The organism is Ruegeria sp. YTSA168, assembly GCF_059610045.1.
Genome location: NZ_JBXWMW010000007.1, coordinates 107,408 through 165,078, shown reverse-complemented (window position 1 = coordinate 165,078; position 57,671 = coordinate 107,408). Strand labels below are relative to the sequence as shown.

Genomic DNA, 57,671 nt, shown 5'->3' with positions numbered 1-57,671 from the left:
CAGCGCTACGGCGGCAGAACGTCTGGCCTGCCGCCCGGCTTCGGCTAATGTGAACGGTACGTCTTCGGTCGGGTAATCGTTCCTCTTGGCCAGCAACCACACGACGATCAGCTGAAGTAAGCCAACCATGATGCCGGGAATGATCCCGCCCAGAAACAGGCGACCGATGCTTTCTTCCGCGGCGACAGCGTAGATAATCATCGGAACAGACGGTGGGATGATCATGCCCATAGTGGACGAGGCAACCGTGATCCCCGCTGCGAAACTCTTGGGGTATCCTCGTTTTTCCATCTCGGGGATCAGAACGGACCCGATGGATGCGGTGTCGGAAGCGGAGGAACCCGAGATGCCGCCAAAGATCATCGAGCCGACCACGTTGACCAGACCCAAACCGCCCTTAAGGCGACCGACAAAGAACATGGACAGGTCCAGCAGGCGCCGTGTGATGCCTCCGGAATTCATCACCAGGCCCATCAGGATGAAGAAGGGCAGTGAAACCAGCGGGTAATTGTTGATGCCGGAAAAAAAACGCTGCACGACGAAACCTGTCGCCGCGGGGGCTTCGATCAGGAAGTACGCCAGTGACGCCAGCCCCAGAGAATAGGCAATAGGAACTCCACAGACCAACAATATTCCAAGCGTGGCAAAAAGGATCAGCATGTCAGTCCTCCGGCATCCAGAGAACGTCAATGGAATCGCGACCCCCCAAGGTCAGAACCACACGAACGAAACAGTAGAAAACGGCAATCGAGCAGGAGATCGGTACTATGATGAACACATAGGCCTGAGGCATCCCGAACGGTTGCCACATGTTTTTCCCCGGCCCCGCAATCCAATCGATGGACAGCCAGACCAAAGCCGCGTTCATCACTCCCACAAGGACAAGACCTGCCACGTAGAAGGCCATTTTGACGTAGTAGGGCATCATGTCGATGAAGAATGTGATTGCGATATGCTCGCGCTTCGTAATCGCGACGGCACCGCCCAAGGCCGAAGTGCAAAGAAACGCAATCTTAACCTGTTCGTCGACGCCGTAGATCGCCATGTCAAAGGGGCGCATCAGGACTTTGGTGACGACAATCACCAGAAACACCCCGAACAGCACGACCATCAGCGCTTCGATAACGCGCGTCAGTACACGGTCAATTGCAGAGAGCGTATCCATAAACCGGTTCCGTTAAGAAGGGAATCCGGGCGCAGGGTAAAAGCGCCCGGAATTGCCGTTTCAGATTAGCCGCAAGACGCCGCTGCAGCACGGGCAGCGTCGATATCATCCATCGTGAAATGACCTGCGTCGATCATCTGTTGATAGACCGGCGCAACGGCTTCCTGAAAACCAGCCAGGGCTTCTGGCGTCAGTTCGTTGATCTCCATGTGCTTACCGAGTTCGCCGACGATGTTCGTTTCAGCATCGCGATACAGCTTGTCCGACATGGCCATCGCTTCGACCGCAACCTCGTCAAAGGTGGCCTGAAGGTCTTCGGGCAAACCGTCATACCAGGCCTTGTTGACTATCAAAGGATCGGGGCCGGTCATGTGGTTCGACAGGGTCAGATACTTCTGGACTTCGTGAATATTGAAGTCCCAGATGTTTTGCGGCGGGTTGTGCTGTCCGTCGATCACACCTTGTTTGAACGCCTGATATGCTTCGGAAAACGGCATGGCGACCGGAACAGACCCGATGGCTGTGCCCGTGGCGATCATCAGATCAGATTGAGGTTCGCGGATGCGCAGACCTTGCAGGTCATCAACAGATGTTATTGGCTGAACGTTATTGGTATAGGCCCGGAACCCTTGGCTGATACCGGTGGCAGGTATGTGATATCCGTTCGCCTCAGCACGGGCCTGAACGCCCTTGGTGAAGTCCGAACCGACCAGACATTCCATCTCATCCCAATTCGCGACGAGGAACGGCAACTGGTACAGGTTGAATGCCCCGGACGCGTCGGCAAAGAAACCGCCACGCGTTCCCTGCAGCAAACCGGCCGTCACCTGATCCATCATTTCACGCTCATTACCAAGCGCGGCACCAAAGAAGTTCTCGACTTCGATGCGACCGTCCGTACGTTTTTCAAGTTCGGTCTTGAACCAATCCATGGACTGCGAACGGATTGAGGTTTCTGGTTGCTCGTTGCCATATTTAAAGGTGAAGTCCGCCGCCAGTGTTGTACTGGCCGTCATTATTAGGCCGGTAACCCCGGCTAGTAATTTAGCTGTGTAGGTCATGTTATCCTCCCTGAACGGGACTCGATCCCGTTGCATGACGCTGGGATAAGCCCCCCCACAATTCGGTGGCAAGAAAAATTACATCAGATGACAGTAATGATGGTTTTTGATGTCATATGAAGCTTATTTGAGGATGATTTTGATCAGAAATGATGTTAGCAGAGGTCTATGAGCGATGAAGCTGTAATAATCCCAAAGAAGGCACGCGTCTCCGAGATTGCGAGGATTGCGGGGGTCGGCACCGCTACGGTTGACCGGGTTTTGAACAACAGATCAAACGTAAAGCCTGAGACCCGCCAGCGTGTTTTGCAAGCCAAGCACGCGATTGAATCTGGCGCTCAATTGGACCAGCCTGCGCGACCCTGGCGGCTGAAGATGTTTCTGCCAGAGGAAGCCGGGCCATCGACAGAATTTCTGGGCGACTGTTTCCAGAATGTTTTTACCAATGGCCGCGCCACTGTCGAGTGCGTCTTTTCCACGAAACTGGAACCATCTGTGTTGGCTCGAAAACTGAGAGCCTGCGCCGGGCAGGGTATTGATGCAGTGGGTTTTCAGGCTTTGGATGATCCGCGGGTTCGCGACGCTGTCGAAGAGCTGCACGGTTTGAATATTCCCTGCATACCTGTCGTCTCCGATCTGATCAGCCCCGTTCTGGGCCAATTTGTCGGGACGGACAACATGGCCGCAGGACGAACAGCGGCCTATTTTATGGGTCGTATGCTGCGGCAATCCGGGACCGTCGGGGTAATTTCCGGTGAGCAACTGTATCGCAACCATTCGGATCGAGAGATGGGGTTTCGGTCAGCCTTGCGAAGGGATTTCAGCCACCTCCGCGTTGTGGGCACCTATATCGGCCACGATGATGTGCAGGAAAATCGCGTGGTGGTGGCCCAGATGCTGGACGAACATCCTGGGCTGCTCGGCATTTATAACGTTGGCGGCGGTAACGAAGGTATTGTGGCGGCTCTGGCTGATCGCGATTTGACCGGAGAAATCATGCTGATCGGCCACAACCTTACGCCGAAGACGCGAAACTATCTGCTAGACGGATCAATGGATCTTGTCATCCACCAGAATATGCGACGGATCGCCGAACAGGCCGTTCAAACGCTGATCGCGACACTGGAAAACCGCCCCTATCAGGCAGAAGTCGTTCCGGTTGAAGTCATCACCCGTGAAAACATCAACGGCGCCACCTTCGGCTGATGTTCATAGGTTTTCAGATGTGCAGAGATCAAACGGAATAACTCCAACCTGTTCCTGAATTGGTTTTCCGGTCAGACACCGAGACATCATCTGAGTCACGCGATCTGCAACCTGATCCAGCGGGTTGTTAATCACCAAATCGATGCTGCCATCGGCAAGCGCGGCTTCGGTAACCGGTGTCCGTTCATGGCAGATGTAGACAACTTCCCGCGATTGCCCTGCCTCGCGCAGCGCTTTCAATGCTCCGGTCACGCCGCCTCCGCAATGATAGATGCCGGAGAGGTCTTTGTTGGCCCGCAGCAATTCTGCTGCCGCTTCATATGCGACCGCGGCGTCATCCAGATACACCACAGAGTCTCGAAGAGGTTTCTGCGGTGCAAATTCGCGCATGTAGCTTCTGAACCCACTCTCAAGCGCTTCGTGCCCCAGATACCTGTGCGACCCGATAAGGATGCCAACCACGCCTTCGGTTCGATCAAGACGCGCCATCGCCCAACCTGCCGTCCGCCCCGCTTTTCGACTGTCGATCCCGACATAGGCGGTAACGTGAGGCGAAGACAGCGGCGAGAGCAATGCAAAGACAGGTACATCGGCGCTGACGATCGCACGATTGATCTCCGAATGATCAATCGCAACCAAGCCTATGGCGTCTACCTTGCCGCGCATTTCGTCAATCGCAGTTGCAAGCTCGGACGGCGACAGGCTTTCTACGTATTGGATTACAACTTTTGCCCGGATACTCCGCAACTGCTCTGCCTGTCGCTGCAATTCAAACGCTAACTCGCGATAAAACCACTTGCTTTCCTTTTGAAGAATAAAGCCCAGCCGTTTAGCTGGCGCCATCTCTTCAATTCGGCGTCGTAACAACCCTGCCGAACGATACCCCAACGCATCTGCCGCTGAAAGAACCCGCACAGATGTCGCCGCAGTAACCGGCGCGCGCGCATTCAGAACGCGGTCTACTGTTGCGACGCCTACCCCCGCCTTTTCTGCGACGTCTTTGAGTGTGACACGGGCCATAGCACGCTCCATGATAAAACATATCATCTATTTTACAGAATACTCTGAGAGAAATGATAGAAAATATCACGACAGGTTTGACGATTCAGGCGCTCCTCGGTTCTGCTCGGCAACAGCAATGTAGAAAAGGAACCTGATGTGCCGAAGGACAATACCCTTCCTTGGCGGGATTATTCGCTGACGGGCCGGGACAGCGGTCCAAGCTTTGCACCTAAACAGTGGTACTCCACTCCAGTCCCCCGGAAACGGATGAAAGAACTGATGAAGCGCCGCGATACTCCGGCCCTGATCGATTACGGGATCTGGCTGGGATTGGTGTTGGCATCCGGTGCTCTGGTCGTTCTGACCTGGGGTACATGGTGGGCAGTGCCTTCTGTCATTCTTTACGGGGTGTTTTATGGATCCTGCGCCGACAGCCGTTGGCACGAGTGCTGCCATGGGACTGTGTTCAAAACGCCTTGGCTGAACACCGCAGCCTATCAGCTGGCCTCATTCATGTCGCTGAAGAACCCCTATCTTTGGCGGTGGAGCCATACACGGCATCACACGGATACGGTGATCGTCGGAAAAGACCCCGAGATTGCGTTTCCCCGGCCTCCGCATCCACTCAACATCCTATGGAACATGCTGCATCTGCAATCTGGCTGGAACGAGTTAAAAAAGATGTTTCGGTTGTCGGCTGGTCGCTTGACCAAAGATCAGAAAACCTTCCTCATCGAAGCCGACCGATCTAAGGCGTTCTTAGCGTCGCGTGTTCACCTCGCAATCCTCGCGATGACATTTGTTTTGGCAATGGTGCTGCAATCATGGCTGCCCATTGTGCTGATCGGCGGACCGACGTTTTATGGTTCGTGGCTGCATCACTTGCTGGCATCACTGCAGCATGCCGGGCTGGCAGAAGACGTCCCGGATCACCGATTGAACTCGCGAACCGTCTACATGAACCGGTTCTTCCGCTTCGTGTATTCGAACATGAACTACCATGTGGAACATCACATGTATCCCATGGTGCCGTTCTACAATCTCCCGGCCTTGCACGAAGAAATCAAAGGCGATTGCCCACCAGCGTACACGGGGACACTGACCGCGTTTCGCGAAATGCTCCCGGCCATTCTAATCCAGCGGCGCGATCCGTTCTACTTTGTCGACCGCAAGCCGTTGCTGCCCAAGGACGCTAACCCCAGCCCAGAATACACTCGACCAACAGCCCTAGCGGCCGAGTAAATCAATCCCCGGAATACAGGAAAGCCCATGACGAACTGGACCCGCGCCTGCGCTTGCGATGACATCGAAACCGAAGATCTAATCCGTTACGACAATGGCGATCGTACCTTTGCCATCTACCGAAGCCCCGAGGACGAATTTTACTGCACCGACGGATTGTGCACCCATGAAGAAGTGCATCTGGAAGACGGTCTGGTGATCGATCATCTGATCGAATGCCCCATGCACAACGGCCAATTCGATTATCGCACCGGCGAGGCAAAGCGCTCACCCGTCTGTGTGGATCTGAAAACCTACCCCGTTAAGATCGAAGGCGGAGATGTCTTCATCGATATCGGGTGATGCCATGAAACGGATCTACGACTGGGACGCGAAGTTCCCACTTAGAAATTACACCGCGTCCGACCTGCGTGCGCTAAAGGGTATCCGCAAGCTGGTTCAGACAACGGCGAATACAACCGAAGAGGCAGCAGCCGCGAAAGATGCCGGAATCGATTTGATCATGGGCAATGCCCAGAACACGTCCGCCGTGCGTTAGCCAAAGAGATCACGCTGACAATGCCAATGCTGATAAGAAGCGCCGAGCACAGGAACAGGCCCGTCAGGCTTGTCACACTAAGCAAAGCCGCACCGATCGCTGCTCCCAATCCGATCGCGCAATTGAAAAGGGCGACATCGATGGCCGAGGCCTGCAATGCATCCGCGCCGGCTTCTTTCTGGACCCAGGTCTGCAAACCAACCAGTATGGCCGAGATGGCACCACCCCAGAAGATCAGCGCCAACCCCGCGCCATAGCGATCATTGACGATTTCATACACGATCAAATGGCGTGGGCAGCCGTGGTGAAAAAGAACGAAGATCGCCTCGACCTCATGGCCGAAGGTAATAGCTTGCTGAGGCACATCGTTAAGGAATTTGCCAAGGCCTGAAATGCCATTGTCGAAGGTACGTGAGATCACGTCGCGCACTCAACCAGAAATCGCATCACATAACACCTATACCGCGATGTTCGCGGTTTGCTGCGGCGGAGCGTTTCAACCCAAGACTGTCTGCGAGTGCCTCTGAACTAAGGCGCACGCGCAGATGTTCGAGAACACAATGAGAGGCTCTGGCTCGGCCTAGGAAGATTTTTCCGACATACTTTAGTATGGGAAGTGATCTTATTTGCGGACAAATATGCGTCCGTGTGTCCGTCAGAAGCTCTGATTTCTTGCTACCTCAGTCCTGTCAACAGTTTCTGAGGCGACATTGCGTATATTACACGAAACACCGGGGTCGGATCTGGATTGGAAGGTCAGAGCACCGCTGATCGTGGAGACACCATCTGGTGCGGTAGTCGCGATTGAACGCTGGTCGCTCGCGGGGCTGGAATGGCCGGACGACGCGCCTGAATGCCCTAAAACCGCAACGCTTAGCGTTCCCTTTCAAGGCGTAGATATCCGTTTCCCGGTACGTTTGTCGAAGCCAGGTTCCAACGCAACAGTACAACTGGAAGGTTTGAGCGGTCGGCAACGCGAGACGCTGGCTCTGTTTTATCGCTCTCTGTTGTCTGGACGAATGGCCAGCAGCGCAGATGTGATAACCTGCCTCGACACTCCGGTTGATTTGGTGCCGATGGAGGAAACGGAAGGCGAACAATCCCCAAAACCTGCGAGATTTCTTCCACGGTCTCTGCATGTAGCACTCAATGTGGCGACCTATCTGCTGATCGCAGCGGCGGTGATTGGCGTTATTGGAAACAACATTTTCACCAATTTGGACCGAATTGACATTCAACACGGGCGCGTGCTGGCCCCAATGATCCCTTCTTTCCCTTCAGCCAACGGCTACATCGAACACATTGAAGTCGCGGTCGGGCAAGAAGTAAGTGAAGGTGATCTACTTTTCTCGATGGGTGACGCAGACGCTGTGGCGGCCCTCAAACGCACCGAGACGGAGTTGGCACTTGCACGCACCGAGCACGTCAATATCACTGAGGCCTTGAATGATCTTAGGGCCCAATCTGGCTCGGAGGTATTGGCCGAACGGGTCGCAGCAGCCATGCGCTTCTATGCAGAGTTTGTACAAGACGGCGGGTTTGATGATATGCGGCGTCAATGGCTCAGCCTTCGTGCGCGCAACCCTGCGCTGGCGCAATCGGTTGATCCAGTATTGATCGTAACAAACTTACTTCAAGCTGAAGAACGCAATCGCGCGTCCGCAGTAGAGTCGTTGGAAGCAACAAGAGAGGCTCAGCAACAGAAAATAGAAAACAATCACGTTCGCGCGACAACAGACGGGATTGTTCAGGATTTAATCGTTCGGAAAGGCCAGCCGTTTGGTGGCACAGCAGACGAGTTGGTCTTTGAGACGGCTGAGCCTCGTATGACGATCGGATGGGTGTCGGAACGGTTTGCTGAAACAATCTATATCGGTATGCCCGCAACGATTGGCTTCAATGAGAATGGGAAAAAGATCACCATTCCCGGTGAGGTCTGGGACGTACGCGCCGGGGATAACCCTGAACGACCTGGAGAGTTCGGAATCATTGTCACGGTTCGCGCAATCGGTCTGTCCTCGAAACAAACAAAAACCCAATTGCGGTTGGGAGCCCCGGTCAATCTGGAAGCAAAGCGACAGTTGGGTACACGCTTCCGCGCCTGGTTAAAGTCCATGGACCCGCGTGTGGGTCGATCCCATGACTGAATACGAGTTCGACAAGGATCTGGCACGGCGACTAAGGGAACTGCAAACAGATGTTCCCAACTATTTTTGCAAGTGGTCACTACCGCAGTTCACTCTGTTCTTGCTCCTGTTAATGGGCCTGCTCTGGCTGTTGGCCAACGTACCGAACCGGTTCTTCAACCCGAGTGTTTTGCACGTCACAATGGTACTTGGAACACTTGGGTTCTGGCGATTTGGCTGGTGGTTTACCCATGCTTTAAGGGCTCAGATTTATGCGAAAGCCAAATGGCCGGGAATGCGGCGTCGGGCGGACTCAATTTGGGATGCTGGCTGGCGCCCCAAACACCTCCATATCCAGATGACGACTTACTTTGAGGAGCCCTCCATCACAAAACGTGTTGTGGGGTCCATGCTTGGGCAAATCCGCCGCGAACGGATTCCGACGACGATCTATATCGGCACAGGCAGCGCATATGACGAGCAGATCATTCGCGACTTTGTCGAAACCTACGCGCAGGATATCCCGGATGATCTGGCGACCCTAGTATTTATCCGTCAGAACCAGCCGGGCAAGCGAATGGCGATTGGTCTGATCCTGCGAGCGATCTGCAGATCCGGGGCGTCACCGGATGATCTGGTGATTTTCATGGACGGAGACGCCCTGTTTGGTGGGGATGTTCTACGCAAAACCCTGCCAATGTTTGCAAGCGACCCAGAGTTGCAGGCACTGACCACAGATGAAGAGGTCATATGCTACGGACCGGCTTGGATCGCCAAATGGCTGGACATGCGGTTCGCGCAACGCCGTCTTGCGATGCAAAGCCATGCCTTGTCGGGTCGTGTTTTGACACTGACGGGAAGAATGAGCGTATTTCGCGCCCGGCATATTCTGGACGAGAAGTTCATTCGCACCATCGAGGCAGATCATCTGCATCACTGGCTTTGGGGCAATTTCCGGTTTCTGTCCGGGGACGACAAATCAACCTGGTATCGTCTGCTGAGCGTGGGCGCAAAAATGACCTACGTGCCGGATGCTACAGTCTACACGATTGAGGTCATCAAAGAAAACGGCCTCATGCGGATGGTCCAGAATTTCCGCCGATGGTCAGGAAACATGTTGCGGAACGGAAGCCGCGCAATCGCACTTGGGCCGACAGCAATGCCCTTTTTTATCTGGTGGTGTGTCGTTGATCAAAGGATCGCCATGTGGACCATGATGGTCAGTCCGGTCATGGTCGTCGTTGGCAGTATGGTTGCGCCGGGTTACTTCTGGAACTGCATCATCTGGGTGCTGTTTTCGCGGATCGTGCTATGCCTGTTCCTGTTCGGGTACAGCAGGCGCGCTGATATGAGTTGGCCATTCATCCTGTATCTCAACCAAGTGATAAACGCGACGGTCAAGATCTACATGATCTTTCACTTGTCCAAGCAGAAATGGTCGAACAGAGGCAACCAAAGCTCGGGTGGTGGATCGGGCTTTGCCGAGACGCTTAAAAGCGGTTTTGCCAAGTTCCAGATGGCTACGGCAATCCTGACATTTCTAACCGCAATCCTTATCTATGTTGGTCTGATCGAGATGCCGTTCGGCTAATAGACATATCCTTTCGATAGTGAATTTAAGCCTATGATACACAGCAATAAAAGCGAGGATCGATAATCTGAAATCAGACTTGAAATGAAGAGGTTTCACATGATTCAACCAATTATCCTTGCTGGCGGTTCCGGCACCCGTCTATGGCCCGTCTCTCGAAAGAGCTATCCAAAGCAGTTCGTCGAACTGGATGGCGATCACAGCCTGTTTCAGAAAACCGTTGTGCGTGTGGCCGAGCCTGGATTTTCTGCACCACTGATCGTCACGGGAGAAGACTACAGGTTCATCGCCCAACAACAATTGACAGATATTGATGTCGAAAAATCTGAACTGATCGTGGAACCTGTTGGCCGCAATACCGCTGCTGCGGTTCTGGCAGCGGCTTTGCGATACAAAGAAGAGCCGGAAACGGTCCTGCTTGTCCTGCCCAGCGATCACGCGATTGAGGATGTATCCGCGTTCCGTCGAACGATGATGCGGGCGGAGAAAACAGCCAAACGCGGTAAGATCGTGACTTTCGGGATCAAACCCGATCATGCCGCGACGGGTTTCGGCTACCTGAGGGTTGCTGGCGGGTACCAAGGGTCGCTGCTGATTTCTACGTTTGCGGAAAAGCCCGATGCTGAAACCGCGAAGGGCATGTTGGAAAGCGGTGACTGGCTGTGGAATGCCGGAATGTTCATGTTCAGGGTCGATACCGTGCTAAAGATGTTTGAATCACACGCCCCTGAGATGTCTGCACCGGTCGAAGCGTCCTTGGCCCTGGGTCAGCAGGATCTGGGTTTCTACCGACTGGATCAAAACGCCTTTTCCCGCTGCCCGAACCTCTCGTTTGATCATGCGGTGATGGAGCATGTCGAAAACGGTGTCGTGGCTTTTGGATTGGACTGCGGGTGGTCCGATCTGGGCAGTTGGAAATCGGTGATGGAGCAAGGGCAAGTAGATGATGGTGCGAATGTCACTTCTGGAAACTCGACAGCAATTGATTGCCGCGACAGCCTCCTGAGGTCGGAAAACCCGGACATCAAGTTGGTCGGGCTGGGTTTGAAAGACATCGTTGCAGTTGCGACCGATGATGGAATTCTGGTCGCGGACATGTCGCACAGCGCAGAAGTTGGCAAGGTTGTGGACGAGTTGCGGAACGAAGGATCTGACCAGGCCGAGATGTTTCGTCGGTGTCATCGTCCATGGGGCTACTACGAAACCCTATCTCTGGGGCCTCGGTTTCAGGTCAAACGGATCATGGTTCTGCCCGGCGCCAAGCTGTCCCTGCAAAGCCATGTTCACCGAGCTGAACACTGGGTTGTCGTCAGTGGCTCAGCAAGCGTGACGGTTGGTGATAAAGTCAGCCTGCTTTCCGAGAATGAATCGACCTACATCCCGCTGGGTGCTGTCCACCGGTTGGAAAACCCGGGGAAGCTGCCTTTGCATCTGATCGAAGTTCAATCGGGCTGCTACTTAGGTGAAGACGACATCGTGAGATACGAGGACATCTATGACCGTGTCGCTGTAGCCTAGATTCAATTGCACCACCCTCCTAATGACTGGCCCGCGTGGATTTCCACGCGGTTTTTTTTTCTCTCGTATGGGGTTGATGACCATTCGTATATGTCCGGCGTCATTTGCGCGCCGCGGATAGTCTGCCGATACATTTCATCAAATTATCAGTGCGTTACCTTGGATTCAAATCGGAGGTAAGTCTATGGAACTCAGAAAAATTACTCAGAATGACGCCGAAATTGTCATACCGGTGTCTTCGCAAAAATCCCGGATCAGTGTTGTCGGGTTGGGCTATGTTGGTGCCGTATCAACTGCATGTTTGGCTTCTCTTGGGCATCAGGTTGTAGGTGTTGACATCGACCCTGACAAAGTGACTCAGATCGCGCGCGGTGAGAGCCCGATCCACGAAGAAAATCTTGGTTCAACTCTCAAACAAGGTGTTCAAAAGGGTCTGATCTCTGCAACGGACGATCTGAGCGCAGCTGTACGCGAAACCGAAGTTACCTTTGTGTCGGTAGGAACACCAACCGCTCCGGACGGGGGCTGCGACTATAGCTATATTGAACAGGCGGCCCGTTCGATGGCAGTTGGCCTTTGCCAAAAAGATGGATTCCACATCTTTGCCATGCGGTGTTCAATTCCGCCCGGAACCACGATGAACGTATTGGTCCCGATCCTTGAGCGGCTTTCAGAAAAGAAGATGGGCCAGGACTTTGGGGTGTGCTTCAATCCTGAGTTTCTGCGGGAAGGTGTCGCCATAGATGACTTCCATAACCCTCCGAAAACAGTGCTTGGCACCAACGATTTTCGCACGGCGGAAGTCATGAAGCGCATCTTCGCACCGGTTGATCCAAATCCCATTTTGACAACAGTCGAAGTGGCTGAGACTATCAAATATGTCGACAATGTATGGCACGCGACCAAGGTTTGCTTTGCCAACGAAGTCGGCCGCTTGTGCAAGCCGCTCGGTGTGGACAGCCACGCAGTTATGGATGTCTTTACCCAAGATACAAAGCTGAACCTGTCCCCTTACTATCTGAAGCCGGGCTTTGCTTATGGTGGCTCGTGCCTGCCGAAAGAAGTGCGGGCGGTTACACATATCGCTGAAGAACTGGGTGTCGAACTGCCCATGATCGGCAACCTTGACCGCTCAAACCGGGAGCAGATCGAACAGGCGACCGAGATGCTGCGAAAAACGGGGGCCAAGCGCGTTGGGGTTCTGGGGCTGGCTTTCAAACCCGGCACCGACGATCTGCGCGAAAGCCCTATTCTGGAAGTCATGGCCGAGCTCCATGCCGAGGGGGTGGAGTTGGTCCTGCATGATCCGGCGGTGACAAAAGAAACCCCTCTGAGTGGGTTGCAAGCCTACATGCATGACGCGGGCTCTGGCATTCGAAGCCTGGCGGGATCCATCAAATCGATGCTTTGCGACAGCATAGAAGACGTGATGGAACAGGCCGAGGCTGTCATCGTCTGCCACCGCAACCCCGCTTATCAGAACGCCGTTTTCAGTAAACCGGAGATGCCGGTTGTGGATGTGGTGCGCTTGTTTCCCGAGAACCCGGTGAACCGCCGGATCGACGGCATCGGTTGGTAATTCATTATTCCAAATAGCTGAAAGTAAGAGGTGAAATGATGCCTGTGGTATCTTCAAATGTAATCTCAGGAACGGGTTTGTCCGATCAACTAGTTGGCGGAAGTGAGCAAGAGACCTTGATAGGGCTTGCCGGCAACGATGAACTCCAAGGGCAAGCTGGCGATGATGTGTTGCACGGTGACTATGCAGAGGCAAACTTGCTGGACGGCACGGAAGGTGCTGTCAGTTTTTCCGACTACGCCGCGAACGGCGATTGGGGATTGATTGATCTTGCAAACGGCCACCAGCAGATGGAGCAGCAGATTACGACTGAAGCGGGCGGGGTCTATGAACTGAACCTGGATCTCGCGACAAATTTTGCTGCAGGTCGTTCCGGGGCTGCCGTCGAAGTGCTGGTCGATGGTGAGGTTGTCGCAGAGTTTTCTTCTCAAAGCGGTGCCTTCGGATCTCATTCCGTTCAATTCACAGCTGACGATGACAGCTCGACCATTACGATCAGATCGATTGATGTGTCAGGCAGCGGTCCAACAATTGATACGTCCGGTCCTGCGTTTCACTATGACAAGGATGTCGAGATTGGTGGGCAAACCGTGACGGTTTCCGCGTTCGCCGATGGGCAATCAAATCTCTATCAGGTTCTGAATGGAACACTGCATGTGTTTGATGTCGAAACTCAAGCCTATGAAATGGCCGGCGTCGAGGGCACCGTCAATGTGAACTCGATGGGTTACAATACAGAAGACGACCTTCTGTATGCCATCGCAGTAGGTGACGGAGTGGATTCACTGGGGCAGGTGGTGAGCCGCTCTGATTTGGTGATGCTGGACGCCGAAGGACACAGTTACCGTGTGGGCAGCACACCGTATAGGTCTTGGACTGGAGACTTTGATGATCAGGGCAACCTTTGGTCTTTCCAATCCAGCATGGACCGTATCGCAGTCATTGATGTTGATCAGTTCGATGCGGATGGAAACCCGGTAACCACGGTATACAAATTGCCATCCGATCTTGTGGATTTTAAAGTCTACGATGTTGCGTTCGACGCGGCCTCACAGTCGTTCTATGGTGTCTCTCGCCCAAGTTCCGAAGGTGCCGATACGATTATGTTAGTCGTCGACATCTCTTCAGGCGAACCCGAGTTTCGAACGGTTTCAGTTACATCGACCGTGATCAACGGTGAAGTCATAAACGGAGCCCCGTTAATGACGTTTGGAGCTGCAATCATTGACGCGGATGGAAACCTGTTTGTTGGTGGCAACTCGGGCGATCATGACATGGATGACTCGACACCTGCAACAGGCGCCATTTTCCAGGTCATCGTAGATGATGTGACCGGTGAGGCCAGTTTGCACCTTATCGAAGAAGCTCCGAAATCGTATTCGAATGATGGTGCCGCCGACCCGACGGCAACCAGCCCATTTGCGCCTGTCGATTTGGAGGCGAGCGTCCTGGTGAAGGATCTAACACTTGTCGCGACCACCGAAGGCGCGTTGAGCTACGATGATGACCTTTCAGGCAATGCTGGTAGCGATGCCCTATACGGTGGGATCGGCACAGACACCCTAACAGGTGGTAGTTCAGGGGATGTTCTCGAAGGAGATGACGGCAACGATCTGCTGCACGGTGGAGCCGGCGTCGGTGCCGCCAGCGGCATTGTCTCGCAATATGACGACGACGGTGTGCGATACGACCAGTTTGGCAATGTTCTTACGGAAGACGATGACTCGTTGTTCGGTGGGCTGGGTGACGATCACCTTATGGGCTCGGCTGGGCACGACATGCTGGATGGTGGCATCGGCAATGATATCTTGGACGGTGGTTCAGGCTTTGACATTCTTATCGGTGGCTTGGGCGATGACACACTGCGCGGTGGATCCGAAGCTGACACATTGCAAGGTGAAGACGGCCAAGACGTTATGGACGGTGGCTCTGGAAATGATGAAATGTTCGGTGGCACAGGCGACGACCAAATCGATGGTGGATCGGGCGCGGACGTGCTGAACGGTGGAGATGGCAGCGATAGTTTGTCAGGCGGGTCCGGTGATGATTTTCTGTCTGGAGATGACGGGAACGACACGCTGTCCGGAGGATCTGGCAACGATGACCTGGATGGCGGTGTGGGCGACGACAGCCTCTCAGGAGGCTCCGGTAGTGATACCGTGATAGGCGGTCTCGGCTCTGATACTTTGGATGGCGGTTCCGGAAACGACACCTTAGCTGGCGGCGAGGGTTCCGACACGCTGAAGGGCGGTTCCGACGATGATGAGTTGATCGGTGGCGCTGGTAACGATTATCTCAATGGTTCCAGCGGTGACGATGTTCTGGACGGAGGTTCAGGGAAAGATCGGCTTTACCTTGGTGCAGGGGACGATCACGCAAGCGGTGGCGCTGATGCGGACAGGTTCATTTTCCGCAATGAGGATCTGGATGGGTCGACCGATACGATCACTGACTTTTCGCTAAGCGATGGTGATTTGCTCGATCTGCGTGGTCTCAACCTGGATAGCGGTGGTGCTGACACGTTGGACTGGTTCAATGCCAACTCTGAAATCGTGGGTGGAACCGATGTGTCCGTCGCTTTGTCAGTCGATACTACGCTGATCCTTGAAGGCGCAGCTGCGGATTACGATCAACTCTACGACTATTTCCTATTCTGAGGTCCCAACCTCCGGGCCCGGGTCACTCGAATCCTGCATCCCGCGCGATGAGAGCAGCCTGGGTCCGGTTTTTTGCATTCAGTTTCTTGCAAAGCGTCCGCACGTGTAGCTTGATCGTAACTTCCTGAAGATCCAACTCGCGCGCGATTTCTTTGTTGGATTGCCCTCGGCACAATCCGCGCAGAACCTGTTTTTCCCGCTGGCTGAGCTGACGGGAAAAATCGCTTTCTTTGACGTCACCATCCATGCTTAGAACGCTGGCCGGTACGAAGGTTTCACCAGCGATCATAAAGCGCACTGCGTTGACCAGGGATTTGGCGCCCATAGTCTTGGGCAAAAAGCCAACGGCACCCATTTCAACCGCTTGCTGCGCTATTTTGTTTGGCGCTGTTCCGCTCAAGATCGCAAATGCTTGTTCAGGGAATCGGGTGATTGCATCGGACAGCCCGTCGATTCCGTTCATACCCGGCATTTCAAAGTCCAAGAGGACGAGATCGAATGGATCTTCGGATAACAGTGTTTTCATTGCGGCTGTGTAGTCGGGCACGGCTACGACTGCCGCGCGCCCCTCGGTTTCGAGGTAGGAGGAAATCGTGTCACGAACCAACCCGTGATCATCAGCCAATAGAATCCGCATCGATATGGGTAACCTTGAACAATTGCTTTTATCCGATTGTACCGCACCCGGTATAGTTGAACCATACAAAGGGTTACTATTCGCCAGACTTTGTGAAGCCATGTTGTTTCCCTAAACTCTTGCTCTGTCACACTGGCCGGCTGGATCTCTTGACCAAAGCGGCGCTCACCTTGATGGCATGAATGGGGAACGCGAATGCGTGCAAATTAGGTTGATTATCTGACCTTTGGCGCGATGACCTATCCTAAAGTATAGCGGTCTATCCTTTTGCACCTGAGATTGTTTCCCGGACGCATGTCAAAACCCAATAGCAAAGTCGCAACTAAAAACGGGCACAATCTCGCATGTTCAAAATACTCAAATCACTTTGTGTCATGCTTGTCGTATCACTTGGTACATCGACACTGGCGGATGAAGTCGTCCTCACAGTTTCTGGCGATGTGGGTTCCAACGACGGTCAGAACATTTGGGCATTTGACAGGAAGGCCCTTGAGGCACTGCCCGGTCAGTTAATCGAAACAACGACGATCTGGACCGAAGGTATGCAAAGCTTTGAAGGCGTTCCCCTCAGTGTTTTATTGAACCATGTTCAGGCGGAAGAGGGGACCATACGCGCGGTGGCGTTGAACGACTACGCTGTCACCATCCCAACCAGCGATGCAATAGAAGGCGGCCCGATCGTCGCTTACTCGCGTAATAGCCGCGCAATGTCGGTTCGCGATAAAGGACCTTTGTGGATCATTTACCCTTACGATGCTAACGAAGCGTATCAGTCCGAAGAAATCTATGCCCGCAGCATTTGGCAACTCAATCGATTGGAAGTCGTTGCGCAGTAGGGATCAAGGAGAAGGCCATCGATACACAAGCGCCTTTCATAAACATGAAGAGATGGCCGATATTCGCGTTCATAGGCTTGCTGATTGTAGGCCTTGTGATCGTATTTTCCCTTGGGCGCGAGGTTAAGACAGATCTCGATGCCCTCGCTACGTCCAAAACGGACAACGTAAGCTGGCTGATGTCCCAGCTCGAAGTCGAGCTTCTTAGGCTTGAGGTTGCGGTCATTGATGCTTCGGCAGACCCAGATGTTGATTTGTCGGCCGTCCGGAAACGTTTCGATATCTTCTACAGCCGCGCGGATACTTTGTCCGGCAGCGCACTATTTTCATTCTTGCGAGAGGACGCGGCGGCAGAATCCGTCCTGCGGGCAACCGAAGACTTCAAATCCCGGCTGATTCCGTTGATCGATGGGCCGGATCGTCAGTTACGGGTGGGGCTTCCTGAGTTGCGAATGCAAATTCAGGCACTGCGCCCTCAAATTCGCGAACTTGCCCTTGGCGGAATTCAAGGATTTGCGCAGGAAAACGCAAACCGACGTGCTGAGTTGGCTGGAACGCTGATCCGATTGGCTTCATTACTTGTCGTGCTTTTCGTTGCGTTGCTTTTTGCCTTTGCAATCCTCGTGAAGTTGTTTCGGCAAGGGCAGTTGTTGGCTCGCCAAAGCCAGTCGGCCAGCAATCGGTTTGAGGCGGCCATTACATCTTCTTTGGATGCGGTTTTGGTCGTCGACACGTCGGGTCGAATCCTGGAGTTCAATGGCGCCGCCGAAGATGTTTTTGGATATAGCCAAGCCGAGGCAATCGGTGCTGATATGGCTGAGCTCATCGTTCCTGAGCACCTGCGTGACCTTCACAGCAAGGGTATGGCGCGATTTCTGGAGACCGGAGAGCAAAAGGTCATCGGCGCTGGTCGTGTGCGGCTGGAGGGTTTGCGCAAATCGCAAGAGACGTTTCCGGTCGAGCTGTCGATTTCCCTTGCCGAAACCGCTGGAGAGCGGGTTTTTGTTTCATTCCTTCGGGATATCACCGAAGACCTTAAGGCCGAGGAAGATTTGCGCACCGCACGAGACAAAGCTCAGGAAAGTGAACAGGCCAAATCTGATCTTCTGACCGTGATGAGCCACGAGATGCGTACTCCGTTGAACGGAATACTCGGGTCTGCCGAACTGATTGATCGGAGCAATCTGACGGATAGGCAAAAGCGGCATCTTCACTCAATCGAAGTGTCCGGCAAGCTATTGCTTTCGCATGTAACCGATGTTCTGGATTTTTCTCGCGTGGGCTCTGGCACTGCTTTGCGCGACAAATCCAATTTTGACCTATGCAAGGTCGTGAGGGAGGTGGCGGATAGCCTCGCAGCAAATGCCGACGCGCGTGGCAACACTCTGAAAGTGGATGTCCTATCTGAAGAGCTTTGTGATGTTCTTGGATACAGAACGGCGCTGCAGCAATGCCTAGTGAACCTCCTGGGCAATGCAATCGAGTTTACGCGCGACGGTTCAGTCTCCATCGAAGTTGAAAGACTTCAGCATGACGATCTGGTCGAGTTTCGAATTGCAGATACCGGGGTGGGGATATCACCTGAATACCTCGATGTTATCTTCGATGAATTTGTCACGATCGATACAGCCTTTGCGCGAGATGCAAGCGGAACAGGACTAGGGTTGGCTATCACCAAAAGATTGGTTGAGGCGATGGGAGGTGACATTTCCGCCGACAGCGTACTCGGCGAGGGAAGCCTGTTCTCCATGCGGCTGCCTTTGCCAGCATCCAGACCTGACGTGAAAAACGAACTGGATACTTCCGAAATGCCACAGGCAAACGTTCAACACGGTTTGAAAGCGCTGGTGGTGGACGACAACGCAATCAACCGGATGATCTTGACGGACATGCTTGCGGATATTGGCTTTGAGGTCGTCGAAGCCGGAAATGGATATGCTGCCTTGGAAAGACTCGGCGTTGAGCCTTTCGACGTACTTCTTCTGGACATTAGCATGCCTGGAATTGATGGCATCGAAACACTCGGCAAAGTTCGTGAACTGAATGTCGGCTGGCGCAATTTGCCAGCTATTGCAGTCACGGCCCATGCGGCCCCTAAAGATCACGAGGTCATACTGGCGGCTGAATTTCAGGGGCTGCTGGTTAAACCCGTTCCAGTAGCTGCTCTGCAATCTGAACTGGCTAAGGTTGTGAAGTTGCAAAGGATTGGTGCCTCAGAGCCAGAGAATGAATTTCGGAACCGTTTTGGCGGTGACAAATTCCGCGAAGCGTGCAAGGAACTGAAGAACGAAGTCGTTGATCTTATTGATAGTCTAAATAATTCCAATGGCTTAGACAATGTACATCGGCAAACGGTGCATAAACTATGTGGCTCTGCTGCGATACTCGGCCAAAACGACCTTTGGTCTAAGTTGAATGACATCCAAAACTGCACCCCGCAGGAATGGGACGACGAGAAGGCTACTTTCTTGAGGGATTTGCACCGGGAAGCCAAACATTGTCGTTGAAGTTCAGTTTGCTGGCTACGGCCTACAATTCTCGCAGTTGCACTCGAATTGGCGGAACGTAGCGAAGCGATATCGGCAGTACGGTTGAGGTTTGTCAGATGAGAATTGGCCTAGATTTTGAGTGATTTAGATACGATTTGTGCCGATGAGGGCGATCAAAAACCAGAATAGAATCTTTCGGTAGCTCCAACGCGATGGAAAGCCTTTGAGTCATTCGATTTTTTATGGGCGCACGGGTTTTGCCATTTGCGACTCAAAAGCCTTCCACAACATGGGTACTTTTAGAAAACCGTCATTACTCGAAATACGGTGAAAGCTGGGAAAGCGTCTACGTCGAACTTCAGCACGAAATGAAGTCGGTCATGTGATCAAATATACTTGCCCTTCAAGGAAGGAGACACCGAACGACGGGATTTCAGAAGAGAATACAGTTTCAATTGAACGTGTTCAGAGGATCAAACCAAATCCCGAGCCTAAATTTAACCAAGTTTTGCGTTTTATTCTTCAATCCTGAAACCAATTTCAAGCATCTGCTTTAGACAGTTACGGCCTGCAACAACTTATCGCGTGTCACGTCTTCCCTAGTGCCGTTGATCAAGACTTCTCCGCGTCGCAACACGATAAATCTGTCGGCAAGGTCATAGGCAAAGCCAAAGTATTGCTCCACCAAGATGATTGCCATTCCGCTCGTGGTTCTGAGGTGCCGGATGACTTCGCCTATCTGTTGGATGATGTTGGGCTGAATACCTTCGGTCGGCTCGTCCAACAGCAGCAGGCGTGGCCGCGTGATCAGTGCCCGCGCGATCGCCAGCTGTTGCTGCTGACCGCCAGAAAGGTCACCTCCGCGACGGTTTTGCATCTGTTTGAGGACCGGGAACATATCAAAAATTTCGCTTGGGATGAAATGCTCGCTGGCTGGCAGACAGGCGTACCCCGTTTCAAGGTTTTCGCGAACTGTGAGCAAAGGAAATATTTCACGACCTTGTGGAACATAAGCCACGCCTTTCCACGCCATTTGATGAGCAGGCAGGACACCCAAAGGTTTCCCGTCCAGTTCCAGATTGCCACCCGAGCGCGGATGCGTACCTGATATTGCTTTCATCAGGCTGGTTTTCCCGACACCATTGGTCCCCATGACACAAGTCACTTCACCTTGTCTGGCTTCTATGGAGATCCCGTTAAGGATCTGCGAATGCCCATAATGTAAAGTCAGATCATTCAGCTTCAGCATTGTTTAGCGCCCTAGATAAACGTCGATGACGTCCTGGTTAGATGTGACGTGATCAAGACTGCCTTCAGCCAAGGCGGACCCTTCGTGTAAAACCGTGACTTTGCAATTCAGGCGTCGGACAAATTCCATATCGTGTTCCACCACGACAACGGCACGGGTTCTGGCGGCTTGTACCAGTAAGTCGGTGGTGTGTTCGCGCTCCTGCGGTGTCATGCCGGCGGCAGGTTCGTCCACCATCAAGAGTCGTGGTTCCTGGGCCAGCAGCATGCCAATTTCCAGCCACTGCTTTTGACCGTGGCTCAGTTCACCAGCTTTGCGGCTTAGATTTTGATGCAGACCGATTTCGACGGCCAGATCTTCAACTTTCTGCAAATCGTCAGTGGTGGTTCGATAGAAAAGCACGTGAAGCCAGCCACGTTTGTTCTGAAGCGCCATCAGTAGATTTTCGTGCACGGTCTGGTCTTCGAAAACCGTTGGTTTCTGAAACTTCCGCCCGATCCCAGCCTGCGCAATTTTTGCTTCGGACAGTCCCAACAAAGATACGGATTTCTCTCCCCAGATGACACGCCCTTCATCGGGTCGGGTTTTACCTGTGATGATGTCCATGAACGTAGTCTTGCCGGCCCCGTTTGGGCCGATCACTGCGCGAAGCTCGACCTCGCCGATCTGGAACGACAAGTTGTTGATAGCTCGGAAACCGTCGAAAGTGACAGAAACACCGCTAACCTCAAGCAACGTGTTCATTCCATGGCCTCCTTCTCTCGCAGGGCGCCGTCATCCGGTCCCAGATTTGCCCCATGCCTGTCCGGGTGGCGGCGGTATGTCCACAAGTCGAACAATCCTCCGATGCCCTGCGGAGCGAACAACGTAACCAACACGAAAGTTACGCCCAGTAGCACCTGCCACCAATCAACCCATTTGATCGTGTAAAATCCAAGAGGAATATCCGGGGCCTGCCCGCCCGTGAACCACGTGCTCAGCAGGCTGACAAAAGCTGCGCCAATCACCGCGCCGTACAAGCGGCCCCGCCCGCCGATGGCTACCCAGACGGCCAAATAGATCGAGGCGATGGGGGCCATTTCCTCGGGGTTGATGATGCCCGCTTGCGGATAATAGAGCGCGCCCGCGATTGCGGCGATGCAAGCCGTAAGGGTGAAGACAGCCAACTTGTAGACCTCGACCGAATAGCCGAGGAACCGAACCCGCGCCTCGTTGTCTCGAATGCCACGGATGACCGAGCCGAACTTGCCCGACACAAGCCACGCGGCCAGCAAATAGCCCAGCCCCAAGGCCAGCGCCGAGGCCCAGAGGAACCAGATCGACGCCACGTCCTGCGAGGCGGAGACACCGGGCAGGTTCTGCAGGCCGGACAAGCCGTTGTTGCCACGCAAGCCGCTGTCGTTCTGGAACAGGTACAGTGCCAACGCCAGCGTCATGGCTTGGGTCAGGATTGACAGGTATACACCCGACACTCGGCTGCGGAAGGCAAACCAGCCGAAGATGAATGCCAACAGACCGGGCAACAATACGACCATTATAAGTTGCAGGGTCAAGCTATGAGAAAAGGCCCAGATCAGCGGAAAATCCGTTGAACCGACCACGCCGAAAATCTGTATACCAATGGCGTCCACGACCTCAGACGGGGTAGGAGGGATTTCGGCCTGCGATAGCGACTCGACCACGATCAGGCGCGTGCGTTCGTACATCAGCCACATGCCGATCATGTAGCCGCCCAGCCCGAAAAAGGCGAAGTGGCCCAACGACAGGATGCCAGTGAAGCCCCAGACCAGATCCATCGCCACTGCGATCAGGCACAGGCACAGGGCTTTGCCCAGTGTTTTAACGAAACTGGTCGAGATTACGCCGATCCCGAAACCCTCGGACAGGATGGTCACGCTCAGGGTGAACAGGGACAGGATGGCAAGAAAGATCAGCACGGATGGGTTCTTGGAGATAAAGCTGCGTTCCATGGCTCAATCCCCCGCCGCGCGGCCCTTGAGGGCGATGATGCCCCTTGGCCGGAACTGGATGAAAATGATGATGAAGATGATCATGTAGGTTTGCGCCGCGAGGGTGTTCGATGGGTTGATCCACTCGATCCCTTTCTGCAGGAAGCCGATCATTCCGGCACCCGCCAGCGCGCCCCAGATGTTGCCGACACCGCCGACAACGACGGTCATGAAGCTTTGTACGATATAATCGTTGCCCAAATCTGATGTGACCTTGGCAAAGAGGCCGATGGCGACACCCGCAATCCCGGCGATGCCCGAGCCCAGCCCGAAGGTCAGCATGTTCACCCGCCCCGGATTGATCCCCATCGACCCCGCCATGCGCGGGTTCTGCGTCACCGCGCGCATCTCAAGCCCCAGCCGGGTCCGTTTCATGATGTAGAGGAACAGCCCAAGAAAGATCATAGCCAGCACAAAGATCGCGATGCGGATGTAGCTGATCGAGACCACATCGTTCAGCACCCACGCCCCGTTGAGCCAGCCTGGAGCGGTCAGCGGACGAGCCTGTGTACCAAAGATGTTCTTGGCCAGTTGCTGCAGGGCAATTGAGATACCGAACGTCGCCAGAAGTGTCTCCAGCGGCCGGGCGTATAGCCAGCGGATCACCAACCTCTCCATTGCGACACCCATGGCAAATGTCACGGCAAAGGCCATGGGGATTGCCACGACGATCGAAAGCGTGTGGTCAGGGATAAACTGTTGCACCACGTAGCCTGTATAGGCGCCCATCATAATAAACTCACCATGGGCCATGTTGATCACGCCCATCACGCCGAAGGTGATGGCCAGACCAATGGCGGCGAGGAAATAGATCGACGCCAGTGAGATCGCGTCCAGCGTCAGGTCGAGTGTTTGGTTCAGGCCGACCTTCAGTTCGATCTGTTCCAGAGTTTTCTCGGCTGCTTCGGTGACCTCAGCAGACGACTCACTGTAGGTCTCGAAGAATACATGCGCGTTTACTGCAGCGTCGATGTCTGCGTCCGTGAATAAGGCTGGCACAAGCCCGGCCTCTGCCAGAGAGGCATACGCACGCTCGCGCATTGCATCTGAACTCAGTTGCGCGACGGGAATATCACCTACACGACCACCGACAATGTTAGTCGATAGTGCCGCTCTGATATCTTCCGCTGAAACACGCGGTGGGGCGAGGTTTCCCGCAACGAGCAAGTCATATGCTTCGTCGGACGTTAAGACTTCTGAGCCCGCTTCAAGAATAACTGCGACGTTCAGATCCGTGGGCAATTCGAGAGCGGCGTGCCGGGAGGTGACGACCAAAGGGTTCAAAGCGGCACGAACATCTACGCCCAGATCGCCGGACATTTCTTCGATTGCGGCCACGCGGGCTGCGGTATTTTCGTCAAATCCAATCGTCAGCAATCGTTCAAGCCGCTGTTTTTGCGCTTTCAATTCCGTGTCCGGTTCATCGTCTATCGAAGCCCGCAGCGGCTCTAATAGTGCACTTTCGGGATCACGCTGAATGGATTGCAGGGCCGCCAGCCGCTTCGCGCGGTTGGGATCGGTCAGTTGGAACTGCACCAACGCTGTCCCAATCATCGCGCGGATACCGCTGTTGGGCTTCAACTGCTTAAGCTCGGACTTCACGAAGGTGCCGACGATCTCACCTGTATCGAAATCGGTCAGTTCATACGACCGCCCCTCACCTTTCTGGCCAGCGAAGAACAGACCGTCAGACTTGCGCATCCACATGTTTTTGGCGGCCCAGGTCTCAAGCATTTCTTGCGCCTGAGGCAAACCGCTTGACGCAATATCATCAATCGCCGGTTTGATCGTCTTACGCGAGCTTTTGGCGATGATCTCCTGATGCTCTTGCAGGATCGGTTGCAGACCGACCTCTTGAGCGTTGGCAGTCAGGCAGGCGCACAGGATTGCGAGGCCCGCAAGGAAAAGTCGTACCATGTGGTGAAACCCGAATGTCTTTTGTGGCAAGGCGGGCACACAAACCCGCCTTGCGTGGTCTGTTAATAGTTCGACAGGGTCTGAACGCAGGTCTTGGTCTCTGTGTTGTACATACCGCAACCCAGCTCTTTCCAATCAGAGACCAGCACAGCCGACTCCGGAAGGAAATCAGTCCACGCGTCACCCGGAACGACGTCGGTTTCGCTGATGATATCGAACTGGCCGTCTTCCTGAATCTCACCGATCAGAACCGGTTTCGCCAGGTGGTGGTTCGGCAACATCACAGCAGTGCCACCGGTCAGGTTCGGGAACTCCTGCCCGTACATTGCGGCGCGCACGGCATCGACTTCGGTCGAACCGGCCTCGGTCGCGGCGTTCACCCACATGTTGAAGCCGATGTAATGCGCCTCCATCGGGTCATTGGTCACGCGCTCGTCGCCCATGGTGGCTTTCCAGGTGTCCACGAAGTCCGCGTTGGCTTCGGTATCCGCCGACTGAAAGTAGTTCCAAGCGGCAAGGTGGCCGACGAGGTTGGTGGTATCCAAACCGGACAGCTCTTCCTCGCCGACCGAGAAGGCTACGACTGGAATGTCGTCCGCCGAAACGCCAGCGGCGGCCAGTTCCTTATAAAAACCGATATTGGCGTCACCGTTGATGGTCGAGATCACACCGACTTTCTTGCCATCCGCGCCCAGCGCGACCACATCAGCCACGATCTTGGACCAGTCGGAATGGCCGAAAGGTGTATAATTGACGAAGATGTCGCCATCAGCAATACCCTTTTGTTTCAGGTAGCTTTCAAGAATATTGTTGGTGGTCCTGGGGTAGACATAGTCTGTGCCGAGTAGAGCGAATTTCTCGACCCCCAGTTCCTCCAGGAGATAGTCGGTGGCCGGGATGGCCTGTTGGTTCGGAGCCGCACCGGTGTAGAACACGTTTTTCGATGACTCTTCACCTTCGTACTGCACCGGGTAGAACAGCAGACCGTTCAACTCTTCGATGACCGGCAGAACCGATTTGCGGCTGACGGACGTCCAGTTGCCAAAGATTACATCCACCTCATGCACGGTAAGCAGTTCGCGCGCTTTTTCAGCGAACAACGGCCAATCCGATGCAGGATCCACCACGACCGCCTCAAGCTGTTTGCCCAGCAGGCCACCCTTGGCGTTTTGCTGGTCGATCAGCATCAGCATGGTGTCTTTCAGCGTGGTTTCTGAGATTGCCATCGTGCCCGACAGCGAGTGCAGTACGCCGACTTTAATCGTGTCTTCAGCCGAAAACGCGGCGGTGGCCAAGGCAGCAAAGACAACCGATCCGGCGAGCGTTGATTTGAGCAAATTCATGTATTCCTCCTGGCGGGGCCGGGAGAGAGGGCTTGCGCAATGGCGCACTCTTCTTCTACCTGATCCCCGCAACTGTTGTTGCGTTCCGTGTGGCGGTTGTGTTCGAGGTCCAATTCGCGCAGCCGTCACACACCCCCGGTTTGTTTCCGCGGTGGCACCCATACGGTTTCTGCATTGCAGCATAACTGGCAACTTTCGTTTGCATCAATTCTGGAAATCAATGGGATGTGCCCATTTATTAATCTCGGGCTGACGCCACTGTCTAAAATTTAGCCGCACGACGTGGAAATATACAGATTTCGACACTGTAGATTAGAGTTCCGACGCCCCAACGGAGAAACAAGTGGCACGATCCGACGCTCTAAAGGTGCCCTATTACTCAAGCTGCAGTCATATTGCCCACGCACAGCGCAGTGCCGCCACGCGCTGCGGGTGCCGTCAGCTTGAGCACCAAGAAACTAGGCAAAAAGACGGTGCTGGACACGCTTCGCCAATCCGGATCATTTAAATGCCTGTTTCCCAGAACCACGACGTCTGATCTTGATGCGGTTCTTCTAAATACAGCAGGCGGCGTAACCGGAGGCGATTCATTCCGGTTTTCTGGAAAGGCGGCGGAAGGCACCGCGCTGACTCTGACAACGCAAGCCTGCGAGCGGGCTTACAAGGCCCTACCCGACGAATGTGGTCAGATTGCCAATCATCTGACAGTTGAGGTCGGAGCCCGGCTGAACTGGTTGCCGCAAGAGACCATCCTGTTCAATGGCAGCGCATTGGATCGACGCCTCAGGATCGATATGGCGCCGGATGCAGAGATGCTGATGGTCGAACCGCTGATCTTCGGACGCGCCGCCATGGGTGAGACGCTGACCGACATTCGTTTGCGCGATCAGATTGAGCTTCGGCGCGCAGGGACGCCGGTTTTTTTGGATGCGATCCGATTCTCTGGTGACTGGCACAAGCATTTGTCCCGGTCGCATATTGCGAACGACGCGGGAGCGATGGCGCTGATTGTCTTTGCGTCAAAGGCAGCCGAGGGTCTTCTGGAATCTGTTCGCCAATTGCTGCCCGAAGACGCCGGGGCGACCCTGCTCGGCAGTGACCTGCTCGTCACGCGGGTTCTGGCCGAAAACAGCTTTACCCTTCGCCGAACATTGATTCCGGTTCTTCGCAAACTGAACAAAGACACCCTCCCCCGATGCTGGATGCTCTGACATGAACCTGACACCTCGTGAAAAAGACAAACTGTTGGTCGCCATGGCCGCCGAGGTCGCCCGAAAACGGCTGGTTCGCGGCGTCAAACTGAACCACCCCGAGGCTATCGCCCTAATCACCGACGCCGTGGTCGAGGGCGCGCGCGATGGACGTTCGGTCGCCGACATGATGCAGGCCGGTGCTGAAGTGATCACCCGCGACCAATGCATGGAAGGCGTGCCCGAGATGATCCACGAGGTGCAGGTCGAAGCCACCTTTCCGGATGGCACCAAGCTTGTGACTGTCCATAACCCTATTCGCTAAACATCAAAGGAGTTCCCAATGTACCGCATGCTGTTTCCCGCCCTTATTCTGGCTGGCCCTGCCATGGCCCATTCGGACACCCATGTTCACGCCCATGGCAGCGATTATACCCTGCTCGCAGCTGGGCTGACATTGATCGCTGTCATCGCTCTCACAGTGATAATGAAACTGCCAAAATGATCCCGGGTGAGATCATACCCGCCGAAGGTTCACTGACGCTCAACGCAGGACGCAGCAGTCGTCTTGTTGTTGTCGCCAATACCGGTGATCGACCCGTGCAGGTCGGTAGTCATTACCATTTTGCCGAAGCGAACTCCGCCTTGGATTTTGATCGCTACGCGGCCTTGGGAATGCGATTGGACATCCCGGCAGGTACTGCCGTGCGATTTGAGCCGGGTCAGACTCGCGAGGTTATTCTGGTGCCTTATGAAGGGCGCCGCCACATCTACGGTTTCAATATGCACATCATGGGGGCTCTGAAAGATGCCGGGCAAGATCAGCCGGAGTGACTACGCCTCCATGTTCGGCCCCACGGTCGGCGACAAAGTACGATTGGCTGATACCGATCTGATAATCGAGGTCGAGAAAGACCTGATCGTTGAGCACGCAACGGCCGCGCGCTTCAGCGAAACCGGCCACCGCGAAGACGTTTATGGCGAAGAGGTCAAGTTTGGTGGCGGCAAAGTCATTCGTGATGGTATGGGACAATCTCAGTTCACACGCGCCGAAGGGGCCGTGGATACGGTGATCACCAATGCGCTGATCGTCGATCATTCGGGGATTTATAAAGCGGATGTGGGGCTGAAAGACGGGCGTATCGCCAAGATCGGCAAAGCCGGAAATCCTGATACGCAGCCTGGTGTAGACATCGTCATCGGCCCCGGCACCGAGATCATCGCAGGCGAAGGACGCATTCTGACCGCAGGCGGATTCGATAGCCACATCCATTTCATCTGCCCACAACAGATCGAAGACGCGCTGCATTCCGGCCTGACCACTATGCTGGGCGGCGGCACCGGTCCGGCGCATGGGACGCTGGCGACCACCTGCACCCCCGGCCCCTGGCATATCGGGCGGATGTTGCAGGCGGCAGATGCCTTTCCCATGAATCTGGCCTTTGCAGGCAAGGGCAACGCCTCATTGCCCGCAGCGCTTGAGGAACAGGTCAGTGCTGGGGCCTGCGCCCTGAAACTGCATGAAGATTGGGGCACGACCCCTGCCGCTATCGACTGCTGCCTATCGGTGGCTGATGCGATGGATGTGCAAGTGATGATCCACACCGACACGCTTAACGAATCTGGATTTGTCGAAAACACCGTGGCCGCCACGAAAGGCCGCACGATCCACGCCTTCCACACCGAAGGCGCTGGCGGAGGCCATGCCCCGGACATCATCAAGATCTGCGGCGAGAACCACATTCTGCCGTCTTCGACGAACCCGACGCGGCCCTTCACCGTGAACACAGTCGAGGAACATCTGGACATGCTGATGGTCTGTCACCACCTCGACAAATCTATTCCCGAGGACGTAGCCTTTGCAGAAAGCCGCATTCGGCGTGAGACAATCGCAGCCGAGGATATCCTGCACGACATGGGTGCGTTCTCAATCATCGCGTCTGACAGTCAGGCCATGGGTCGAGTTGGAGAAGTCTTGATCCGCACGTGGCAAACCGCTGACAAGATGAAGAAACAGCGCGGGCGTCTACCCGAGGAAACCGGTGAGAACGACAACTTTCGCGTCCGCCGCTATATTGCGAAGTACACCATCAACCCGGCCATTGCACATGGCCTGAGCCACGAGATTGGCAGTATCGAGGAAGGCAAACGCGCTGACCTCGTCCTGTGGAACCCAGCCTTTTTCGGCGTTAAGCCCGAGATGGTTCTGCTGGGCGGCACGATAGTCTGTGCGCAGATGGGTGATCCCAACGCGTCGATCCCTACACCGCAGCCGGTTTATAGTCGCCCAATGTTTGGCGCTTACGGACGGTCGGTGGAAAACTCAGCGCTCACATTTGTCTCGCAGGCGGCCCATGCGGATGGGATCGGTGATACACTGGGATTGGCAAAGCAAACCGTCGCCGTCCAAAACACACGAGAAATTGGCAAGCAGAATCTTCTGCTGAACAACGCGACACCGCATGTCGAAGTTGACCCGGAAACCTATGAGGTGCGCGCGGATGGCGAGTTGCTAACCTGTCAGCCTGCCGAAGTTCTACCGATGGCACAGCGATACTTCATGTTCTGATTAAAAATTACGCTGCATTGCAGCAAACGCATCCCGGGCATGACCAATCGCCCACTACTAAGCGAGTGAAAAATGACAGATATTAGGACGCAAGGGAGGACCAACGTCTCGCAAGCTTACGAGGGTCCCAATGGCACACACAGAAAATCAACAGCATTCCGGTTTTTCCGTATTCGGTCTGTTCTCGGCGATTGGTTCGTCGATCTATTCAGCTCTTGCTCGATTGGCAGAGGCACGATCGCGCACCGATCAAATCCAGTTCCTGCAATCGCTGAGCGACGAAGAACTGCGCAAACGCGGCCTGTCACGCGACCGGATCGTACAACACGTTTTCGCGGGTTCTATCTGGTAATAGCTACCCGTTCCACAGAGGGGGCGCTGGCATGACCATCCTCCTTTGTACAGCACGGCGGTATTCTGATCATCTACACGGCGAGCCTGCAGATGCCCTGTCGCTGACCTATGAAGACCGTTTTTTGCGGCGCAAGGTTCTGACCTGCGAAAGTGGCGAACAGATTCTCATCGACCTGGCACAAACGACTTCGTTGAAACACGGCGGCGCGTTGGTTCTGGACGATGGTCGCGAAGTGGAAATACAGGCTGCGCCCGAAGCGTTGCTGGAGGTAAAAGCCCCGGATCTGACGCGCATCGCGTGGCATATCGGCAATCGCCACACGCCTTGCCAGATCGAAAAGGCTCGCCTGTTGATCCAGGTCGATCACGTAATCCGAGATATGCTTCTTAAAATCGGGGCTACCGTGCGAGAAGTGCACGAGCCGTTCACCCCCGAAGGCGGCGCCTATGGCCACGGCAGGACCCATGGCCACACCCACTGACGCCGACATCCTGACGCTGACACAATGGTTGTCCCCTGCCTATCCTGTGGGGGGGTTTGCCTACTCTCACGGAATTGAATCCGCGATTGACCGGGGAACCGTCGCGAATTCTCAAGATACCGAAGCCTGGATTTCAAATGTGCTAGAATATGGCTCTGGTTGGAATGATGCTCTGTTCGTTGTGGCGGCCTTCAATGCGCTGGACAAAGATGAACTGACCAACGTCGATGTCACGGCGCGGGCCTTTTGCGCGACATCCGAAAGGCTCATGGAAACCGAATTGCTGGGACAGGCCTTCGGAAATGTCACCAAAGGTGTCTGGGAATTGGACCTTGGGCACTTCACCTACCCCGTCTCGATTGGACGGGCTGCAAGACTACAAAACCTTCCCTTGCTGCTGACGACCAAGATGTTTCTGCAAGCATTCGCAAGCAACCTTGTCGCCTGTGCCACGCGCCTTGTGCCACTTGGACAGACCGATGCTCAGAGGTTGATCCGCCAACTGACACCGCTGTGTGCCCAGATTGCTGAAAACGCAAAAAAGGCGAGTCTGGACGAGTTAAGCTCTACTGCGTTCTTGGGGGACATTGCGGCCATGAAACACGAAACACAATATTCGAGGATTTTCCGCACATGACCAGTATAAACGGCCCTCTTCGCGTAGGTATTGGAGGCCCGGTAGGAGCCGGAAAAACTACTTTAACCGCCGCCTTATCTGAAGCGCTGCGCGATGTTTGTTCGGTGGGTGTTATTACCAACGACATATATACGCAGGAAGATGCCGAAGCGCTGATGCGCATGCAGGTCCTGCCGCGGGACAGGATCATCGGCGTCGAAACTGGCGGTTGCCCGCATACAGCAATTCGCGAAGACGCCTCGATCAATTTGGCCGCAGTCGCCGAGATGCAGACACGTCATCCGGATCTCGACATTGTTTTGATTGAAAGTGGAGGCGACAATCTATCAGCCACATTCAGCCCGGAACTGGCGGATCTGACCATCTACGTGATCGATGTCGCCGCAGGCGAGGAAATCCCCAGGAAAGGCGGGCCGGCGATTACGAAATCGGACATCCTTGTAATCAACAAGACTGACCTTGCGCCGCATGTTGGCGCTTCGCTGGAAGTTATGGAACGTGATGCGCAAAGAATGCGTAAAGGACGGCCCTTCTTGTTCTCGTCACTTCGTCACAGAAGCGGGGTCGACACAATTGTGGATCTGCTTGTGAAAGGGGGAGGTTTAGAGCTTTCGAAAGCGAGTTAGTCCCCGAGACGAAGAGGCCAAGCTATCGATGCTCAAAGCCGACTGGAGAAACCGAAAGCAAGATTATCATTTTCGCATTTGTCTGGATGTTACATTTTGTTTTTGTTTGCAGGCTAACTGCAAACAAAATTCACCACGGAATTTTGACAAAAATTGTTGAGCAAAACCTTTTCCTTGACCCGCTTGTTGCGTATCCCAGCTTTCAGCAACCAGCGCATCGAATGACAAGTTTTCGCAACCATTGGGTGACTTGCCGCGCTGTAACAATCCGCGAACATCGCTGAAGCGGCGTTATGTGAAGCGATCTCTGGTTGAGTAGTGGCCATTCAGTGGAACAAGTACAAAAGGCTGCCTCGCGGGACAGTGCAGTCGTTGGCAAAACCGCTTTGAATGACAGCATTTGCGTCGCATTGCTTGAACCGCGAGGGCGTTAATTCCCTCAATTGGTCAAGACACTATACACAATGAGGGGTTTGTTCCTGTCCACTTCCCGGAAACGGAGCAAACAACGATTTGGTACGATCATTTGTTGTTCCATGTTTTCTAATAAATTTTCGATAAAAACGGTATCATGCTATCAAATAGTTTTGGTCCAAGATTGTGGTCCGCTCAAAACGTATCAAAAACGAATTCTTGCCTCTCCGATTGTTTGAACGAGAGGCAATAAATGAGTTTCATAGTTCCGCCATTTCTCCTTGGAAGATTTGTATAGCGGTTGACGAACTTGCTGGACGCTGGCGGTGCGAACGCGACGTTCTCCTTTATGAAACTCAAGACAGCGATCATCCCACTCAAGACCGCAGAACTCGACCATGCGACGTGCCTCAGTCTCGATGTCTTCGATTAGGCCCTCGTAGTGAACGGTATGAAAACTGCCATAAGGCAGTAGATCTTTCCAGTGCTGCATGACGCGCACATAAGCGTTGAAGTAGCGGCCCAGCTCAACTTGATCATAGCTGTGGTACTGGCTGCGTTGAAACACACGCGTGAAACAAGATAGGCATGTATCCAGTGGATTGCGCGCGACATGCACGATCCGTGCATTGGGCATAATCGCATGAATCAGGCCTACCATTAGAAAGTTAGCCGGCATCTTGTCTACGATATGCGCTGTACCTGGGGCATGCGCATCAAGCTGCTGGATGTATTGCTGAGCACGCATCGAAAGATCTTGTTCCGGTAGTTTTGCGATCAGACTACCCGTCTTTTTGTCTCCACCGCGCAGTTGATCGGCAAAAAGCTTATGCATGTAGCTGAGCTCTCCGGCTCCAAACACGTCTGGATGGCTGGCGAGGATCGATTCCGTCAGGGTAGTTCCAGACCGCGGCATACCAACGACAAAGATTGGTTGGCTGCTGTCTACGGCACTGTGCCGAAGCCTTTCGATCAGATCCGGCGTGAAGACCGATATCAGATCGTTAGCCGTTTCTTCGATTTGGTCGGCATCGAAATCAACTATGCTGCGCTTTAATGCGGCTCCTTTCGCAAAATGCGCAAAGGCATCGTCATATAGCTTAAGGTCCTCATAACATTTTCCCAATGCGTAATGATACGACACTGCTTGTTCAGGAAGCATTTTATCAGCATCAGGCAGCGCAGACAAAAGGGCTTGAAAAGCCGAATTGTCTTCGGTGACTTTGTCCAACTTTACTAACGCGATTTGCGCATTCAGGCGCGCATTATCCTGTTCGGCAGCTTTGTTGAACCACATTCGCGCGGCGTCAAAACTGCCCCGTTCCATCTCCAGATAGCCCAATGCAATCATTGCGGCTGAGAAGTCGGGCTTTAATTCAAGAGTTTTCTCGTAATTGGCAAAGCCTGCATCCAGATCACCCAGATGCGATTTGCACACAGCGATGTAATGATAGGCGGGCGCGTGGGTGGGATCTATGCGTTGTGCTTTTTCGGCCTCTAACAGCGCAAGTTCGTGCAGGTTCTTTTCGGTCAGAACCTGTGCGAGCCCGACATAGGATTCAGGCTTTTTTTCATCAAGAGAGATGGCATTACGGAACCGGCGCTCGGCATTATCCCATTCGCATATCAAGGAATGAAGCCGCCCCCGGTTGCGATGCAACTCTGCTGAGGTATACCCTTTTGCAAGGTAGTCGTCCGCCAGCACCGTGGCGTCGTCGACGGCTTCGGTTTCGATCAACACCGAAATGAGGTTATTCACACTTTCCAGATAATCCGGTCGCAGCTCCAGCACTTTCCGATAGAATGCGATCGCGGCTGCGCTGTCCTCGTTGTCTCGCGCAATAGATCCCAGGTTATTACTTGCTGCAACCAAATCCGGCTTAAGCGCTAACGCTCTTTTCTGGCAGGCTTCGGCCTCGGGCAGATCGCCCAAGTCATAGTAGGCCAACCCAAGATTTGAATGCGCGCTTGCGGACCCGGGCTCAATTTGGACCGCGCGTTTGCCGATGCGGATTGCGTCTTCTGGCTTGCCGTTTGCCCGCAAAACTTCGGTAAAATTCGAAAGGAACCCAACGTTGTTAGGTTGCAATCTACAGGCTTCGCGCATGGCATTTTCGGCAGGCACGGTCTGACCGGTTTGAAACGCGATGACGCCAAGCAATTGATGTGCGGGCGCATAGTCAGGCGCAGCTTTGAGAACTTGGTTTAGAACACTGACAGCCTGCTGCAGCGCACCGCTTTCAAAGGCTTGAACCCCACGATTATAGGCTTCGTTGATGGACAACGCCTGAGTTTTAGACATTCAATTACCTCTGGGCGAGTTGCGCAGGACGACCTATCCTTGAAGGCCATGAAATTGCCATACTGTGTTGCAGTTTTCCTACGGATTTCCAACAGCATCATTTTAGCGAATGCAATGCATAATTGACAGATTGCACATTCATTAACTGTTTTTTAACATCTCATAAGCGAGGCACTGCGCGAGTGCGCGCAGGGCTTCGAAAAAAAAGACAAAAAACTCGAACGGGATAGTACATGTCAAAAATTCGAACGGGGGCGGATGCCCTCAAGCTCCGTGGGGGGCGCCTTTTCAAGTGGAAAGGCCAAATCGTCAGTGCGGCTCCTGCTGCGATGTTGGCGCAGGTCTCAATCATCGCGTTGGCTGCAGGTGTGGCGCAGGCTGATACGATCTCAACCGTTGTGACCACGCCTCAGGTTTTTACCACGGATGCAAACCATGAGATAACCGCTACGGGCGCCATCGAGATCACGTCTTCGATTGCAGCTGCGCTTACGATCCTTCCGGACTATTCAAGCACCTTCACCAATAATGGGTCGATTTCGGTTGTAGCGACCGCAACCGACACGGCGACAGGGCTTCTATTGGATGGCAACCTGCTCGAAGGCGGCGCGCTTATCAATAATGGCACGATCTCACTGGATATCACAGGGTCTGATCCCGAGGATATCTACGCGATACAAATCAACGGTGACGTTGCTGGTTCGATCGTGAACAACGGCACGATCGACGTGGATGTGCTGTCGACGGATGGTGATGCCGAAGCCTGGGGCATTTATGTCGACGGAGACCTCACCGAGACCGGAGAAATCTTGAACACAGGCACGATCAAAGTCGACGCGTTGATCACATCCGGTAGCACCGCGTCAATCTATGGCATCGCAGTGGATGGTGACGTTGCCGGTTCGATCAGGAACACAGGTACAATCGACGTACGTGCAAGATCTTTCGCAGACGATTATGCCTATGCTTGGGGCATCTATGTCGAAGATGACCTGCTGGAAACCGGTGAAATCCTGAACTCGGGCACAATTAAGTCGGTCGCCATCACCACGAGCGACAGTACTGCATCCGCCTTTGGTATTTTCGTTGATGGCGACGCAGCGGGGGTTATTAGCAACACAGGCACGCTGGATATCTTTGCGTCTGCGCCGTCGACATACGAGGCTATCGCCTACGGCATTTCGGTTGATAGTGATCTGTCAGGGCGGCTCGAAAATAGCGGTACGATCAAAGTAACTGCACTTGGCGTTGAATCTGATGCGTCAGCATATGGTATCCACGTCGATGATCACACGCTGGCTGGCGCGACAATCATCAACAGCGGAACGATCACCGCTTTTGCAAGTGCGGATACCGATGATGAAGCCTATGCAGGGGGGTTCTACCTTGAAGACCTCGTCGCTGGCACCGTCATCAACTCCGGAACGATCACCGGCACGGCTCAATCGCTCAACACGGGCTCCGAAGCGACAGCGTCAGGTATCTATATCGGCGATGACGTCTCGGGCACAGTCACCAATTCGGGAACCATGACGCTGCGAGCCGAAGCTGCCGAGGATTCTGCGACAGCGGCTGGCGTGTATCTTACAGACAATCTGAGTGGTACAATCACGAACTCGGGTGTGATCACAGCCACAGCAATCTCGCGTGATACCGAAGCCGAAGCCTACGGCATCTATGTTGACGAAATTGCCACCGGGGACATCACGAACTCTGGCAGCATCACTGTTGCAGCCGAAGGTGGGATGACGACCGGGGACCAATCGACTGGGATTGGAGTTTATGCCAGCGACATGCAGGGATCGTTCACGAACACAGGTGAAATTACGGCAAGTGCCACCGGTGTCTCGGGAACACGTGCTGCCGGTATTCAGTTCGACAATTTCGACGGTACGATCGATAGCCTGGGAACCATTCGGGTATCTGGCAATGATGAAGTCTATGCCGTCTATCTCGGTTCTGGTTCGGGTACGCTGAACGCTGATACCGGGGATGATGTGCAGGGCCTCATCAGGGTCAACGCGCACAACGTGAACCTCGACGCCCAAGGTGGCAGCGCCATCTTCCGCTTTGAAGATGCTGCACCTGGCGCGGGTGTTTTCACGACTACGGTGTCGAATGAAGGGTCGGGTTGGTTTGTCGAAGACGAAGGCGGAGCGGCTCCTGTCTACGCGAGTGTCGACACCAATGACATCGCACTCTCAGGTGATGTCGTTGCCGCCTTCGGTAGCGCGGTGGGTAGCAGCGGTAACGCGCTAAGCTATGCCAGTTCGCCAGAAGTTGCGCAGGGCGCAACTTTTGCTGGGTTCCGGCCATTTGCTCTGATCAGCGCCGAGTATCGAGAGTTCGAATCCGATTCCAGTCCGGATACGGATGTGTCGATATTCAACGGAAGTGCCGGCTTTACAGGGCGTATGGACAACGGCCTTGCATTGGCTGTCGGCATGGGTGTGTTCTCGGCCGATGGAGATACTGATACCACAGACTTCGACACGACCGGCTTTTATTTTGACGCTGCTTTGGGCCGACAGGCGGGTGCCTACACGTTTGAAGCAGGGCTAGGGTATGGCTGGTTGTCGACGGATCGCAGCCGACAGATCGGCGGCAGCGACGATGCTAATGCGGACTATGACAGCAGGCTGTTTACCGCCCATGTCGCGGTCGAGCGTGATTTCGACATCAGCGGCGATTTCGGGCTGCTTGGCTTTGCGAATGCCCGTTACACCAACCAGCAGGACGACGGCTATACCGAAACCGGTTCAAGCGCGAACGCAACAGTTGGGGACGTGACGACTGAGGTCATCAAAGCGCAGTTGGGTGTTGAGGCCGAGAAGCAGTTTGCCAATGGCGGACTTCTGAGCGCGCAGCTAAGCGGTGTGCTTCGACGCGATCTTGGCAACTCCGAAACGGATGTAACGGTGTTCTCTTCAACCCAGTCGCTGGTTTTTGCGTCTACCGACTTCACAGGTGCGCGCATCGCAGTTGGGTATGAGAAGGATCTTGCTCAGGATATGCGTTTGGAATTGAACGCCGAGCAGGAGATCGGCAACGACGCACAGGGTCCATTTCTGCGCGCAGGCCTTCGTTGGTCTTTCTAACGACAAAACATTCTGCGGCATCCCAAGTGGTGCCGCAGAGCACTAACCCAGCTGGACGTCGCCCTGCTAGTACGCTGCCATTCGTTGGTATTGCAGCATCAAACAAAATGGGATCATCTGGTTTTTTCGCCGCCCAATGCACGAACGCCCGTTGTCGGAAAACGCTGCCATTCGCATCACCTTTTGCGAACAGGAAAGACGCGGACAAACTTGTCGTTGCTCGCTCTTTGACGCTGGGCCGCTTTTTGAAAGCGGCCTTTCAATACACTGAATTTAGTACCAGATTTAGCTGTTTGTATTCTAAAATGCCGAGCCTGATATTCGCTTAGAAATACTGATAAGATGACGTGTTTTAACCTTAGGTTGTATGTTCCAACATTTTAAGAGGAACATTCAATGACTTACCCCAACGCCTCAAAAGAACGTGGCGAACGTATTAGATATGCAATCAAGATAGCAGGGAAACCAAAACTGCTTTCACTTGCCGCAGAACTCAGTGTTTCACCGGCAGCACTTTCAAAGTGGAGATACGGGCATAGTTTTTCGCTCGAAAACATCTGCCGATTTGCCACCAGGCTCGATGTGTCCTTAGACTGGTTGCTTCTCGGGCTTGGCGAGCCGAAAAATCATCACGGCTTCGATCTTTCTCGAACAGAGCAGGAGCTTGTACTGCTACTCCGAATCCGCCCGAAACGATTCTCAAAGCTCCTGCTTAACCTAGTGCATGAGATACCTGAAACGTCGCAGGCGCCCGATCGGTAACCCATAGTGTAAGAAATTAGAACTGCCTGACCGGTAGCTGCATTTTCGCTCGACAAGCAAGAGGAGGCGAAGTGCCAAAGACCCTGATAAGCTGGAAAATTTGGCACTTCGCATTTTGGTTTTGTTTCAGATTACAACCCCGTTTCCCAACCTGCATTTTTACCAACAGAAAAAATTCCGGTCGATTTTACCATCAAGAAACACCCTTAAGTCGCAAACTTACATCTAAGTTTCTACGCTTGATTGTGCAGCGGTCGGCGAATTTGTCCCCCCATATCTATCGCGCCGGTCGCTGAGCAACCAATGCACATTGTGTGCACACATAGAGACTTCGGAGATTGAAATGACTACATATACTTTGGATATCAACATCGATTCACAAGGCCTGAAGCAAATCCAGGGCGAAACGATCAGCATTGCCAAGACGGTGACGACATCCTTGGTTGCAGGCAATCTGGCCACGGCCTGGATTTCATTCGAGCCAGCGCAGCATATTTCTGTCACGTGGGAAGAAGATTATTACATCTATGCTTCCACAAATATGGCCCAAGGTGGGGCAACTATCGGTTTATCGTCCAATACCGATGCGCCTGTGCAGTCGGGGTTGCTCTACACTTATGACTCGTCAGCCACTTTTTCATCCTCCGGTCAGGATACCGGTGGTGCCTTTGAAACCAAGAATGAGCAGCAATCGCCCAACGCTTGGACTATGGGGCTGGCACAGAAGGCCACAGTGAATGGCGGTGCCGTATCGATGGCCGCGCTGAATGCTGTGAAGGTGCCTTACAATCAGACTGCAAGCTTCACGCCGATCGAAAATGTTTCGATCTGGGTGTCATCCATCCAGAACAACGGTGTCGTGTTGTCACAAATCGCAGGCGACGCACTGCCCGTTCAACTTAGCAGTCAGAACTCCACGGCCAATATCGGCTACAACGACTCGAACAATACGTTCACCTTCGTGAGCTACGGCTGACATCGCGGATCGCGCGTCTTCGGAGAATACCCTCCGAAGACGTATCCGAGACCTTCAATCCAGCAGTCCGGCCATGTACCAGCTCGATATCAAAATCAGTACGTCCGATGTGTCAGCATTGACTTTAGCTGGCCAGAATGTGGCGATTGTCCAGGAAGTGTCGTCCGCTGCGTTCAGCGGCAACATTGCGGCCAATGTGGTACCCAGCGAGGTGCCCGAAGTTGTCTGGGTCACCGTTGCTCCGGCCGAAAACACAACACTGACCTGGGATTCGGGCGTTGTGATCTACCAATCCGATCAAGCGACCTGCGGCACCGCTATCGTAAGGTCAAATTCGGTGTCAAATGTGAGTACGGGTGCGGTGTATCCCTATTCCGACAGTGGCTTCGGACCGGTTCAAACACCCGGCGGGACTAACTCGACAACATACTATGTGTCGAACAATAGTTCACATTCGAGCCTGTCTTTTGGATTGGCTCGCGACTGCTCCCTGAACGGGAGCCCCATCAGCGGCGGCCCATTTGCAAACTCCAACCGTACAGTTCTAAACGGCGAGTACGGTAGCTTTCAGATTCAGGATCAAATCCACCTGTTCGCCGGATCGATTTCGGGGTTCGGCATCTTACAGAACACCGCGCTCATTAATTTTAGCACAACGCAGATTTCGGACGGGTGGCACGTCACCGCAACTTATTCGAGTGGGAAGTTCATCTTCAGCTGACTTCCCGAATTTCCCCCCAAACCGATAGGAGAAACACATGAAACATTCGGTTCAAGTCTTAACTCTTTGCCTGCTTGGCGCGGGCACAGCATCGCCTGGTTTCGCCAGTTGCAATGACGCGGATCTGTGCTCCGCAGCAGAGTGCAGGCATCGGCAAGCACATGTGCACCCGACATGCGATCAAAGACGGTCCTGTACAAATGTACTGCCGTCTGATCGTGCGACGCTTCAACTCTATAAGGCCCGCAATGAGGACTGCGCTGCTGCACGCGAATATGTTGCGGAGTGCTTTAGCGTGACCGACGCAGGCCATCAGGAAGCCATAGATTCCGCCCTGCGAGCCGCGAACATTTGCACGACCAAACTGGGTGATGACTGACATGGTCTTGCAAAACCCATCAGAGTATCGCAACAAATACTCCAATTTGTTTGGAAAGCTTTGATCGTGCAAACTAATCTACGCTGCGTATTGACGTAGAGGGTCAAGCCGGCTGATCCATCTAAACGATACGCTGATAGGGTGCCAAACACGCGGAGCAAAGCTTTATGAATTCTAAAAAATCCAGCTCTTGCCATAGCGCCACATTTTTTGATCTCCTCTCTCAGGACCCGACCCGCGAAGTCGCTCTGCCTGAAGAAACGCTTTTGTCCGATGTCTCCCACGTATTGACACGTCCCGCAGAGCTTGTGGCTTTTTGCGATTCTCACCCTGCGCGTCTTGGCTGGGCCGTTTGGCGGCTTTGTGATAGCTCGAGTTCACACTGCCTGTATCTGCTGACCGACCCGAACATTTCGTTGGAGATCCGCCGCCATCTGACGATTCATCTAAAGACGCTCTTCTTGGAGATTTTTAACCGTCATTGTGAACCGAAGACGCTTGAGTCTTTGATGGCACCTGGGCATCTGAACATGGCATGTTCCCTCTTTTGGGATATTTCACCTTTGGGTTCCGCAAAGGCCGCGGAAGCGGGCATTGCGCGGAATTGTACAGATGTAATGAAGTTTCAGCTCTCTCTCTCCAATCCCGCCTGCCGTGAAAGCGCGTTACTGGGGGTTGAGCAATGGATCGATGCTGAACCGCAACTAATGGCAGAGGTTTTGGATGGATTTGACGTTGAAAGCGAGCCTGTGGCTTCGCTTAAGACCCTAGCCGTGAATTTGATCTGGATTTTGGAATCTAAATTGAACGTTTGATCAGCTTCCTGTTCCTTGATCATCTGAATGATCTGTTCGTCGATGAATCTCGTCTTCATTTGTCCGTCCTTCAGTTGGCCAGACTCTACACAAAACTGGAGGAGATTCAGGGGCTCAGGTCCGTTTGTGGGAGCCGTAAATCTTGTGGTGCAGGAGAAATTGATGCATCCTGACTCTATGGGTCGAAACACTGGGCAGTGTATCACCTCTGTTTTGAAGGCTGAATGCAGAAAGCCTAGAGGTTCCGCTTCAACCTTGTTTGGTCTCCCCTATCCTTATAGTTAGCCCCCTCAATGCAACGACTGGATCAAAAATGCCTTCATACAAACGTCTCAGCCTAACTTTTTTCGCAGCCTTGTTTTGTGCCAGCGTGATGCTGTTCGAGGATATCGGCGAAGCAATGGGTGTTGCCTGGATTGAGGAATGGGACGACATTCATGTTTGGGAAGTATTGATCATGTTTTCCTTGTTTGGGGCAATTGCCGTGCTGGGGCTAGAGGTTCTGAAGCTGCGGCGGTATCAGAACAATCTTGAAGACAAGATCGCACGCGCATCAAGCGCCTTCGAGGAACTGTTGAACGCATATTTTGACGACTGGGCCTTTACAAGCGCCGAACGTGACGTGGCCCGGCTGCTCATCAAAGGTTGTTCAACAGCGGAAATGGCTGAAATCAGGAATGCCAAAGAAGGTACAATCAAGGCACAGACGAGTTCGATCTACAAAAAATCTGGCTACGCTAACAAAGCTCAGTTTTTGAGCGCGCTTCTCGAAGACCTCACGGACGCCGATTCATCTCACTCCACCAGGGCGGCGTGATCAGAATTAGAGGAATGCAGGTCCATATAGCCTCGCCCAGGTTCTTGTCTGAGACTTTAAGTGAGGTGGCTCATAAACTTCTGGCAGACAGCGCATAAACTAAAGGTTTATGCGGCCCATATGGCCGTATTCCCGCCCCTTTTGCCGCTATAACCCGGTTCGAACCTGTGTCACGTTGTGGCGCGGATCAGACCACGTGGGCAGAGCTGCAACGATGAACCCACGGGTTTCAGGACTGAAATCCTAAGCAAATGAGGCGGGAAAAGTGACAGTACAGCAGGATCGCGCAGCGGTGCGCGGGGGGCGTGTGACCAAATGGAAGGGTAAAGTCGCGAGCATCGCTCCCGCGTTGTTTATGGGATCGGTGTCGACGCTGGCGCTCTCGGCATCCGTGGTGCAATCAGATACCATAAATGTGCCGCAGAGCACCCCGTTTGTAAGCTCTTTGGATGAGGACCATACCGTGACGGCAACGGGTGCTATCCTTGTCGATCCGCTTTCAGGGCCGGGGCTGATGCAGATCAACGTTGGGGACTATTCAAGCACCCTGAGCAACGAAGGCACGTTGGTATCTACATCGGGCCTGGTGCGTGACCGGGCAGGAATCCTGATGGGCGGGGATGTCTCGGGTTCGGTTACGAACTCCAATATCATCAGGCTGGGTGAATCCGCTGGCGACAGCGCTGATCTGAGGGGGATTAGCGTGGTGGGCGATGTTGCCGGTACTGTCAGCAATATGGGAACGATTCAGATCGCGAACTCTGCGCTGACATTCGGAACGGCTGCTGGTATCTCGGCAAACTCGGTCTCGGGCACTGTCAGCAACAGCGGCACGATTGACGTGAATGTCGACGTAAGTACGCGGGCTCTGGCCAATGGAATCGAGATCAGTACGGTCGACGGCACGATACGCAATTCGGGTCTGATAACGGTGCGGGTGCAAACGCAGGGATCGATTGCGTCTGCTGATGGCATTCAATTATCTGATCTGAACGGCACCCTTGAAAACACTGGGCGTATTGTTGTGGACGCTGTCAGCGATGCGAACGCAACTGTTGACGGGATCAGCGTGAGCAATCTGAACGGTACGCTGATCAACTCTGCCGCCATCGCTGTGACAGGTGTTTCAGCGGGGAGCGTCAACGGGGACGTGATAGAGGCGCTTGATATCCAAGGGCGTTTCGAGAACCACGGTGATCTGACGATTTCGTTGGCAGGCGGCAGCAGTACAGGGGCCTCTTTTGACATTATCGAGGCGCTGACTATCGGTGGTAGCTTTCTGAACACGGGTACACTGTTGGGCGTCGCACGGGCGGGTAGCGCACAAATTGATGGAATCGACGCAGGACGTGTGTCCGCAGGCGGCAGCTTTAGCAACACGGGCAACATCACAGTCCAGGCTATGGGCACAAGCGCCAACGCTTCTGCTGACGTGCTAGATTTTGCCAACATTGACGGAACAGTTCAGAACAGCGGCACCCTTACAGCAAACGTAACTGCTACGTCTGCGGCTTCGGTTCGTGGTATTCGAACACGGGATATTGATGGATCATTTAGCAACAGTGGCAACATCACGGTTGCTGCCAGCTCTACGGGCTCTGTTGCCTCGGCCTTGGGGATTGAGACAGCTGATATAAACGGCGCTTTCGCAAATAGCGGCAACATCTTTGCGCAGGCCGATGGGACAACCGCCTTCGCCGCTGGAATATCCGGCGGTCAGGTTGATGTCGCCGGTACTGTCACCAACAGCGGTAGCCTGACAGTGAATGCTTTTGGTAGCAGCTCAGCCCTTGCCGCAGGTATTCGGCTTTCAAATATTGGCGGTTCGCTCAGCAATTCTGGGGTGGTTACAGCCACCGCCAATTCGGACAGGTTCTATGCATCAGCGTTGGGCCTCAGTCTCTCGGGCATTGATGGGACCTTCGAAAACACAGGCACGATTGGGGCCACCGCTATATCGCATGGTACCAGTGCATCCGCTACCGGAGTTACAATGCCTTCGATCAACCTGGGCGCAACAGTTCTCAATTCTGGAACAATTGCCGCCTCGGCTTCCGCGAACAGCTCGGCTGACGCTCACGGAGTCTCTGCCGTTTTCTTACGCGGTACACTGCAAAATGCGGGTACAATTTCGGTCAAAGCTGAAAGTTCCGGAACCAACGCCAGTGCCGAGGGGATCACGTCGCTCTTTGTTTTTGGAGAACTAAGTAATACTGGTACGATCACGGTTGCGGCGCGTACATCCGGCAGCTCGGCTGATGCCATTGGCATTTCACCTGCGAATGTGCTGGCAGGCGGGCTGGTTTCCAACAGCGGCGTGATTCGGGCCTCTGCCACAGCCAGCGCATCTTCCAGCGCCACAGCCTTGGCTGTGGGTCTGTTGACGGATAGCGTTTCCGGAGAAGTATCTAACTCAGGCACAATCGACGTAGTCGCCCGGATCAGTGGTAATGCGACCGGGACCGCGCAGGCCTACGGTATTCAAGCTGGGTCTCTGGCCGGAACACTCGATCATACCGGAACGATCAACGTGCAGGCAGAGGCCGCAAACGCGGAGGCTTATGGTATTTATGTCGACAATCTGACGGGTACGCTGGATGTCACGGGCGATATCTCAGTATCCGGTTCTGGCAGAAACTATGGTATCTATCTGGATAGCGGCTCAGGTACGTTGAACGTTGAAACCACCGCTACAATTGACCAGACCATTCGAGTTGCGGCCCACAATGTGAACCTCACACATGTCGGGCAGGATGCCGTCTATCGTTTTCAGGACGATGACACGGCCAATGGGACGTTTCAGACCATTGTAACGCGCCCGTCTCAGGGCTGGTTCATCGATGGTCAAGGTGGAAGCGCTCCGGTCTATGCGAGTTTTGACGCCGAAAACATCCAGCCGAACATTCAGCAAAGCTTCGATATTGCACGGCTGTCCTATACGCTTGCAGATCAGATTGGCACCGCACCGTCTTTCGGCGACAATGTTAGACTCAGCACACGCGGTAGCGGTCCGATTGAGGGTTTCCGCCCCTTTGTGTTGGTCAACGGCAGCCGCAGCGACGCGGATGCAGATGGTGACACACCAGATCTTTCCTCTAACATGTGGAACGTCACTGCGGGGCTGACCCGCGATTTGGGGGCTGGATTGCGATATGGGTTCAGCGCCAGCTATCTAAAAAATGACGGCAACTTTGGCGCTAATGATTTCGACACCTCTGGGGGTTATGTCAGCGCAATTGTGGCGCAGAATTTCGGCTTTGCCGACCTTAGCTTTGGGTTGGGATATGGCAACCTCGACACAAAGCAAACCAGACAGGTCGCGGGTTCTAATGATGCCGACGCCAGCTATTCCAGCGATATCATAACCGCTTTGATCGCTGCAGAACGGGAGTTTGCCCTGAGCAACGGAATGGAAATTACTCCTCGCGCAAGCTTTCTTTATGGTCAGCAGAAACTTGATGGCTATACGGAAACGGGCTCGGCATCCAATGCTACAGTGGGTGGTCAAGACATAACGTTCAACGAAATTCGTATCGGCGGTCTTCTGTCGACCTCAGTTGCTGGCGGAACGCTGTCGGCGTCGCTTACTGCGGTTCGTCAGGACGCGGATGCACCAACATCTATCGATGTTGCCATCTTCGGGAATACGCTCACTCTGGCTTCGACCGGTAGCGGTGTTGATACTTTTGGCGAACTTGGTATCGGTTATGAAAAGGCGTTCGATCATGGCGGTAACTTCTTGCTGGAGGCCCGTTCAACCATTGCCGCAGATGTTTCTACCCAAGCGATTTGGGCCTCGTATGAATGGCGGTTCTGAGGCGGGCTGAGTTTGCGCCCCCCAAGAATTCTGGGTAACACTGCCCAGAGTTCTTCGGTATTCGTATCTCGAAGTATGCTGGTCCCTGCACGGGGCCAGCAAATTAGTTTCAGGTTCCTAAATCGGAGATTGGAAGTCTCAGGATGTCTCAGGGCAAGGAAATGTCGGTTCAGGACGCCTTTCGGCATGGTATGGCACTTTATCAGGATGGTCAGCTGAAGCTGGCTGTTCAGCTCTTCTCTGAAATCGTTCGGGCGGTTCCGCAACACGCAACAGCCCACCAGATGCTGGGTTTGATCGCCTTTCAGACAGGCCAGATTGAGCCTGCCGTCAAAGCGATGACCGAGGCGGTCCAACTGCAGCCCAACAATGTAAACTTTCTGACCAATTTCACCGAAATCCTTCGTTCTGCGGGTCGTCTGAACGAAGCGTCAGAAATCGGTAGGCGCGCCGTCAGTTTGGCACCGGGAAATGCTGCAGCGCACTCTAATCTGGGCCTTGTCTATTATGATCAGGAGAAACTGGTAGAAGCAGAGGCCTCTCAGGAACGAGCGCTAGCGCTGGACCCAGAACTTGATCGGGCCATAAACAATCTCGGAAGTATCGCGCGTGACAACGGGAAGCGAGACAAAGCGGTGGAGTATTATCGCAAGGCCCTTAGGATTAATCCGGGCTCGTCTGAATCCGCCAACAACCTGGTTTCGGTTTTGATAGAGGCAGAGAATGTCGTCGAGGCGCGTCGCGCGGCGGAAGAACAGCTCGCACGGTTCCCTCATGATGCAGAACTACATCGCAATTCTGGACGGGTTTTCTTGCTGGAAAACAACCTGGACAAGGCGGAAAATTCCTTCCGGACTGCGATCTCGCTGCAAGACGACAAAGCTGACAGCTATGTCGGGTTGTCGCAGGTTCTCTTTGAAAAAAACCACCCTAAGCTTGCGTTAATTGAGGCAGAGCATGCCTTGCGACTAGATCCGGAAAGTGCGGCGGCGTGTCATCAGATCGGTTTGTCCAAGGCGCATCTTGGCGATACCGAGGTCGCAATTGGCTTTCATGAGAAAGCACTGGGCCTGAAACCGAGTCTGTCATCCAGCCGCATGGCGCTTGGGTATTTGGAAATCGAACGTGGTAACTTCGAAGACGCGCGCGCGCATTTTGAACTGGCCGCAGAAACGACTGACGACCAGCTGAGCGCCACAATTGCACTGGCAAAACTAGAGAAAGTGACTCCGGACAGCGCCGTTTTCTTGACACTGGAGGACGCACTGCCAAACGCTTCATCAATGCTTCCGCAGAAGGCTGCAGCCTATCACTACGCCTTGGGCGAGTGCTACGAAAGACTGAAGCGTCATGATGATGCTTTTGAGCAGTTCAAACGCGGTGCTGATATCAAGCGGTCACTTACGGACTATGACCCAGCAGAAACCGACAGCCTGACAGATGAACTGATTGCAACTTTCGATCACTCCATGATCGAGCGGTTGCAAGAGTATGCTATTTCAAGCGACCGACCGATCTTTGTGCTGGGGATGCCACGCTCGGGCACAACGCTGACCGAGTCCATCCTGAACGCGCATCCAAAAATATTTGGAGCAGGCGAGTTGAATGATCTGCAAAACATATTTGGTAGGCTTGGTGATGCAGGCAGCAACGTGCCAACAGCGGTTAAGTCCGCAAGCGGTGATAAGTTGAGGCAAAGGGCACACGACTACGTCGATGCCTTAACCCGGCACGCGCCCGACATGCCGCATATCGTAGATAAGATGCCCGCTAACTTTCAACTTACCGGGTTGATCCACGCATTGATGCCGAACGCCAAAGTCATTCACGTCGTACGGAACCCGTTCGATACCTGTTTGTCCTGCTATACAAGGCTTTTCGAACGTAGTCAGCTTCACAGCTATGACCTTGTTGAGCTTGGTCGCTACTACAATAACTACATGCGCATCATGGATCACTGGCTTCGCGTCCTACCTAAGGATGCGTTTTACACTATCGAGTACGAGGCGTTGATTGACGATATCAATACTGAGGCGCGCCGATTGATCGATTACTGCGGTTTGGCTTGGGACGACGCATGTCTTGAGTTCTACAAAAGTAATCGTCGTGTACGCACCGCGAGCGTTCAACAGGTGCGACAGCCGTTGTACTCATCATCCAAAGAGAAGTGGCGGAAGTATGAGACGCAGCTTCGCCCGTTGGTGGACACGATCAATGGCGCTTAGCGATAGGGGTACTAACTTCATCAGTACCTTCAGTTTGACGTGAGTTCCCCGAAAACTGCGATCTGCACATATTGTAGCATCGGTTTTCTTCGGGCTCGTCACGGCCCAAAGCGGTAGGGTCAGGATTCATAACCAGTAAGGGCCGCCCCCATCAAGCAGGTCGTGGATGTAGCCTAAACCGTTCTGTCAAATCTCTGGAGCGTCCTCGGGTGCAGCGTTCGAGGCCACTCTGACAGATTGCCGCAACTGGTATTGATCCCGCAGATGAACTGCGGTCTGGTCGATGCTAGGATAGACGGTCGTGGCATTGATATTAATCCGGTCGAGTTGAGCTAGTATGTGCTCTTTTGCACGAACCGTGACTCGACTGATTTCGATCCCGTCCTGGCCCGCATCGGGTAGTGTCGCCTCTTGCCCGAACAACAAAAAGGCGCCGGATTGCGATTTGATGCGCGTATTGGTTTGCTTGGCTTTCACGCAAATGATGGACCCAAGATCGTCTGGGACGATCCGGCCCTCAAAGAAGCCTTTCTCTGACTTGATGTGGTGAAGCAGCTTTCCGACTGCGTCGGTCTCATTGAAAGTTTCCAATTCGAGGCTGAGATTAATGTCGTTCTTCTGCGCGTAGGTAAGGTTAGAGAGGTTCGACAGGCAACTAACAGTATCGGAGTCGTAGTATTTCACGCCACTCGATCCGACATGAAAGACGATTACCTCACCGTCTGTCTTAGGCTTGCTGGAGCAGGCGAAAAACAATGCCACCAGCGGATTACCGGAGATGTCAAGCAGCCGCGTCGGCAAACCGTAGTGCTGCATTCGCACAAGGCGGTCGAAGCAATACTGGTCGCCCTGGAACTCATCATGATGCGCGATTAATAGCTCTTTGCACAGGCGATCCTCGCTTGGCATGAATTGCCAGTCGCCGTTATCCCATTTGCGCAGAAGCGAAGGTGTAAGTTCATAAGTGGCGTCGCTGTGGCCACGGAAGAAAGTCTCTGTCGACGGTTTTACCGGCGAAGCGTAGAGCAATTGAAGGAACGTCTCTACGCTCTCCGCTACGCCAAGGATCTTCTTGTCGCGCGGTGGGGGCAGAATTGCTGCCCCGACTACAGCGGTCGCCTCGAGGTTCGCGATTAGATCAGCAAGATCGGGTTTGCAATTGGCCAATCTGGACAGCACTTCTTGCGCGTCGCCTTCCCGGACTGCCCAGTGTGTGCGGTAAAGTTGGAATTTATCTGCGCCGAAAATCGATCCGGCTGTCTCCATGTCATCGAAGGTAACTTCGCCAAAGTCGATCTGCGTCTCGAAGGTCACGGAGACCTCCTTGCGCCCACTTGTGATGTTGGAGATTCGGCCATACTTGATAAGCATAGAGACTGCGTTTCCGGCAGGCTTTATCTCGCTACAGAGAAATGTTGGCAGTGTTTCGAGAAAAGCGGTGGCATCGACATCGAGGTTTTCAAGCCGCTTCTCCGTGTCAGAAGGCGTGTATTCGAACATACGACCTCGGAGCATTGTGACGACATCGACGTTCCCTTCGACTTTTTCCCAATTGCCGAATGAGATGTAGTTGAAGCTTTCCGCCATTCGTCCAATTCCTTGCGCCTGCCAAGTCGTTTAACGCGACGCCAAACCGGACGGTATTTCCATCGACATCACACCTGTGGCTCACGTTACCGCTATCTTGGGATGAAAGAAATGTCGCTCATCCGCATAGACACGCCAAATCTCTGCCCTGGCCATCGATGAGAAGTACTTGCTGCGCAATCAGTAACCTTAGGATCGCGATTAAGGGGGGGGCGTGGTGATCGATCGCGCACTTTGCCAGAAAACATCGATTGAGCCACAAAGCGGAAGGAACACGCGAATTAAAGGAAGAACTATGGAGAATTTTCCAGTTAGGATTTGGTGGAGCCTAGGGGAAACGCCGCCGAACGCCTAATGTACTGTTAGTAAACATTATTGTAGTGTGTTGGTTTGCAGTGTGTCTCACCCTAGTGTCACACCAATGCTTAGGCAACTCCTATTGATCACGTTCGCTCAGGCAGAATGGCATAGTGCAAAGTAGTTTCCTCCGCGAAGTCTCTAGTGATCTGGCCTGCGAGGTCTGTACCCCGGTATTGTGTGCACTGTCGTCGTCCATGCATGCGAAATGCACATAGGTTGTGTGCAGCCCCTATTGCTTGCAGGTGTTTGGTGTTTTGCCGTCCTGAATGGCTGTCACTTTTCACTGGATAAAGTCTCTCCGTCATCCCAGTATCAACCATAACGTGCAGTGCGTCTGCGGGCTTCTCTGCATGTGTTTTGAACTAAACCATTTACAAGGTCCGATCCTGTGGAAGTATTGATACTGCTTGTCGGTGCGGGGGTAGTTGTGTGGTTCGTTGTGCGTAGCAAACACCAGCCCTACAGAAGCACTAAGCCTACCTACCAGCCAACGTCGGACTTAAAGCCAAAACAACACGCTTCCCGCCCCCAAGTGGTTCAGCAGCCCCCGCGCTTCGATGCTGGCAGTGCCGTACCAGAACCCACGCAAAAGGTGTTGGAAGGCTCAGCCTATGTTGTGGACGGCGACACGATAAAAATACAGAAAACACAAGTGCGCTTGTTTGGGGTAGATGCGCCTGAGATCAACCACCCTTACGGCAAGAAGGCCAAGTGGGCTTTGGTATCCCTCTGTGCGGGACAAAAGGTGAGGGCGGAGGTAACTGCTGAGGATACCCACGGTCGTACGGTGGCAAAGTGCTATCTTGAGGATGGGCGCGACCTGTCTGCAGAAATGGTCAAGCTTGGGATGGCGATAGACTGGCCCAAGTTCTCAGATGGTAAGTACAGCGCGCTTGAACTTCCTGATGCAAGAAAGAAGTTGTGGTTAGCTGATGCTCGGCAAAAGGGACGAATGAAGGTTCGGGAGCAATTTGAAGCAAAGCAAGCCGCGCGCAATCAAAACAAGTAGAGAGCCTCGACTGTGCCAATAGTATATGTACTGACTAACCCAGCTTTGGACGGTTACGTGAAGATCGGAAGGACTATCGACCTCACACAGAGGCTTAGGCAATTGGATAATACCAGCGTCCCTCTACCGTTTCGTTGCGTGTATGCGGTGGACGTTCCGAATGAAGCCGAAGCAGAAAGATTGCTCCACCAAGCCTTCGCAGATCACCGTACTCGTCCAAACCGGGAGTTCTTTAAAATCGACCCACAACGTGTGATCGCCGCCATGAAATTGACGGGCGGCAAAGACGTCACACCGAAGGACGATATCGCAGAGGACGACATAGGCATCGAGGCTCTTTCGAAAGCGGTGTCAAAGAAGCGTAACTATGTGTTCGACAATGCAGGTGTGAAAGTCGGTGATGTGCTCACATACTCGGGCGACGACAGCATCACTGCTGAAGTCGTGACACCGAAGAAGATACTGTTCGAAGGGGAACCGATGAGTGTCAGCAAAGCTGCACTGATCCTGCTGCACCGTGACGGCTACTCATGGAAGTCCGTCAATGGTTGGCAGTACTGGGGACTTGACGGTCAAACACTGTCAGAGCGGCTCAATACGCATCAAGCAGGTGACAATGACGAGGGGGATGAGTGAAGTACTGACCGCCGAGGGCAATAGAGTCTTGAAGACCGTTGTCACAAATGCAGGGAAACTGTGCGACAGGGTTTAGAGTAGGCAGACCGGAAGACATTGAAATCAGATAGATAAGCTGCTTGCTTGTTTAGTGTATATACCAAGTATATCCAATTGATGTGTAGCCTCAGTTAACTATGCAGGTGATTTGCACTAGGGAGCTATATATGGATATTGATTGGATATGCTATGTATATACACATGATATAATATATAAGGTATGCACCTAGGTATTCATACTATTAGTATATATCAGGTATATACATCTAGCTATAGAGCCTTGGTTTATAATACAGGGTATACTAGTCGGTATTCATACTATGTGTATGTTAAAGGTATATATCTATTAGTATATTTAAGGTATCAACCAGACTATGAGCCTTGGTGTTTAGTATCGGTATATACAACCGGTATACATACTATGAATATCAACTATGATGATAATCTATGTATATACATCAGGTATACATATGCAGTGTGATTACATACTGGTATACAATCTAGTTATTAACCGTGCAGCGGCAGACAGATGACGGATTTGGATCATCTGGCCGATTTGGTTTTATTCAATTGAGGGAGGGGTAAGCCAATATCAGCAAATATGCACATGAATTGCAAAGAAGATAGATCATCCGACAAAATCGCACATCTGTGCAGATTCAGAAAAGGCAATACTTTGCCCCTCCCGGCAACCGGATCAATCCTACTCAAGGGCAGAAGCTGTCAACTTTGGCGTGTTTTGAGTATCCGGTACACAGATGCTCGGCTAATACCTAGGTTTTGGGCGATCTTGGTAGCGCCAACGCCTTCACCCGCCAACGCCAATACCTCGTCTGACTTTTCCAATGCAGTTGGCTTGCGCCCTTTGTATTTCCCGGCAGCTTTAGCCTTGGCGATGCCTTCTCGCTGCCGCTCAAGCATGATCTCACGTTCAAATTCAGCGACGCTGCCCAGCAGGTTCAGCATCAGCTTGCCTTGGGCTGTGGAAGTGTCGAGACTAAGCCCCAAGATGGTCAAGTGCGCCCCAACGGCGTCAAGCTGGCTACGGATTTCCATCAGGTGGGCCATAGAGCGCGCCAGACGGTCTAGTTTGGTGACTACTAGGTGATCACCCTCTCGGATGAAGTTGAGCGCCTCTATGAGCTTCTCACGCGCTCTCACATCCACAGAGGATACCTGTTCGGTGAATACCTTCTCGCATCCGGTCTTTTCAAGTTCCCGTAGTTGAGCATCTAGCCCAGCCGTTTGATCCAAAGTGGAAGTCCTAGCATAGCCAACAAGCATGATCTGTTCCGTCTCTCAAAGTCATAGATATTGAGATACATACTGTCTCAAAAGCCGAAGTCAATATCTGTGAGACATGATTTGCGTGTGTGCTACTTGTGTCGCTAGGGCAGGGTTCAACGAGACAACCCGAAGGGTCCTACGTGTGGTGTTTGGTCTAGTATGGGGTCTTGGTCTTGTGTCGGGCAGGGGCCAACGGAAGTAATAAATGCCGTGTCTGGACAGTGAGAGGTACGCATACAGTTTCATTTTGTGTCACACCTGTGTGTCACACCGCTCTAATGCTTGCTATCTAGTTGTTCTGTTAGGTTTTGGTGGAGCCTAGGGGAGTCGAACCCCTGACCTCTTGCATGCCATGCAAGCGCTCTCCCAACTGAGCTAAGGCCCCATCTAGATACTGCCGCAGCAGTGGGCGGACGTTTATGAGACGGCGGCGGTGAGTGCAAGTCCAAAAATGGAAACGCGCCAAACTTTCCGTCAGCATTCTAGAGATGTCCCGAGGCCGCTTCTGGCCGCCTCGGGGCACAGATCAGTTTTCGTCTTCCGAAGACATATCCTTGATGTCATCCAACGACACGTCATCGTTGCTGTCATCGTCATCATCCAGCAGATCGTCGTCAAGATCCACATCAACGTCTTCGTCATCTTCCAGTACCAGATCGTCTTCGGACGCGTTCTCGCGCGCTTTGGCCGTTGCCGCATCTTCGGCATCAGCTGCGATCATCCGGCTTTTGCCGGTTACAAGTTCCACAACCTCGCCCGTGTAGGGGCTGACGATCGGGTCTTTATTCAGGTCATAAAACCGCTTACCGGTGGTCGGGCAAACGCGCTTTACACCCCATTCTTCCTTGGGCATGTCAAATCCCCTTGATATCAGGTGAGTCGTCTTAAAGATTCAGTTCACCTGCCACAGGCGGCGGGCACTGTCAAAGCCTTTGCGCGGAAGAGGTCGGTATATGGGAGAACATGCGTTGCCGGGTACGCCGCCTGTACCACTGACGTTGCGCAAATCGGCGCGGGCGCGGCGGATCAGCCTGCGGATTTCCCAATTGGATGGGCGGGTTACGCTAACTTATCCGCATGGCGTGCCCGAGACAGAGGCGCTGAGTTTCGCGCTCAGCAAAGAGGGCTGGATTCGACGGCATCTGGAAAGTCAACCCGACCCCGAACAAGTGCGCGTTGGCGGCATCATCCCGGTTGAAGGGCGCGAACGTCGAATCGTAGGCGCAACGGGCCGGCGGGTTTTGTTGAGCGAAAACGAAGTTGCTATTCCATCCGGGTCAGAAGGGCGCCGTCTGGCCCGGTTCTTGAAGGAACTTGCGCGGGATCGGCTGACCGAAGCTTGCGATGACTATGCCGCCATTCTGGGGCGCTCCTACAATAGCCTGACTCTGCGAGATACACGCTCGCGCTGGGGGTCGTGCAGTTCCGATGGGGGCTTGATGTTCTCGTGGCGGCTGATCCTCACGCCGCCCGAGGTTCTGCATTATGTCGCGGCGCATGAGGTGGCGCATCTGGTTGAGATGAACCATTCGCCCGCGTTCTGGGCGCAGGTCGATCGCATTTTTGGGCCCTATGACACACCGCGCCGCTGGTTGCGCGAGCATGGCGCGACCCTACATCGATACCGTTTTGATGCCGATGCGAGTTGACGCTGCGGTTTTTTGTGATCACAAGAGGCCATGTTAGCGACACGTCCCTCAGATTCTCAAATCGCAACGCATGATCGTGTGTACCGCGCCCTGCGGTCCCGAATCTTGCACGGAGAAATTTCGCCGGGTGAGGCGCTGACGCTGCGAGGGATTGGCAAAGAATTCGACGTTTCGATGACCCCCGCGCGCGAGGCTGTGCGGCGTTTGGCGGCTGAAGGTGCTTTGATCCTGTCTTCGTCGGGACGCGTGTCGACACCAGAGCTGACGAATGACCGGATCGAAGAGTTGGCGGCACTGCGGGCGTTGCTAGAGGTCGAACTGGCCAGCCGCGCCTTGCCGCGCGCGCATATCGCGCTGATCGACCGTTTGCATAGCATTAATATGACCGTTGCCGAGATGGTAACGAAGCGCGATGCTGTGGGATACATCCGGTCCAATCTGGAGTTTCACCGCACGCTTTACCTGAGGGCCCAAGCCCCCGCGATGTTGGCCATGGCTGAAACCGTATGGCTGCAGCTTGGCCCTACGATGCGTGCACTTTATGGCAGGCTGCGCCGTACAGAGCCGCCGCATTATCACAAGTTGATCATAGCCGCGCTCAAGGCCGGGGATGAGCCCGGTCTGCGCCTTGCCGTGCGTTCGGACGTGACACAGGGCTTACGATTGCTGGTCAGTTAGGCGATGAACCGCCGACCTGTCGAATTCGCACCTGACCCTTGCTGTCGTTCTGGTTTGCACGCGCGCTCTGCGCTAGGCTGAGGCAAATCACAAACAAGAGCAGATGTCAGACATGTTTAATCGACGGACCTTTTCTATCGGCCTTGGCGCGGCGGTGCTGGCGGGGTGCAGCAGCGGGGGGGCTCCGGCACGGGCGCCCGCATCACGCATGCAATCTGTCCCGAATGCAGGATATGACGCCTGGGTTGCTGGTTTCAAAACCCGAGCGTCTTCACAGGGTATCTCGCAATCCACCCTGAACCGCGCCTTTCAGGGGGCAGGTTATCTGCCCGGCGTGATCGAGCGTGATCGCAATCAGGTCGAGTTCAAACGCTCGCTCGAAGATTATCTGGCCATCGCCGCCTCGGATGAACGGATCAGCACCGGCCGACAGATGCTGCAGCGGTACAATGGCACACTTTCTCAGATCGAAGCACAGTATGGCGTCGACAAAGAAGTCGTGGTGGCCGTCTGGGGGCTTGAAAGCCGCTATGGCGCGCGGCGCGGGGATGTGCCGGTGATCTCGGCCACGTCCACGCTGGCCTATGACGGGCGGCGCGGTGCGTTCTTTGAAAAACAGCTGGTGGCAGCGCTGCGTATCATCCAGGAGGGCGATACCTCAGCCGCAAACATGACCGGCAGCTGGGCCGGGGCGATGGGCCATACACAGTTCATCCCGACTTCATATCTGGCCTATGCGGTTGATTTCACGGGTGACGGACGGCGCGATATCTGGTCCGAGGACCCGTCGGACTCTCTGGCCTCAACCGCGGCCTATCTGGCGCGTGCGGGTTGGGTGCGTGGGCAGCCTTGGGGTGGGGAGGTTGGCACCGTAACTGGCACGCCCAATGCAGTGATACAGCCACAGGTGCCAGGCCCCAAAATTGCGGTGTTCCGCAATTTCAACGTGATCAAGCGTTACAACAATTCGGACAGCTACGCGATTGGCGTCGGGCATTTATCCGATCGGATCGCCGGAGGGGCGCCGTTCCAAGCCTCGTTCGGGCCGGATGCAACGGGCCTGACTCTTGAGGATCGGAAGGAACTGCAACGCCGCCTGACAGCAGCCGGTTACGACACCCAAGGCGCCGATGGGGTGATCGGCAAGAATACCGAGGCCGCGATCAGCGGCTATCAGCGCGCCAGTGGCCTGCCCGTGACAGGCACGCCATCGGTCGAGCTATTGCGTCGTTTGGGTGGCTGACGGTTTAGGCCGCCAGCCCCTTTGAGCCAATATCCAGGAACTTCTGACGGCGGTCCTTGATCAGGGCCGCCGCATCTTTGCCATCCAGCTCTTTCAGCATGGCGGCAATGGCGTCGCGCACAGCTTCAACCGCCTCGGTGCGGCCCCGGTGGGCCCCGCCTTTGGGTTCGGGGATGATCCGGTCACATACGCCCAGCTTGTGCAGGTCTTGCGCGGTTAAGCGCAGCGCTTCGGCGGCCTCACGCATTTTCTCGGCATCTTTCCACAGGATCGAAGCGCAGCCTTCGGGTGAGATCACCGAATAGACCGAATGTTCCAACATCGCGACGCGGTTTGCAGTGGCAAAGGCCACGGCCCCGCCGGACCCACCTTCGCCGATGATGACCGAGACCAGCGGTACACCGATCTTCAGGCACATCTCGGTCGACCGGGCTATTGCCTCAGACTGACCGCGTTCTTCGGCCCCTTTGCCGGGATAGGCGCCCGCAGTGTCGATCAGGGTGATAACCGGCAGACCAAAGCGACCAGCCATTTCCATCAGGCGCACGGCTTTGCGATACCCTTCGGGGCGGGCCATACCGAAATTTCGCTCGATCCGCGATTTGGTATCCGAGCCCTTTTCATGGCCGATCACCATCACTGGCTGATCATTGAACCGGGCTAGCCCGCCAATCACGGCCAGATCGTCGGCAAAGTTCCGGTCCCCCGCCAAAGGCGTGAATTCGGTGAACAAGGCATCGACATAGTCGTTGCAATGGGGGCGTTCGGGATGACGCGCTACCTGGCATTTCCGCCAGGGGGTCAGATCCGCATACAGCTCTTCCAGCAGCTTGG

The 57,671-nt window shown here is 54.0% G+C and carries 49 protein-coding genes and 1 tRNA gene (2 of these 50 running past the window's edge); 33 read left to right on the top strand and 17 right to left on the bottom strand.

Annotation, left to right across the window (positions count from 1 at the left end; genetic code table 11):
- The 3 genes from AC2FFE_RS14320 to AC2FFE_RS14310 form a co-directional block, all read right to left on the bottom strand.
- Positions 1-660, bottom strand: the 5' portion of a protein-coding gene (locus AC2FFE_RS14320) for a TRAP transporter large permease (RefSeq protein WP_480536364.1). The gene continues 621 nt to the left of window position 1, outside the view; 660 of the gene's 1,281 nt are visible here — the first part of the coding sequence; the start codon lies at positions 658-660; its stop codon lies off the left edge, out of view.
- 1 nt (position 661) lies between these two features.
- On the bottom strand, positions 662-1,165 hold the full coding sequence (locus tag AC2FFE_RS14315) for a TRAP transporter small permease (protein ID WP_170410378.1): 504 nt from the start codon (positions 1,163-1,165) through the stop codon (positions 662-664).
- A 65-nt stretch (positions 1,166-1,230) separates the two neighbouring features.
- Positions 1,231-2,226, bottom strand: a complete 996-nt coding sequence (locus AC2FFE_RS14310; RefSeq protein WP_496846958.1) for a TRAP transporter substrate-binding protein — start codon at positions 2,224-2,226, stop codon at positions 1,231-1,233.
- 168 nt (positions 2,227-2,394) lie between these two features.
- Here AC2FFE_RS14310 and AC2FFE_RS14305 point away from each other — a divergent pair, with 168 nt between their 5' ends.
- Entirely contained in the window at positions 2,395-3,432 is a 1,038-nt protein-coding gene (locus tag AC2FFE_RS14305) for a LacI family DNA-binding transcriptional regulator (RefSeq protein ID WP_496819758.1), read from the top strand.
- A 3-nt stretch (positions 3,433-3,435) separates the two neighbouring features.
- Here the strand turns inward: AC2FFE_RS14305 and AC2FFE_RS14300 are convergent, their stop codons facing one another.
- Positions 3,436-4,452 (bottom strand): LacI family DNA-binding transcriptional regulator, encoded by a 1,017-nt coding sequence (locus AC2FFE_RS14300; protein ID WP_496819760.1) that lies wholly within the window; start codon positions 4,450-4,452, stop codon positions 3,436-3,438.
- 249 nt (positions 4,453-4,701) lie between these two features.
- Here AC2FFE_RS14300 and AC2FFE_RS14295 point away from each other — a divergent pair, with 249 nt between their 5' ends.
- From AC2FFE_RS14295 to AC2FFE_RS14285, 3 genes are read left to right on the top strand one after another with little or no spacing between them, the layout of a single operon-like run.
- Positions 4,702-5,676, top strand: coding sequence for a fatty acid desaturase (locus AC2FFE_RS14295; RefSeq protein WP_496819761.1), 975 nt, complete (start codon positions 4,702-4,704; stop codon positions 5,674-5,676).
- A gap of 27 nt (positions 5,677-5,703) precedes the next feature.
- Positions 5,704-6,018 (top strand): MocE family 2Fe-2S type ferredoxin, encoded by a 315-nt coding sequence (locus tag AC2FFE_RS14290; protein ID WP_496819762.1) that lies wholly within the window; start codon positions 5,704-5,706, stop codon positions 6,016-6,018.
- A 4-nt stretch (positions 6,019-6,022) separates the two neighbouring features.
- Positions 6,023-6,214 (top strand): hypothetical protein, encoded by a 192-nt coding sequence (locus tag AC2FFE_RS14285; RefSeq protein ID WP_496846957.1) that lies wholly within the window; start codon positions 6,023-6,025, stop codon positions 6,212-6,214.
- Here AC2FFE_RS14285 and AC2FFE_RS14280 read toward each other — a convergent pair.
- Positions 6,177-6,635: a hypothetical protein gene (locus AC2FFE_RS14280; protein ID WP_496846956.1), complete on the bottom strand. Its 459-nt coding sequence runs from the start codon at positions 6,633-6,635 to the stop codon at positions 6,177-6,179. The genes AC2FFE_RS14285 and AC2FFE_RS14280 overlap by 38 nt on opposite strands.
- Positions 6,636-6,924: 289 nt before the next feature.
- Between AC2FFE_RS14280 and AC2FFE_RS14275 the strand changes: the two genes are divergently transcribed.
- The 5 genes from AC2FFE_RS14275 (at position 6,925) to AC2FFE_RS14255 (ending at position 15,685) form a co-directional block, all read left to right on the top strand.
- Positions 6,925-8,361 (top strand): HlyD family secretion protein, encoded by a 1,437-nt coding sequence (locus tag AC2FFE_RS14275; protein ID WP_496819764.1) that lies wholly within the window; start codon positions 6,925-6,927, stop codon positions 8,359-8,361.
- On the top strand, positions 8,354-9,931 hold the full coding sequence (locus AC2FFE_RS14270; RefSeq protein ID WP_496846955.1) for a glycosyltransferase: 1,578 nt from the start codon (positions 8,354-8,356) through the stop codon (positions 9,929-9,931). The genes AC2FFE_RS14275 and AC2FFE_RS14270 overlap by 8 nt, the downstream gene beginning before the upstream one ends.
- Positions 9,932-10,030: 99 nt before the next feature.
- Positions 10,031-11,449 carry a mannose-1-phosphate guanylyltransferase/mannose-6-phosphate isomerase gene (locus AC2FFE_RS14265; protein WP_496819766.1) on the top strand — a complete coding sequence of 473 codons (1,419 nt, stop codon included), beginning with the start codon at positions 10,031-10,033 and terminating at the stop codon, positions 11,447-11,449.
- Positions 11,450-11,633: 184 nt separating this feature from the next.
- Entirely contained in the window at positions 11,634-13,028 is a 1,395-nt protein-coding gene (locus AC2FFE_RS14260; protein ID WP_496819767.1) for a nucleotide sugar dehydrogenase, read from the top strand.
- A gap of 77 nt (positions 13,029-13,105) precedes the next feature.
- On the top strand, positions 13,106-15,685 hold the full coding sequence (locus AC2FFE_RS14255; protein WP_496846954.1) for a calcium-binding protein: 2,580 nt from the start codon (positions 13,106-13,108) through the stop codon (positions 15,683-15,685).
- A gap of 22 nt (positions 15,686-15,707) precedes the next feature.
- Here the strand turns inward: AC2FFE_RS14255 and AC2FFE_RS14250 are convergent, their stop codons facing one another.
- Positions 15,708-16,322 (bottom strand): LuxR C-terminal-related transcriptional regulator, encoded by a 615-nt coding sequence (locus AC2FFE_RS14250; protein ID WP_496819919.1) that lies wholly within the window; start codon positions 16,320-16,322, stop codon positions 15,708-15,710.
- 344 nt (positions 16,323-16,666) lie between these two features.
- Here AC2FFE_RS14250 and AC2FFE_RS14245 point away from each other — a divergent pair, with 344 nt between their 5' ends.
- Both AC2FFE_RS14245 and AC2FFE_RS14240 read left to right on the top strand, forming a co-directional pair.
- Positions 16,667-17,158 carry a putative pterin-binding protein gene (locus AC2FFE_RS14245; RefSeq protein ID WP_496819770.1) on the top strand — a complete coding sequence of 164 codons (492 nt, stop codon included), beginning with the start codon at positions 16,667-16,669 and terminating at the stop codon, positions 17,156-17,158.
- 179 nt (positions 17,159-17,337) lie between these two features.
- Positions 17,338-19,665 carry an ATP-binding protein gene (locus tag AC2FFE_RS14240; protein ID WP_496846953.1) on the top strand — a complete coding sequence of 776 codons (2,328 nt, stop codon included), beginning with the start codon at positions 17,338-17,340 and terminating at the stop codon, positions 19,663-19,665.
- Between the two features lie 535 nt (positions 19,666-20,200).
- Here the strand turns inward: AC2FFE_RS14240 and urtE are convergent.
- From urtE to urtA, 5 genes are all read right to left on the bottom strand, one after another.
- On the bottom strand, positions 20,201-20,896 hold the full coding sequence (gene urtE / locus AC2FFE_RS14235) for an urea ABC transporter ATP-binding subunit UrtE (RefSeq protein ID WP_496819772.1): 696 nt from the start codon (positions 20,894-20,896) through the stop codon (positions 20,201-20,203).
- A gap of 3 nt (positions 20,897-20,899) precedes the next feature.
- Entirely contained in the window at positions 20,900-21,640 is a 741-nt protein-coding gene (gene urtD, locus AC2FFE_RS14230; protein WP_496819774.1) for an urea ABC transporter ATP-binding protein UrtD, read from the bottom strand.
- Entirely contained in the window at positions 21,637-22,866 is a 1,230-nt protein-coding gene (urtC, locus tag AC2FFE_RS14225) for an urea ABC transporter permease subunit UrtC (protein ID WP_496846952.1), read from the bottom strand. Before urtC ends, urtD begins: the two co-directional genes overlap by 4 nt.
- A 3-nt stretch (positions 22,867-22,869) precedes the next feature.
- Positions 22,870-24,822: an urea ABC transporter permease subunit UrtB gene (gene urtB / locus AC2FFE_RS14220; RefSeq protein WP_496846951.1), complete on the bottom strand. Its 1,953-nt coding sequence runs from the start codon at positions 24,820-24,822 to the stop codon at positions 22,870-22,872.
- Positions 24,823-24,884: 62 nt separating this feature from the next.
- Positions 24,885-26,165, bottom strand: a complete 1,281-nt coding sequence (gene urtA, locus AC2FFE_RS14215) for an urea ABC transporter substrate-binding protein (protein WP_496819779.1) — start codon at positions 26,163-26,165, stop codon at positions 24,885-24,887.
- Between the two features lie 443 nt (positions 26,166-26,608).
- On the opposite strand from urtA, the gene AC2FFE_RS14210 reads away from it, so the two are divergent.
- The 9 genes from AC2FFE_RS14210 (at position 26,609) to ureG (ending at position 32,023) form a co-directional block, all read left to right on the top strand.
- Positions 26,609-27,376: an urease accessory protein UreD gene (locus AC2FFE_RS14210; RefSeq protein WP_496819781.1), complete on the top strand. Its 768-nt coding sequence runs from the start codon at positions 26,609-26,611 to the stop codon at positions 27,374-27,376.
- 1 nt (position 27,377) lies between these two features.
- The gene (locus AC2FFE_RS14205) at positions 27,378-27,680 is read left to right on the top strand and encodes an urease subunit gamma (RefSeq protein WP_496819783.1); all 303 of its coding nucleotides are present in this window, start codon (positions 27,378-27,380) and stop codon (positions 27,678-27,680) included.
- 18 nt (positions 27,681-27,698) lie between these two features.
- Complete coding sequence (locus AC2FFE_RS14200; protein WP_496819784.1) at positions 27,699-27,860, top strand: hypothetical protein; 162 nt, start codon at positions 27,699-27,701, stop codon at positions 27,858-27,860.
- A complete protein-coding gene (locus AC2FFE_RS14195) occupies positions 27,857-28,189 on the top strand; it encodes an urease subunit beta (RefSeq protein ID WP_496819785.1) in 333 nt (110 codons plus the stop codon). Before AC2FFE_RS14200 ends, AC2FFE_RS14195 begins: the two co-directional genes overlap by 4 nt.
- Complete coding sequence (gene ureC / locus AC2FFE_RS14190; RefSeq protein ID WP_496846950.1) at positions 28,164-29,924, top strand: urease subunit alpha; 1,761 nt, start codon at positions 28,164-28,166, stop codon at positions 29,922-29,924. The genes AC2FFE_RS14195 and ureC overlap by 26 nt, the downstream gene beginning before the upstream one ends.
- Before the next feature lie 130 nt (positions 29,925-30,054).
- Positions 30,055-30,276 carry a DUF1127 domain-containing protein gene (locus tag AC2FFE_RS14185; protein ID WP_170519457.1) on the top strand — a complete coding sequence of 74 codons (222 nt, stop codon included), beginning with the start codon at positions 30,055-30,057 and terminating at the stop codon, positions 30,274-30,276.
- Between the two features lie 31 nt (positions 30,277-30,307).
- Positions 30,308-30,760, top strand: a complete 453-nt coding sequence (locus AC2FFE_RS14180; protein WP_496819787.1) for an urease accessory protein UreE — start codon at positions 30,308-30,310, stop codon at positions 30,758-30,760.
- Positions 30,744-31,397 carry an urease accessory protein UreF gene (locus AC2FFE_RS14175; RefSeq protein WP_496819788.1) on the top strand — a complete coding sequence of 218 codons (654 nt, stop codon included), beginning with the start codon at positions 30,744-30,746 and terminating at the stop codon, positions 31,395-31,397. The genes AC2FFE_RS14180 and AC2FFE_RS14175 overlap by 17 nt, the downstream gene beginning before the upstream one ends.
- Positions 31,394-32,023, top strand: a complete 630-nt coding sequence (ureG, locus tag AC2FFE_RS14170) for an urease accessory protein UreG (RefSeq protein WP_496819789.1) — start codon at positions 31,394-31,396, stop codon at positions 32,021-32,023. The genes AC2FFE_RS14175 and ureG overlap by 4 nt, the downstream gene beginning before the upstream one ends.
- A gap of 619 nt (positions 32,024-32,642) precedes the next feature.
- On the opposite strand, the gene AC2FFE_RS14165 is transcribed toward ureG, so the two are convergent.
- Positions 32,643-34,739 (bottom strand): tetratricopeptide repeat-containing sulfotransferase family protein, encoded by a 2,097-nt coding sequence (locus tag AC2FFE_RS14165; protein ID WP_496846949.1) that lies wholly within the window; start codon positions 34,737-34,739, stop codon positions 32,643-32,645.
- A gap of 233 nt (positions 34,740-34,972) precedes the next feature.
- Here AC2FFE_RS14165 and AC2FFE_RS14160 point away from each other — a divergent pair, with 233 nt between their 5' ends.
- The 8 genes from AC2FFE_RS14160 (at position 34,973) to AC2FFE_RS14125 (ending at position 48,349) form a co-directional block, all read left to right on the top strand.
- Positions 34,973-37,837, top strand: coding sequence for an autotransporter outer membrane beta-barrel domain-containing protein (locus AC2FFE_RS14160; RefSeq protein WP_496846948.1), 2,865 nt, complete (start codon positions 34,973-34,975; stop codon positions 37,835-37,837).
- A gap of 396 nt (positions 37,838-38,233) precedes the next feature.
- Complete coding sequence (locus AC2FFE_RS14155; RefSeq protein WP_496819792.1) at positions 38,234-38,599, top strand: helix-turn-helix domain-containing protein; 366 nt, start codon at positions 38,234-38,236, stop codon at positions 38,597-38,599.
- A 343-nt stretch (positions 38,600-38,942) separates the two neighbouring features.
- Positions 38,943-39,575, top strand: a complete 633-nt coding sequence (locus tag AC2FFE_RS14150) for a hypothetical protein (RefSeq protein WP_496846947.1) — start codon at positions 38,943-38,945, stop codon at positions 39,573-39,575.
- 73 nt (positions 39,576-39,648) lie between these two features.
- Positions 39,649-40,296: a hypothetical protein gene (locus AC2FFE_RS14145; protein WP_496846946.1), complete on the top strand. Its 648-nt coding sequence runs from the start codon at positions 39,649-39,651 to the stop codon at positions 40,294-40,296.
- Positions 40,297-40,842: 546 nt separating this feature from the next.
- The gene (locus AC2FFE_RS14140; protein ID WP_496846944.1) at positions 40,843-41,490 is read left to right on the top strand and encodes a hypothetical protein; all 648 of its coding nucleotides are present in this window, start codon (positions 40,843-40,845) and stop codon (positions 41,488-41,490) included.
- Positions 41,491-41,863: 373 nt separating this feature from the next.
- On the top strand, positions 41,864-42,307 hold the full coding sequence (locus tag AC2FFE_RS14135; protein WP_496846943.1) for a helix-turn-helix transcriptional regulator: 444 nt from the start codon (positions 41,864-41,866) through the stop codon (positions 42,305-42,307).
- Positions 42,308-42,572: 265 nt separating this feature from the next.
- Positions 42,573-46,124 (top strand): beta strand repeat-containing protein, encoded by a 3,552-nt coding sequence (locus AC2FFE_RS14130; protein WP_496846942.1) that lies wholly within the window; start codon positions 42,573-42,575, stop codon positions 46,122-46,124.
- Positions 46,125-46,267: 143 nt separating this feature from the next.
- Complete coding sequence (locus AC2FFE_RS14125; RefSeq protein WP_496846941.1) at positions 46,268-48,349, top strand: tetratricopeptide repeat-containing sulfotransferase family protein; 2,082 nt, start codon at positions 46,268-46,270, stop codon at positions 48,347-48,349.
- Between the two features lie 186 nt (positions 48,350-48,535).
- Here the strand turns inward: AC2FFE_RS14125 and AC2FFE_RS14120 are convergent, their stop codons facing one another.
- Entirely contained in the window at positions 48,536-49,936 is a 1,401-nt protein-coding gene (locus tag AC2FFE_RS14120) for an FRG domain-containing protein (RefSeq protein WP_496846940.1), read from the bottom strand.
- Positions 49,937-50,684: 748 nt separating this feature from the next.
- On the opposite strand from AC2FFE_RS14120, the gene AC2FFE_RS14115 reads away from it, so the two are divergent.
- Both AC2FFE_RS14115 and AC2FFE_RS14110 read left to right on the top strand, forming a co-directional pair.
- Complete coding sequence (locus tag AC2FFE_RS14115; protein ID WP_496846939.1) at positions 50,685-51,305, top strand: thermonuclease family protein; 621 nt, start codon at positions 50,685-50,687, stop codon at positions 51,303-51,305.
- A gap of 12 nt (positions 51,306-51,317) precedes the next feature.
- Complete coding sequence (locus AC2FFE_RS14110; protein ID WP_496846938.1) at positions 51,318-51,941, top strand: GIY-YIG nuclease family protein; 624 nt, start codon at positions 51,318-51,320, stop codon at positions 51,939-51,941.
- 762 nt (positions 51,942-52,703) lie between these two features.
- On the opposite strand, the gene AC2FFE_RS14105 is transcribed toward AC2FFE_RS14110, so the two are convergent.
- The 3 genes from AC2FFE_RS14105 to AC2FFE_RS14095 all read right to left on the bottom strand — a co-directional run bounded on the left by AC2FFE_RS14105 (position 52,704) and on the right by AC2FFE_RS14095 (position 54,120).
- On the bottom strand, positions 52,704-53,264 hold the full coding sequence (locus AC2FFE_RS14105) for a recombinase family protein (RefSeq protein ID WP_496846937.1): 561 nt from the start codon (positions 53,262-53,264) through the stop codon (positions 52,704-52,706).
- A gap of 312 nt (positions 53,265-53,576) precedes the next feature.
- Positions 53,577-53,652: transfer RNA gene (locus tag AC2FFE_RS14100), tRNA-Ala, on the bottom strand.
- Between the two features lie 141 nt (positions 53,653-53,793).
- On the bottom strand, positions 53,794-54,120 hold the full coding sequence (locus AC2FFE_RS14095; RefSeq protein ID WP_496819799.1) for a TIGR02300 family protein: 327 nt from the start codon (positions 54,118-54,120) through the stop codon (positions 53,794-53,796).
- 100 nt (positions 54,121-54,220) lie between these two features.
- Between AC2FFE_RS14095 and AC2FFE_RS14090 the strand changes: the two genes are divergently transcribed.
- From AC2FFE_RS14090 to AC2FFE_RS14080, 3 genes are all read left to right on the top strand, one after another.
- Entirely contained in the window at positions 54,221-54,916 is a 696-nt protein-coding gene (locus AC2FFE_RS14090) for a M48 family metallopeptidase (protein ID WP_496819800.1), read from the top strand.
- A 30-nt stretch (positions 54,917-54,946) separates the two neighbouring features.
- Positions 54,947-55,594, top strand: a complete 648-nt coding sequence (locus AC2FFE_RS14085) for a GntR family transcriptional regulator (RefSeq protein ID WP_496819801.1) — start codon at positions 54,947-54,949, stop codon at positions 55,592-55,594.
- A 112-nt stretch (positions 55,595-55,706) separates the two neighbouring features.
- Positions 55,707-56,837 carry a lytic murein transglycosylase gene (locus AC2FFE_RS14080; RefSeq protein ID WP_496819802.1) on the top strand — a complete coding sequence of 377 codons (1,131 nt, stop codon included), beginning with the start codon at positions 55,707-55,709 and terminating at the stop codon, positions 56,835-56,837.
- A 4-nt stretch (positions 56,838-56,841) separates the two neighbouring features.
- Here the strand turns inward: AC2FFE_RS14080 and AC2FFE_RS14075 are convergent, their stop codons facing one another.
- Positions 56,842-57,671, bottom strand: partial view of an acetyl-CoA carboxylase carboxyltransferase subunit alpha gene (locus AC2FFE_RS14075; protein WP_496819803.1) — the 3' portion only. The gene runs 133 nt beyond the window's last position; 830 of the gene's 963 nt are visible here — the last part of the coding sequence; its start codon lies off the right edge, out of view; it ends in the stop codon at positions 56,842-56,844.

Excerpts from the sequence above, each read along its gene's own strand:
- AC2FFE_RS14185 (WP_170519457.1), top strand. The coding sequence starts at position 30,055 with ATGGCACACACAGAAAATCAACAGCATTCCGGTTTTTCCGTATTCGGT.
- AC2FFE_RS14160 (WP_496846948.1), top strand. The coding sequence starts at position 34,973 with ATGTCAAAAATTCGAACGGGGGCGGATGCCCTCAAGCTCCGTGGGGGG.
- AC2FFE_RS14090 (WP_496819800.1), top strand. The coding sequence starts at position 54,221 with ATGGGAGAACATGCGTTGCCGGGTACGCCGCCTGTACCACTGACGTTG.
- AC2FFE_RS14245 (WP_496819770.1), top strand. The coding sequence starts at position 16,667 with ATGTTCAAAATACTCAAATCACTTTGTGTCATGCTTGTCGTATCACTT.
- AC2FFE_RS14205 (WP_496819783.1), top strand. The coding sequence starts at position 27,378 with ATGAACCTGACACCTCGTGAAAAAGACAAACTGTTGGTCGCCATGGCC.
- AC2FFE_RS14125 (WP_496846941.1), top strand. The coding sequence starts at position 46,268 with ATGTCTCAGGGCAAGGAAATGTCGGTTCAGGACGCCTTTCGGCATGGT.
- AC2FFE_RS14295 (WP_496819761.1), top strand. The coding sequence starts at position 4,702 with ATGAAAGAACTGATGAAGCGCCGCGATACTCCGGCCCTGATCGATTAC.
- AC2FFE_RS14145 (WP_496846946.1), top strand. The coding sequence starts at position 39,649 with ATGTACCAGCTCGATATCAAAATCAGTACGTCCGATGTGTCAGCATTG.
- AC2FFE_RS14165 (WP_496846949.1), bottom strand. The coding sequence starts at position 34,739 with ATGTCTAAAACTCAGGCGTTGTCCATCAACGAAGCCTATAATCGTGGG.
- AC2FFE_RS14105 (WP_496846937.1), bottom strand. The coding sequence starts at position 53,264 with ATGCTTGTTGGCTATGCTAGGACTTCCACTTTGGATCAAACGGCTGGG.
- AC2FFE_RS14285 (WP_496846957.1), top strand. The coding sequence starts at position 6,023 with ATGAAACGGATCTACGACTGGGACGCGAAGTTCCCACTTAGAAATTAC.
- AC2FFE_RS14250 (WP_496819919.1), bottom strand. The coding sequence starts at position 16,322 with ATGCGGATTCTATTGGCTGATGATCACGGGTTGGTTCGTGACACGATT.
- AC2FFE_RS14240 (WP_496846953.1), top strand. The coding sequence starts at position 17,338 with ATGTCCCAGCTCGAAGTCGAGCTTCTTAGGCTTGAGGTTGCGGTCATT.
- urtE (WP_496819772.1), bottom strand. The coding sequence starts at position 20,896 with ATGCTGAAGCTGAATGATCTGACTTTACATTATGGGCATTCGCAGATC.
- AC2FFE_RS14195 (WP_496819785.1), top strand. The coding sequence starts at position 27,857 with ATGATCCCGGGTGAGATCATACCCGCCGAAGGTTCACTGACGCTCAAC.
- AC2FFE_RS14305 (WP_496819758.1), top strand. The coding sequence starts at position 2,395 with ATGAGCGATGAAGCTGTAATAATCCCAAAGAAGGCACGCGTCTCCGAG.
- urtB (WP_496846951.1), bottom strand. The coding sequence starts at position 24,822 with ATGGTACGACTTTTCCTTGCGGGCCTCGCAATCCTGTGCGCCTGCCTG.
- AC2FFE_RS14085 (WP_496819801.1), top strand. The coding sequence starts at position 54,947 with ATGTTAGCGACACGTCCCTCAGATTCTCAAATCGCAACGCATGATCGT.
- AC2FFE_RS14150 (WP_496846947.1), top strand. The coding sequence starts at position 38,943 with ATGACTACATATACTTTGGATATCAACATCGATTCACAAGGCCTGAAG.
- ureG (WP_496819789.1), top strand. The coding sequence starts at position 31,394 with ATGACCAGTATAAACGGCCCTCTTCGCGTAGGTATTGGAGGCCCGGTA.
- urtA (WP_496819779.1), bottom strand. The coding sequence starts at position 26,165 with ATGAATTTGCTCAAATCAACGCTCGCCGGATCGGTTGTCTTTGCTGCC.
- AC2FFE_RS14270 (WP_496846955.1), top strand. The coding sequence starts at position 8,354 with ATGACTGAATACGAGTTCGACAAGGATCTGGCACGGCGACTAAGGGAA.
- AC2FFE_RS14310 (WP_496846958.1), bottom strand. The coding sequence starts at position 2,226 with ATGACCTACACAGCTAAATTACTAGCCGGGGTTACCGGCCTAATAATG.
- ureC (WP_496846950.1), top strand. The coding sequence starts at position 28,164 with ATGCCGGGCAAGATCAGCCGGAGTGACTACGCCTCCATGTTCGGCCCC.
- AC2FFE_RS14180 (WP_496819787.1), top strand. The coding sequence starts at position 30,308 with ATGACCATCCTCCTTTGTACAGCACGGCGGTATTCTGATCATCTACAC.
- AC2FFE_RS14200 (WP_496819784.1), top strand. The coding sequence starts at position 27,699 with ATGTACCGCATGCTGTTTCCCGCCCTTATTCTGGCTGGCCCTGCCATG.
- AC2FFE_RS14265 (WP_496819766.1), top strand. The coding sequence starts at position 10,031 with ATGATTCAACCAATTATCCTTGCTGGCGGTTCCGGCACCCGTCTATGG.
- AC2FFE_RS14140 (WP_496846944.1), top strand. The coding sequence starts at position 40,843 with ATGAATTCTAAAAAATCCAGCTCTTGCCATAGCGCCACATTTTTTGAT.
- AC2FFE_RS14120 (WP_496846940.1), bottom strand. The coding sequence starts at position 49,936 with ATGGCGGAAAGCTTCAACTACATCTCATTCGGCAATTGGGAAAAAGTC.
- AC2FFE_RS14315 (WP_170410378.1), bottom strand. The coding sequence starts at position 1,165 with ATGGATACGCTCTCTGCAATTGACCGTGTACTGACGCGCGTTATCGAA.
- AC2FFE_RS14155 (WP_496819792.1), top strand. The coding sequence starts at position 38,234 with ATGACTTACCCCAACGCCTCAAAAGAACGTGGCGAACGTATTAGATAT.
- urtD (WP_496819774.1), bottom strand. The coding sequence starts at position 21,640 with ATGAACACGTTGCTTGAGGTTAGCGGTGTTTCTGTCACTTTCGACGGT.
- AC2FFE_RS14175 (WP_496819788.1), top strand. The coding sequence starts at position 30,744 with ATGGCCACACCCACTGACGCCGACATCCTGACGCTGACACAATGGTTG.
- urtC (WP_496846952.1), bottom strand. The coding sequence starts at position 22,866 with ATGGAACGCAGCTTTATCTCCAAGAACCCATCCGTGCTGATCTTTCTT.
- AC2FFE_RS14300 (WP_496819760.1), bottom strand. The coding sequence starts at position 4,452 with ATGGCCCGTGTCACACTCAAAGACGTCGCAGAAAAGGCGGGGGTAGGC.
- AC2FFE_RS14095 (WP_496819799.1), bottom strand. The coding sequence starts at position 54,120 with ATGCCCAAGGAAGAATGGGGTGTAAAGCGCGTTTGCCCGACCACCGGT.
- AC2FFE_RS14080 (WP_496819802.1), top strand. The coding sequence starts at position 55,707 with ATGTTTAATCGACGGACCTTTTCTATCGGCCTTGGCGCGGCGGTGCTG.
- AC2FFE_RS14290 (WP_496819762.1), top strand. The coding sequence starts at position 5,704 with ATGACGAACTGGACCCGCGCCTGCGCTTGCGATGACATCGAAACCGAA.
- AC2FFE_RS14260 (WP_496819767.1), top strand. The coding sequence starts at position 11,634 with ATGGAACTCAGAAAAATTACTCAGAATGACGCCGAAATTGTCATACCG.
- AC2FFE_RS14135 (WP_496846943.1), top strand. The coding sequence starts at position 41,864 with ATGCTGTTCGAGGATATCGGCGAAGCAATGGGTGTTGCCTGGATTGAG.